Consider the following 54,041-nt stretch of genomic DNA (forward strand, 5'->3'; position numbering starts at 1 on the left):
TGTCGTCCGCGCCATCGCGGCCGAACACGACCTGCACGCGACGTTCATGCCCAAGCCCATCGCCCGCATCAACGGGTCCGGCATGCACACGCACATCTCGCTGTTCCAGGACGGCGAGAACGCGTTCCACGACGAGGACGACGAGTTCAACCTGAGCGAGACTGCCAAGCAGTTCACCGCAGGTATCCTCGACCACGCGCCCGCAGTGACGGCCGTCGCCGACCCGACGGTGAACTCCTACAAGCGCCTCGTTCCCGGATACGAAGCACCGGTCTACATCGCGTGGTCCGACCGCAACCGCTCGGCGCTCATCCGCAAACCGGCCGCCCGCACGCCGGCCGCATCGCGTATCGAGGCTCGCTTCCCCGACCCGTCTTGTAACCCGTACCTCGCCCTCGCGGCGCTCATCCACGCCGGCCTCGACGGCATTGAGCGCGGCCTCGAGTGCCCCGACCCGGTCCGTGAGAACATCTACGACTTCGACGAAGCGAAGCGCGAAGAGTACGGCATCGAGACGCTCCCGAAGGACCTCGGCGCTGCCGTCGACGCCCTCGAAGAGGACGAAGTCATCCAGGAAGCCCTCGGTGACCACGTCTTCGAGAAGTTCGTCGAAGCCAAGCGCTCCGAGTTCCAAGACTACCTCGTCTCGGTCTCCGAGTGGGAACTCGACCGCTACCTCGAGACGTTCTAAACGCGACGAACCCGCAACAGTCGCTTATTTTTCGACGCTCACAACCGAGAGCGGCGGGGCCGGGCTTATGTCCGACCGGAGAGAGGATGGGACGATGACCATCTTCGCGGACCTCGTCTTCGTCGTGTTCGGCGTGGTACTGTTCGTCTTCGCGGAGGACATGCTGTTCGCACGCCGGTTTGGTCCGATTACCGACGGCGCTCGGTCGTCCGAGACGGGAGGCTACGCCTTCCGCTTTCTCGGAGTCGTCTTCATCGCAGTCGGTGTCGCGAAGCTTCTCGGGTTCTGACGAGGCGTAGGGAGCGGCGAGCGACGAAGAGAGAGAAGAGCAAGCGTTCCCGAGTCAGTCCGCACGCTGTGCGACGGTGTCGCCGACGAACCGCATCTGCAACTGCGGTGCGACGAGGATGAACGCGACGACAGCACCGGTCGCGAGCACCACGACCGGAATCGGTGCGTCGAGGGCGTCGGCCGCGACCCAGAGGCCACCCGCCCCGAAGAACGAGACGAGTGCGACCGGCGGTGACAGCGTGGGGAGCGACTCGTGGTCGCTGAGACGCGACCATCCGACGAAGCCACCGAGTGCCCCGCCGAGGGCGGCAGCAGCGTTTTCACCGTGGTGCGGGACACCCGTCGCAAAGGTCACCACGAGCGCCAGTACGGCGAGGGCAGCGGCGAGCGCAAACAGGCGTCGCGGGTCGAGATGACCGAGGGCGTCGTCCGCGGCGGCGATAGTGAAGACTGCCTTCAGGACCACGAGGCCGAGGAAGACGCCGACGACGACGTCCACGCCGTAGTGGACGCCGATGACGACGCGGGAGAGCGAGACAGTGCCGACGATTGCTGCGGCAGCGAGGATACGCTTGCGTCGGTCCCACACGTCGAGGACGACGGCCGCAGCGCCGTAGACGACTGTCGTCCCGAGGGCGTGACCGCTCGGGAACCCGAACCCGTCGTCGGTAGTGAACGAGACGAACAGGTCGGCCAACGGGTCTGGCCACGCAGGGGCGGCGGCGAGTGCCGCCGTCGGTGGCCGGGGGAGCGCGAATCCGACTTTCAGCGCGGTGACGAGCGCCAGCGACCCGAGTGCGAGACCGACGAACGACGCCGCTGTCCGGCGTGGACGTTCGGAGATGTGCGGCCAGCACACCCAGTACAGCGAGGTGAACGCGACGAAGAAGAACCACTGGTCGCCGAGTTGGGTGACGAGGCCGAACAGGAAGACGACGACGTCCGGAAGGTCTGTCAGCACCGTCTCACCGACGCCGCGAGTCTGGAGGAGGAACATGATTAGCCCCGACGTTCACGGACCGCGTCCACGGCGCGTCCGGGGACGCCGAGTACGTTCAGGCCGATGCCGAACATGACGAACAGGACGTAGAGCCCCAGCGTCGACAGGAAGATGATGAGCATCGCGATGACCGCGATGAGGTCCGACTGGAGGTAGTAGAACGCGCCGAGGGTGAGGACGACGCCGTAGAGGAGGACGAGATACGGTCCCCAGCCACGGGCTTTCCCACGGCGCACCCGACGGCGAACGTACCGCTTCAACTCTTCTTCGAGTTTCGGCTTCTCGACAGTCCGTTCGGTTACGTCGGCCTCGAACGCATCGAGGTCCGCACGGAGTTCTTCGACCTGCGATTCCAACTCCTCGATATCGGGAGCGCCGCGCGGAGAGACGGACGCACCGGCAGACTCGTCGTCACCGGCGTCGTCGCCCGTCCGCGGACCATCTGTGTCACCTCGGTCGTCGCTCATATCCGTATGAGCATCATGTCGGCCTCCCGTATGTTGTACCTGCCGGTCCACTGCGCCCAGTCCCCCCGACCTGTCGCCCGGTTCCGAGGGACTGTCTTCACCGACGACGCCCGCGAGGACGGCGTTGATGACAGCACCGGAGAGGAGCGTGAGTCCGGAGAAGTAAAACCACGTCACGAGGAGTAAAATGGACCCCAGTGCCCCCGCGACAGACGCCCCGGCGATTTGCGCGTAGATACCGAATCCGATTCCGAGGAGTGTCCACGCGATGGCCGCAAAAATCGTCCCCGGAACGACCTGTCGTGGGGTGAGACCGGCGTCCGGAAAGACGTAGTAGAGGGGGAAGAACGCGGCACAGAGCGTGAGTAAGAGGAGAAGCGGCGAGAAGAACTCGATAAATGGGACGTTGAGAAGGCCGAGGGCGAGGGTCAAGACGGCGACGCCAATCGTCCCGACACCGATGCTCACGAGGGCGACGGTGCCATCGCGTACTTGGTCGAGGATACCGCCTGCTTCCGAGCCATAAATTCTCGAAAAGGCGATGTCGAGTCCGCGGAAGAGTTTCAGCGCACCCCACACGGTGAGGGCGAGACTCACCAACCCGACGCTCCCCTGCCCAGTCTGGTCGGTGAGGGCCTGTTCGACGAGGTTCTGCCCCGTCGGAACGAGATACTGCTCGATGAGTGCGGTGAGTTGCATCTCGAGTTCTTCGCCGCCGACAGCAGTGGCGACGAGGACACCGAGGACGAGAAGTGGAATGAGCGAGACGAGCGTGTAGTAGGAGATGCTCGCCGCGAGGAAGGAAATCTCCTTCTCACGAATCGTGTCGACGACTGACCGTGCGACGGGGACGAGGTTTCGAATCTGTGCGCTCACGTATCACGTCAACGACACGGAAGGAAAAGAAACTATCTCGAATCCGGATACGAAGGCTCTGCGCCCTTACGCTTCGGGGTCGAGATGTGCAGTCGCCTCGCGAATCTCTGCGACAGTCGCGTCCGTCTTGAACGCAGTACCGTGGTAGTGTGCCGGCGTCGCGTCGAATCCTGCGTCGCGGACGGCGTCGAGGAACACCTCCATCTTCGAGGCGGACCGACCCCAGAGTTTGCAGAGACGATGCTGGTCGAAGTGCGTCGGCGTGTCGAGTTCGACGGCGAGGGTATCGAGCATGCCACGGGCGCGTTTGGCGGTGCCGAAGTCGTCGGTTACTTCGGCGCGGACGGATTCGACGAAGTCGGTGTCGGAGATGGGACCGAGCCAAATCGGGCCTGCTTCGAGAACTCGTGTCGACCCGCAGTTGGAACACGCCTCCGGCGGGTGGGCGACGAGGGAATACTCGGCCTCGCGGTGGAGACAGTCCTCACAGTGGTAGACGAACCCGGTCGATTCGAGAAGTTCGTCGGCTTTCGTCGCCCGGTCGTCGAGTTCGAGGTACGTTCGCGCGTAGTGGCGCGTCGCGTGCGAAAGAATCGGGACGGCGGCCTTGTCGTAGCGGGCGGCGGTTCGGACCATCGCGCCGACGAGGACGCGGAGGCCCATCTCGGGGTGGTAGTCGGTGTTCTGCGGGACGCACCCGTACTTTCGAATCCCGCTCTTCTGGTGCGCACCGCAGAGTGGTGCGGTGTCGGTGGCAGTGACGCAGACGAGGTCACGCGTGTTGGCGAACGCCGGGTCGGCGAAGGGGATGGGCGTCCCGAACGGGTCGAGGTCCACCACGTCGAAGACGGAGTCGTACATGAGGGCGTTCGCGTTTCGGTGGACCGCTTCGCCGCCGGTGCCGGCGTTGTCGAGGTTCGACTGGGCGAGTTCGACGGCGTCGGCGTCGAGGTCGGCGCAAGTAACGTCGTACCCTTCGGCGGCGGCGCGGACGCCACGGATGCCAGAGGCGGCCATGGCGTCGAGGTACGATTCGGCGCGGGGTTCGCGTTCACGGAAGGCCCGGAGGACGGCCACCGTGACGTCTCGGTTCAACTCCTGTGTGGGGTTGTAGAAGACGTCGTCGCCGGTCCCTTCGGACGCCCCGTCGCGGGCATCGGGCACCTCGATGTCGACGCCTCCCTCGCTCACGTGCATACCTCGCGTTCGCCCGCGCGGGGGGAAACCGGTTGCGATGCGGTGCGGCGCGGTGCAATGCGATACGGAGACGACGAGTCGACACCGCACCGAATGCGTTTTGTCCGGCACCCGCGAACGCGACGACGTGGACACGGTCGACGACTGGCGAGAAGCACTCGCCGAGGCGGGTCGCCTCTCGCCGCCAATCGTGCAGGCCATCGTCGATGCCCACGGTGACCGGGGCATCAAGGCCATCGAGGCCGTCTCTGAGCGACGGGTGAAGCGCTACCGCGACTTCGACGTAGTCGTCGGGTACGACGACGAGTACGTGGTCGAAGACCGCGGGTGTACCTGTAAGGACTCGATGTACAACCTCGACCCCGACGAAGGCGAGCGCTGTTGGCACGTCATCGCCGTCGACGTGGCCGAGGGGCTAGACGAACTCGACTACCACGACATGTGGTACTCGGACGTTCGAGAGTTTTTGTGAGCGCGGGATGCGGACGGAACCGGAGACGCGTGTTCGATGCTCGGTAGTCGCGACTGTGCCGAGTAGCGTGCGCGCACTCGGCGCACGATTCTCACGGCGTACCGACCGTCGAGACGAAGCCATGAGACGAACTAAATGATAACTAGCCAACAAGACTAATACGACGTGCGTGGAAGTACCAACGCCGGGGTGCCTCTGACAGAAAACGCCGGCGCCATCGCCGGACCGAGATGCCCGCTCGGTCGTGGCGACTTGGTGGTGGGGGGAACTGCCCCATCCCTTTTGTGCAGAGTTCTCATCGAGAATCCCGAGTTCGAAGACCGGTTGTCGGGAAGCACAGCGTGTCTCAGAGACGACGCTGTCACCGACCCCTGAGAACGACCACAACGTTTTCCGAACCACATCTCGAACCCCGGAGCAACTGATGGCTGATTTCGACCTCTCCATCGACGAAAAACGGGTGTACGCGGACAAGTCCGGCAAGCAGACGGTGTACGTCGCGGCGGAGATGGGCGTCGTGAGCGTCGACGTCTCCGACGACTTGGTCGGCGGGTTCCGCATCGACCACCGCTGTGACCCACGGGACGTGGCCGGGTCACCGGGGGAAGTCGCCGTCGCAACCGCCGACGACGTGCTGTTGGTTCAAACGGACGAGTACCACGAACTCGACTTCGGCCCCGCGACGGCGGTCGGATTCCACCGAAACCGCGTGGTCGCCGCCGCCGAGTCGGGCCGCGTCGCGTACTTCGACGAAGACGGGTGGACGGACCTCGGAAACGTGGACGACGTCCGCGCCCTCGACGGGAGTCTCGTCGCCGCCGCGGACGGCGTCTACCGCATCGGTGACGACGGTCTGACGCACGTCGGCCTCGACGACGCACACGACGTGTCCGACCCGGCGGGTCGCCTCGGCGGTGCCGACGGAACACCGCTCGCCGCAACCGAGTCTGGCCTCTACACCCTCGGAAACGGGTGGATGGACGCATTCGAGGGGCGAACGACGGTGGTTGCGTCGATGCCGGACGGCCGTGCCCACGCCGTCGGCCCTGACGGCGTCGTCTCGTTCGAAGACGGTGAGTGGGTCGCTGACCCGATTCCGATGGACGAGACAGTCGTCGGCGTCGCTCACGACGCCCGAGCGACGTACGCCGTGACCGACGCGGGGACGTTCTGCGTGCAGATGACCGAGGGCGAGTGGCGAACGCAGGTACTCGGGTTGGACGCGGTGGGTGTGGCGGTGCGGTAAGGAGGGGTGTGCATACCCTGAGGCTCGAGTGAATTCGGCACTCACCTCTACACAAGACACTTGTCTGATGATTTGCCAGGTTCAGCCGGTAAATGAAACGACGGACCTGTCTCGCTGCAATCCCTACTGTTGTGGGGTTGAGCGCCGGATGCCTGAGTACGGTTACCGGAACGAGGAGCGTTCCACTAGAACTGTCTAACCAATCTGCTAGGCAGTCCACGTTATCGATTACTGTGTCGAACGACTCGTCCGGTGAGCAGGTGTTCTCGAACGACATCGAGCTGGAGCCCGGCGAAAGCTCTCAACAGACGATACCGAAACTCAGAACGGATATTCGGTATACTCTGACTGCGACCACAGCAGATGGGACGACGGAGAAGAGCCTTATCACCAATCCGACCCAGTCGGTAATGGTCACAATCGAGGGGCATGGAGATGTGAACGTACGACAGGTCGTGTCGTGATTCTCCAACTGCACCGAGAGACACTCACCATATTCGGAACCATATTTCTCTCTCGTTCTACGAATACGACAGTACCACGCCGCGACACGCTGACACGCATCGTAGCCGAACGCAACGAAAAGCGGTTTTACCCCCCACGAGAGACGGATGGGTATGCTCGTACCCGGCGCATCATCACAGGCACTCACGGCCGCACTCGCTTCGGAACTCGGCGAGTCAATCGCGGCCGTCGAGTACGACCGCTTCCCGGACGGGGAGACTCTCGCCGCGGTTCCCGGTTTCGACGCCGACACCGCCACTATCGTCGCCAGCACCGGCAGCAACGACGCGTACATCGAACTGCTCCAACTCCAAGACGCCGTCCGCGAGGCCGGCGCCGAAGCGGTCACGACGGTCATCCCGTACATGGGCTACGCCCGACAGGACAAGGCGTTCGAAGTCGGCCACCCCATCTCCGCCCGCGCCGTCGCCCGCGCCGTGAGTACGTCCACCGACCGCGTCGTCCTCGTCAACCCCCACGAGGACGCCGTCGCCGACTTCTTCGACGTGCCCGTGGACATCGTCGACGCCGCCGGCCAACTGGCCGAGCCACTCTCCGACCTCCACGAACCACTCTTCCTCTCGCCGGACTCGGGTGCTATCGACATCGCCGAAACCGTCCGTGACGCCTACGGCGAAGGCGAGACGGACTACTTCGAGAAGGTGCGCCTCTCCGGAACGGAAGTCGAGATTACGCCGAGCGAGACCGACTTCGAGGGCCGCGACGTGGTCATCACCGACGACATCATCGCCACCGGGTCGACGATGAGCGAGGCAGTCTCCGTCCTCGCCGACGGCGGTGCCAAGCGCGTCTTCTGTGCCACCGTCCACCCACTTCTCGCGCGGAACGCCCGAACGAAACTCTGCCGTGCCGGTATCGAGCGTGTCATCGGTACCGACACCATCGAGTGCGAGGTCAGCGACGTGTCTGTCGCCCCTGTCGTCGCCGACGCGCTCGAACGCTAGCAGACCACACACTCTCTCGCAACGATTTTCTCCTCTCCCCTATCTCGAAGTGCTATGGGACGTTACGGAAACCTCGATTACCCACGTCTGGCGAAAGGTGGGCTTGGACTCGGACTCGCACTCTTCCTGTTCGGCGCTATCGGTGCGAAAGTCGCACTGGCGATGCACGGCGGACAGCTTCCCGGGTGGGAACGAACGCTGTTCTTCGACGCCGAGTGGATTGGCATCGCGCTCGTCCTCTTTTCGCCCATCATCTTCGGCATCGTCCTCCCCCTGACGGAGTAACCGGTCGGTCCACGAATCTCCATGGCCGACCCACAGTTCCCCGACGCCGACGACAGACTCGTCACGGAGAGCGACTGCGCGCGGTGTCCGGCGTTGGTGGAGTGTCGCAACCGTATCTCGTGGGGCGTCGGACCCAGCGACGCCACGGTGTTGGTCGTCGGCGAAGCACCGGGCGCGGGCAACCCGGACGCAGAACGCTGGCAAGGCGGCAACTGGACTGGGATGTCCTACACGGCCCAGCACTCGGGGCGACGCATCCGCGAGACGATGGCCACCGTGGGCTACGAAGACGGCGTGTTCTACACGAACGCGGTCAAGTGCTTCCCCTCGGACGGTGAGGGGTCGAACCGGGCACCCAGCGCGGAGGAGAAGGCGAACTGTCTCGACCACCTCGTCACCGAACTCGAAACTATCGGTCCCGACGTGGTGATTCCGACCGGTCGCCACGCCACCGAGAGCGTCTTCTCGCTCGACGACATCACGCTCGATGGGTTCCTCGATACCGTCCTCGAACCCGTCGAGAGCGACCGGTTCGGCTACACTATCGTCCCACTGCTTCATCCTTCGTACCGGGACGTGTGGCTCTCACGTTTGGGGTACGAGTTAGACGAGTATTACGACGACTTGGCGCGAGTGTTGCCCGAACGGTAGAACCGCTATATCCACAGCGGTAGTAGGTACCGCGTACCGTTTCCAGCATTGCCCGTCGCATCCAGACGGCACAGAACGGGGAGGCGAGAAGTTCACATGGACAGGTTCAGGAAACGACTCGCGGAGACTCGACAGCAGTACCTTCTATTTGTGCTTCTGTCGCTCGCGATTCTGGGCTGTGCCGGCGTACTGGCCAGCGTGGACCCCTCCCTGTTTCGTCCGTACTTCGGTGGTCTCGACCCGATGGCCGCGATTCTCGGTGTCTCTCTCCTCGGGATGATACTCGTGACGCTCGTTCTCTCTCGTGGCTGGTTTGCGGTGTACACGCCCGGCCCCCTCCGAGAACGCCTCAGCCTCGCCGTCATTCTTCCGACCCTCCTCGCTGTGGGGATGATTCTTGTCGATATCGTCGCCGGCCTCCCTGCGGACATCAACGTCCCAATCCCGGACTCGGTGCTGTTCTACCCGACGATGGGGTTCGTCGTCGAGATTCTCTTTCATCTCCTTCCGTTCTCGCTTGTCTTTCTCGTCGTCCCCTCACTGGCCAGCGAACCCGACCGGTCGCTCCGGTTGTGGGTCGTTCTCGTCACAGTCGGACTGCTCGAACCTGCCTTCCAACTCTGGTTCGGGTTTTCGGAAGCCGTTCCGCTCTGGTCCACGGTGTACGTCGGCCTGAACGTGTTCGCCATCAACCTGACTCAACTGTATCTCTTCGAGCGGTACGACTTCCTCACGATGTACGCGTTCAGACTGGTCTACTACACCAACTGGCACGTCGTCTGGGGAATCGTTAGACTGGAGATACTGTTTTGACCGTCGAAGCCAGTCGGTGCCAACTCACAGGACTCGAACGGCGGGTCGAACTGCGCTGTTCGGGACAGAGTATCCTCTCAAAAAATACGTGTCAGAGTGAACCGAAAGGCTCGCACCTATCCGTTTCCGTTACAGCCCTCGCCCCCAATCGTCGCTGTACCGAAGTTCTTGACCGCGGAGTACGACTTCGCCTGTGGAAGTTTCGCTTTCAGTCCGGTAATCGAGGTTCCACAGTCGGATTCGGGGAGTTTGACCAACTTTCCAGTCTGGTTCGGGTAGCCGTCGTCTTTGCCTTTGTACCCGGAATGTCTCGGACCCACGGTGACGACTCTTCCGTCGAAACTCCCGCCGTTCGAGAGCAGTTTGATTTTCAGCGGACAGTCGAGTTTATTGTCGACCCGAATTGTCGGCTGAGGAGCGTCTCCGACGTTAGTGGCGTCGACGTCGGAATCGTGGTAATACGGCGGTTCGCACGCCGCCTTGTCCGGTGGACCGTTTCCGTTGTCTTTCGTCGCTGCTGCTGAACCGACGGCGAACCCACCGACGACTGCTGTCGTCCCCGCCGCTTTGAGGACGCGTCGCCGACTGAGTTCGGTTTTAGTGTCGTGATTTGCCATCGTTCGTGCTCCATACCCCGAGGAATTCCGCTCCTCTGGGCAAAGAAATGTATTTCGAACATCAGTATAAATCCTATTTGGATTCTGACAGAAATTCGGCGTAGATTGAGTATCGAGACAGACATTCGATAGTAAGACGAACTCACTAAGCAGTACCAATCATCGAGACGAGTCTGGTTCGTCCGGCCATCTCGGTGGACAGAACGATAATCACCAATCTGTCCGAACTTTCTTTTCCTCGGAAATCGACGTACAATCCATGTCCGACTGCATCTTCTGCGCCATCGCCGGCGGCGACATCCCCGGCCGAATCGTCCACGAGACGGAACACTCGCTGGCATTCCTCGACGTGAACCCCCTCGCGCCGGGACACACGCTAGTCGTGCCGAAGGACCACTACGCCCGCCTCGACGACTTGCCGGCCGAGGTTTCGGCGGACCTCTTCCGCACCGTCGACGAACTCGTCCCCCGCGTCGAGGAGGCAGTCGACGCTGACGCGGCGAACGTCGGTATCAACGACGGTCCCGCCGCCGGTCAGGAAGTCCAACACGTCCACGTCCACATCGTCCCCCGGTTCGAGGACGACGGCGGCAACCCCATCCACGCCGTCGCCGGCGACGTGCCGGACCTCTCTGACGACGAGATGGACGACATCGAAGCGGCCATCTCGGAATCGTAAGCGACTCGACTATTTTCGAGCGCGCCGGTCACTCTTGGTCTCAAAATCGATAGACTGACCGAAGGTATTAATCTGAGGACCGGACCACTCGGCGTATGTCAAATCCTACCACAGTAGCACTCGTCGGCGCCACCGGTGGCGCGGGCACGACCCGACTCGCAGTGGAACTCGCGGCGGCCCTCGCAACCGACGACAACGACGTGGCCGTCCTCGACGCCGCGTTCGCGACGCAGGGACTCTCGGGCTACGTTTCGGGGACCCTCACCCCAGACATAACTGCGCTCGTCACCGACGAGGCGGACGAACGACTCGCGGCGGGTCTGGTCGACATCGAGACGTCGGCGTCGGGTCGCGTGGCAGTGTGCCCTGCCGCCGCGCCGTTCGAACGTCTCGCGCGTGCGATGACGCCCGACGCCGCGAAGGCCTTCGAGGGACGACTGGCCGAGGCGGCGAGCGAGTTCGACTTCGTCCTCGTGGATGCACCGCTCCTCGCGTCGAATCAGGCTATCGCCGCCGCGACGAGGTGCGACCGGGTTGGACTCGTCGCACCGGCGACCGACCGCGGTGCCGACGCAATCGGCCGACTCACCGCGCGGGCGGCAGACGTTGGCGCAGACATCGACGCCGTCGTCTCGACGTTCGGAGCACATCCCGACGCCGACGTCGCCGTCCCTGAGAGCGAATCGTGTGCCGTCACGGACGCACCGACGTGCCTCGACGACGCCGAACTCGCGGCAGGTATCTCGTCGGTTGCTGCGGTCCTGTTGGACGTCGACCTCTCGTCGGTTGCCGAGTCAGGTGGCGTGTTCTCGAACATCGGTCGCTGAATTCGGAGACTCGGGACCGTCGCTGTCTCGTTCGACTGCCGATTCGAGCAGACGACACTGTCGCTGCGAGCAGTGACGAAACGGGAGGTGGGGAGGCGAGTTCCCGTGTTAGAACTGTAAGTCTGTGACCGAACTCATGGTTTCGGCCAGTGAATCGCGCTTTGCGACGGCCGCATCGGAACGGTCCGTCAGCGCGCCCTCGACTGCTTCGGCGAGGGGGTCGATGGGGTCGTGCGTCTCGACGTACGTCGCGAGTGCGAACTCCGACGGCGCTGCCTGCGTCAATTCGAGGGCGTCGGCGCGCGAGACGTGTCCGTCGATCCAATCGCGGACGATTCGTCGCGCTTCGGGGGCAAGGGGGTTGACGCCCGCTTCACCACAGCAATGCAAGACTTTCGCGGCCGTGACTGGAGCGACACCGGCGGCGCGCGCGCTGGCACCGATTGACGTCCCCGACCCGTGTGCTTCGACAACCCGCTCCGCTTCCGCAGGCGCACAGGGGAGCGCGTCTGCGTGCGTTTCGAACCGCTCGCGGAGGGAAACACCGGTATCGTCGACTGTCGGTACGCAACGCGGGCGCTGTTCGGTCGTCGTCGTCTCCACCTCGGCGGCGATATCCGACAGCCCCATCGCTCGGAGTTCTCGCCGTATCGTGTAAAAGCGTTGCTGTCGATTATCGATGTTGGTAATAGAACGTACCGGTTACCGGTATGCTTAGGCAGCCGCGAGACCCGATTCAGGGGTGTTTTGTCCCGTGTTTAAATACCCGTTCGCGACCGATTTTCAATTGTGATGAGCAAGGCACGTTCCTCCCAGGGTTGCCCAGAATGCGACGGACACCTCGGCGTCGACGCCGGCGAGACGGTTTGTTCGGACTGCGGATTGGTCGTCTCGGAGTACCGCATCGACCACGGACCCGAGTGGCGGTCGTTTGCGGACGACGACCGCAACCCCGCCCGAACTGGCGCACCGCTAACCCGTTCGCGTCACGACCGCGGCCTCTCGACCGAGATTGGCCGGTCGACGCGTATCAAAGGTCGCAAGCGTCGGCAGTTCGCACGCCTCCGTCGTCAACACAAGCGCGCGCAAATTTCGACCAAGCGCGAGCGGAATCAGGTGTACGCCTTCACCGAAATTCGCCGCGTGACGAGTGCCCTCTCGCTTCCGAATCACATCCGTGACCAAGCGTGCGCACTCTTCGAGTCTGCCCAGAACGAAGACCTCCTCCGCGGACGGTCGTTAGAAGGATTCGCCGCCGCCTGTGTCTACGCCGCGTGCCGCGTGGCCGGAATCTCGCGGAGCGTCGAGGAGGTCTGCGAGGTGTCGAAGTCGACCGAGTCCGAGCACCACGCCGCCTACCGCGCACTCAACCGTGACCTCGGCCTCCCCGTCGCGCCGGCCGACCCCACCGAGTACCTCCCGCGCTTCGCGACGAAACTTGACGTCGACCGCACCGTCGAGCGACGTGCCCGCGAGTACGTCGCCGAAGCACGGGAACGCGGCCTCGTCGCCGGGAAGAACCCCTGTGGGGTCGCCGCGGCGTGTCTCTACACCGCGGCCCGTGACCTCGGTGCGAACTGTACCCAGACCGCTGCTGCAGCGGTTGCCGACGTGACGCCCGTGACGCTCCGGAAGACGTACGTTGCCCTCCGCGACTGAGACTCTCGTTCACTCAGAATCGAATCACCAACACCCGACCGACGACGACTCACCCTACTTACTGACGACAGACGCGAACTGCGGACGCCAGTTCTCGAATCCGCGCACTGACGAGGCTATCGGGTGCCGACGAGACGACTGGCGTGAACTGCTCGACCGACGTACTGAGACGCGAGTCCGCGGGAATCGCCGTCGCAGGAGCACCCATGACGTTCGCGAAGGCGTCGAGTGGTGGGTCGTCGACGACGCGGTTGACCGCGATAGCGGCGAGTCCGCAGTCGAGTTCACGTGCGAGTTCACGGGTCCGAACCGCATCAGCGAGGGCGTAGCGCTTCGGTGATGCGACGACGAGGCAGGCGTCGGCGACGGCGAGGGGGACGCCCGCATCGGCCCGCATCCCGGCCGGGCAGTCGACGACGACGTCGCCGTAAGTGGCCTCGACGGCACGGAGCGTGTCGGCGAGTCGACGCACGTCCGCCGCCCGCGCACCGGCGAGCGTCCGCCCGCACGGGAGTAGCCTGACCGGTGCGCCCTCGCGGACCGCCTCTATCGGGTCGGCACGACCAGCGAGAACGTCGTGTAAGTCCGGTCCCGGTGCGTACGGGAGGTTCGCCATCCCGAGGTCGGCGTCCACGACGACAGCGTCCAACGCCGCACCGAGTTCGAACGAGAGCGTCGACTTTCCGACGCCACCCTTCCCGGAGACGACGGCGAGAATCACGCGATACTCCGAAGTGCGTCCACGTCTGGGTCGGCGTCGGCCGCCCGGTCGGCGAGTTTCGTCGCTCGCTCGGCGAGACGCCGAAGGCGCGCACGGTCGGCAGCGAGTGAGTCGAGTGTCGCGACACGTACCGACGAGTGTTCGAGCACGCTCGCGGCCTCACGAACTGATGCCCCGTCGAGTCGTTCGGCCAGCGAGATGCGGCGTTCTGCGGCGGCGAGGAACGACACGAAGTCGTCGTCGAGAGAGTGAGTCGGCGACGACCCACAGTCGTCGAGGGTGTCATCGATGGCGGCAGCGACGTCGTCGTCGGTCGATTCGTGTGGACTGTCGACCGAGTCGTGTTTTTCGTCTACTCCCTCGTTCTGCTCGAATCTCTCCTCACTCTCGGTGTCTCCTTCCTCGTCCTCGCTGCTGGCATCGACCTTACTGTTCGGCAGTGCAGTGTCGCGTGTCACCACCGGAACCGCATCTGCGGGTGGGCACGCCGCACCGAGTGTTCGGATTGCAGCGTCGGGTGTCGCAGTCACAGACGCGTCTGTCTCAGACGCCCTTCCGAGAGCCGTCACCGCGACGACGGCCGAGTGGTCTGAGTCGTCGTCGAGTGAGAAATCGCCATCTACCGGACAGGCGTACCCGAGGGCGACTGTTGAATCGGCGGGAACGACGCCGTCGAATCCGGTGTCGTCCCATCCGGGTTCCGGGACGCCCCCACGACGCGGCGGGAGCACCAGCCCGTCGAGTCGGTTTCGAAGGCGAACACGTTGGGCGACCGGCGCGGGGTTGTCGAGCCGAACGGTCACGAGGACGATACCGTCGGTGAGTGAGAGGTCGACAGTCGAGTGCATATCGGGGATGGCCTCGTGTTCGTATATAAACGAACGGCCGCGACGCCTCACACCCAGATGACCGGCGTCCCGAGACGGCGCGCCGCAGTCTTGACGTCGGGGAAGAACCGACACGTCGAGACGACTGGCGCGTCGAGGTCGGCCATGGTGATAGCCGCGAGTGACACGACGACCGGGTCTACGGGAGTTCTCCCTGAGCAGTCCGGTTCGAGGTCGCGGACCACCGCGTCGAATTCGTCTCCTAACACGTCCACGAAGTAAGCACGAGCATCCCGCCGCCGGTTCGCTATCGCGTCGCTGAGGCGGAGTCGCTCGTCTCGGCTATCGCGGGTCCGACGCGCACCGCGTTCGAGTGCGTCGAGTCGCTGTTCGGCGGCGATACGTTCGGTCTCGACTTCGGAGAGTTTCGTCGTCACGTCGACGAGTTCTGACCGAGTGGCAGCGATAGCCTCGTCGTCGCCAGCCTCACGGTGGGCGTTCAACCGGCCCCGAAGCGTCGCCGCACGCTCCCGGAGACGAGTCTCGTCGTCTCCCGCGTCGGCGACCCGGCGGCGTGCCGTGCGACGTTGCTGGACGGTCGACGCGTCGTCACTCGCCGTGTGCTCGGCGAGACGCGCTTCGAGTCGGCCGAGTTCGTCGTCGACGCCGGTCTCCATCCCCCGAGAGCGACCGACTGCGGCGAGCACGTGGCCACGTGTCGGGTTCGAAAGTGGGACACGGGCGAGTCTGTCGTGAGATGGTCCCGGTTCGGGACACTCGATTCGCAGGCCATCTTCCGTCGGGCCGGGTTCACGAATCGCAGAGAGGATAGAATCAGTGGTAACGTCGAACACCGAGAGGTCGATACCCCGACCGGTACGGACAGTTCCATCGGGAAGGGAGACCTTCATAGCTCTCTATCACGCATCGCGTCGGCAGACGGATGGTCGGTTCCCACGGCGAACTTGCTGTACGGCGTCGCTGGCGACTCGCGTGACTCGTAGGCCTCGGCAGCGTTCCGGACAGATTCGGGGACGGCAGCGAACTCGTTGAATGGTTCCGTCTGTTCGATTTGTACGTCGGCGTCGTGCTTCTCACGGAGGCGAAGCGCGAGGAAAGCGGCCAACTCCGTCTCTTCGAACAGGGCGGCACGCCCGAGTCGGCGGACGACGACGTCCTCGTGAGTCCGGCAGATGTTTCGAAGCGTCGTCCGCGCCGCCTGCGAGTAAGTCACGACCAACAGCACTGCGTGTCGGTCACAGAGTCGGAAGAAAAATCGTTCGACAGCGCCCGAACGGTCTCAGACGCGTTCGACGGAGAACGTCACGTCGTCCGCGGCATCCGTACTGTCGGCCAGCAAGTCTGCGACGCGTGTCCGCGCGTCGTCCTCGCTCGCTGCAAGCACGACGAGACCGTCTGCACGCTCGTCGCCGACGGCTTTCCACGCGTCGAGCGTCGCGTCGCCCGTGTCCGTCTCGAATTCGGTCGCGAACGTTCGGAGGACGGTCACGACGCGTCGTTCTGTGCTGGCGAGGTCAGATTCACCCGACTCGAAGTCGCGGATGGCGTCTTCGATGTTTCGGATGGCAGAGATTCGGTCCATTCAGTCGTCTACCCGTTGGGTTACGCTCCACTAAGTTCGTCGGTTCAGTGCATCTACGAGGGCGACGAACGCCTCACGTTCGCTCCTCGGGAAGTTCGTCGAAGAACGCCGGAACGATGGGAACCCGTTCCATCACGAGGTCACAACTCTCGAACGCGGTTCTCGCCTCGTCCTCTTTGTCGGTTTGGCGTTCGGGAATGTCGAGGTCACCGGCAGTCGCCGCTTCGCCGAGGACGTCGCTCCCCTGTGCGAGTGCATCGGACAGACAGACGAAGTCTGCGAGAGGGGTTTCGAGGGCGACGATGGGGTCGAGGTCAGAGAGGGCTTCGGAGACGTCTTCGAACGCGACGGCGGCGCGGAAGAACGTCTCAGTCGCGTCTTCGTAGCTACTTCCGAGGTACTCGTCGAACCCACGCTGGAGTCGGTTGATGGCATTCCGCATCGTGAGTAGCATCTCTCCAAACGTGTCGAACTGTGTGAGTTCGGCCTCGAGCGAATCGACTTTGCGCGTGTAGTCGTCCGGTGTGAGTTCGGTGATGGCGTCCAAACTGCTCGCGTCTGATTCGTCCAGCAGACTGTCGAACGACTCTGTAGCCTCGTCGAGCGCATCGCCGATTTGGGCGACTTGTGTGTCGATTCGGCCGTACTCGGCGTCGTAGAACCGTGACACCGCGTTGTTCGTCCGAAGAAGAACCTGATTGAGACGTTCGTGCGTCCGCCCGGTCCACCAGAGGAACCAGTGGGCCTGTCGGAGTTGGGTGCGGCGTCGCTGTTGTGCTTGGTCCAACTCGAACTGTTCGAGGGTCCCGAGGTGACCGCGGGCGTCGAAGAGCGAGTCGGAAACGTCGTCGAAGGGGAACGAAATCGCCGCGTTCAGGTCGTGGAACCCACCATCTGGTGCCGCAACACCGGCGAAGGCCCTGACCGCGGCATCGAGGTCCTCCTGGACGAGCGTGAGAATCCGGTCGACTCTGTCGGGTTCTTCGGTCGTCGTCTCTTCTGTCGTCGGTTCCGCCGTCGTCTCCGGCGTCTCGGTCTCGGTCGGTGGCGTGGGTGACTCGGTCATCGGCGACGGCGTCTCAGTCGTCGATTGCGTCGTCGTGGGGGGACTCGTGGTCGTCTCAGTCGTGTCCTGCGTAGAACACCCGGCGAGGAAGAGGAGGCCGGAGGCCGAGAGGAAGGCTCGACGGTTCATGTGTATTACATGACTTTCTGATTACATAGTATTGCTGGTTGAAATTAATTGTCGGTTCGTAGGAATATCAGTCGAAAGTGAACGTGAGATTCGGAAGAAGCGATGACTGACACTCGCGCGTTCGAACCGGGACACACGCATCGACTCGACTCCTATCGGGGGCAAACCGGTCCCTCTCGAGGACTCCCTTCACCCTACCAGAGTCGCCTCGTCCCCGTATGGGGGCGTCACGGCTCTGCTCGCATGCGAGGGGGGAGTGTCTCGACGAACTCGGCGAGTCCGAACCACCTGTCCCCTGCGTACGTCACCTCACCGCTGGTGGTGTCGTAGTCGACGAGGCCGACCTTGGCGAGGACGGGCAGGTGGACGTGGTGGAGTGTGATTTCCACGTCCGCTTTCGTCTCACTTCGACGCTCCGAGGTGCCGCCGGACTCCCGAACCGACGATTCGACCAGCCTCGAAGCCAGAGACGTCAGTGTCAGCGTCGGACCCGCGTTCGCCAGCAGTGAGAGCACTTCTCCTCGCCGTCTGTCTCGATGGACGGCCGCAACTGCGGCCCACACGTCTTGGTCAACCGACCGAAGGAGGTGCGTGGTCAGTGGACCACCATAGATGTCGGGGTGCAAGTTGGGTGTGAGAACGTCGTTGTCACGGGGTCCCGAAACGAGTCCGGCGGTTTGGAGCTTCGGAATGTGGGTGTGCCGGAGAACAGCACTCGTTGCGTGCAGACCGTGGGTATCGTCGTCAGGATACGACTTCTCGGATTGCTGGGTGAGTTCGGACGCGAGTTCGTCGAATTCGACTGCCCTCCGCTTCAACACCACTCCGAGTACCCGCCGGCGGACTGGAGATTCGAGTGCTCGAATCGTCGTCGGGGAACACGAACACACGTCGAGCGACAGGGGGTGGTAGTCGGACGGACGAGGGCCAGAACTCATGGGTACTCACTCGTTGTGTGGGAGCGACCAAAGCCCGACTTCCGAATATATTAGGTACGGGTCGTTCGGTCGAACCAGACAGTCGTCAGGTCCCCTTCCGGCCGACGTTTCGACTCTCGAACGAGACTGCAGAGAGGAATCCCACGTGTTCGAGTGAACACCGGGGTACACCACCCAACTTCGGAGGGACGAATCGCCGAATCAGTCCGACGTCGTGCGAATACGAGCGTGTGACAGTACTCGATAACAGACGTATCACGACGAGATGAGTTCCGTCAACGGAAGCGCTATACCCATATGGTAGGTAATCACACCCACGATGGGGAGGCAACGTACCGACTGGGAGGGAGAGATACGTGCGGTATTCGAGGAAACGAGAGAGACTGGCGAGCCGCTGACGACACAAGAGATCACAGAGAACGTGGACTGTGCGCGTCGCACGGCTTACAATCGGCTTCAGAAACTCGTCGACCGGGGTGTGCTCGAAACCAAGAAAGTCGGTGCGCGCGGCCGTGTCTGGTGGCCCGTGTCGCGGGCGCGGTCCACAGACGCCCTGGAGATGGCGAGTGACACGGAGGGAGTCACGACCATCACGCAAGCGGCGCAGTTCAAATCGCTCGTCGAGGAAGTGTCGGAGTACGCGATTTTCGTCCTCGACGCCGACGGGCGAGTCGTGACCTGGAACCGTGGGGCCGAGCGCATCAAGGGCTACGAAGCCGACGAAATCGTCGGGACGCACTTCTCTGTGTTCTACTCACCTGCCGAGCGGAGCGACGGCCTGCCTGAGCGCAACTTAGCAGACGCCGCCCGAGAAGGGACGCTCAAAGAAGAGGGCTGGCGAATCCGAAAAGACGGGTCGAGGTTCAGAGCCAAAGTCACACTGACCCCGGTCACCGAAGACGGCGACCTGCGAGGGTACGTGAAGGTCACGCAGGATATGACGAGACAGTACAGGTACCAGCGACAACTCGCAAAACAGCGAGACGAACTAGAGCAGGAACTCGATGATGTATTCGAGCGTATCGACGACGGGTTCCTCGCGGTTGACGACGAGTTCCGCTTCGTCTACGTCAACGAGCGTGCAGAGACATTTCTCCAGAGAGATGCGTCCGAGTTGCTCGGAGAGACTATCTGGGAAACGCTCGAGCCGCTGAGTACGGCCGATGTGCGAGAGTGCTTCGAGCACGTGCTCACGACCCAGGAACTAGCGACGTGTGAGAACTACTTCGACGCTCAGGGGCGGTGGATTGCAGCGACCATTTATCCCTCTGAGAACGGGTTGTCGGTCTATCTTCGAGACGTCACCGAACGACGGGAGCGTGAACGAGAACTCGAACGGTACGAAACAATCGTCGAAACGGTCACCGACGGCGTCTACGCACTGGACGAATCGTACCGGTTCGAAGTGGTCAACGAGGCGTACGCCGACATGGTCGGGTACAGCCAGCAGGAGCTCGTCGGCACTCACATCTCGGAAGTCGTCGGCGAACAGGCGACCGAAGTCGGTGAGCAGCGGCGGCAGAAACTCATCGCGGGCGAGGAGACACACGGGACGGTCGAACTGGACATCGAGACGGCGACCGGCGAGTCGCTCACCGTCGAGAGTCGGTACGCTCTCCTTCCGTCCGAAGGTGACGAGTTCCGTGGAACCGTCGGCGTCGTTCGAGATATCACAGCGCGAAAAGAGCGCGAACGCGAACTCGAAGTGAGGGTTCGACAACAGGAGGTGATTACCGAACTCGGGTGGCTCGCACTCGAGAGCGACGACATCGACCTCCTGATGTCTCGTGCGTCGTCGCTCGTTTCCGAAACCCTCGGAAACGAGTACACCAAGGTGCTCGAACTGCGTCCTGACCGCGACGAACTCCTCGTTCGGCAGGGCGTCGGATGGGACGATGGAATCGTCGGCACGACAACCGTGCCAGCAATCGACCGCGATTCGCAAGCCGCACACACGCTTCTCACAGAAGAACCGATTGTCGTCGAAAATCTCGACGAAGAACAGCGATTCGGTGGCCCCGAGTTGCTCACCGACCACGGGGTCGTCAGTGGGATTAGTACGGTTATCGGGTCGCTCGACGACCCGTGGGGAATCCTCGGAACGCACGATACTGAACACAGGTCGTTCAGCGACTACGACATCAATTTCGTCCAGTCGGTGGCCCACATCCTCGCGAGCGCCATCAACCGACACGAACACGAACGCACACTCGAACAGTACGAGACAATCGTCGAGACCATCGACGACGGGGTGTACGTCCTCGACGAAGGCTCGCGCTTCACGATGGTCAATCAGTCCTATCAGGAGATGATGGGCTACGACCGGTCGGAGTTGATTGGTGAACACGCCTCGCTCGTCGTCGGTGACGATATCGCACAGGAGGCCGTCGCCCGCAGGCGGTTGATGGAAGACGACGAACGCTACGCGACGCTGGAAGCGAAAATCGAACGCGCCGACGGGAGCCATTTCTATGCAGAGAGCAAGTTCACGCACTTACCCTCTCTCGACGGGGACGAACGTGGGACCGGTGCAGACGACTCGTCACGCGGGGCTGTCGGCGTCGTCCGCGAAACGACCGAACGACGGCGGTACGAGCGCGAACTCGAACGACAACGCGAGCAACTGGCTGCCCTCAACGACCTGAACAGCGTCATCAGGGACGTCACCGACACGGTCATCGCCCAATCGACGCGCGAAGAGGTCGAATCGGTGGTCTGTGACCGACTCGCCGACGCGGAAACGTACCAATTCGCGTGGATTGGGGAACTCGACCGGTCGCTCGACACCGTTCGAATCAAGGCAACGTCAGGGTGTGAGTCCCTCGAGGGCGTCGAACTCCCACTCGAAGCGAAGGCGAGCGGAAAATCCGGATACGGTCCGCTCGTCAGCGAAGCACTTCAGTCGCAAACGGTGCAGTACAGACGAGAAGACGACGAACCCCGTGAGGGTGAACAGACGGCGGCGCACGACGATACAGAACGGCCATTCGAAGCGTTGCTCACGAAGATGGACGTCCAGTCGTCCGTCGCCATTCCCATCGTACACGACGAGACGGTGTTCGGCGTGTTGCTGATTTCGACAGACCGTCCGGACGCGTTCGAAGGTGACGAACAGGCGGCTATCGACCACCTCGGCACAATCATCGGCCACGCCCTCGCCAGTATCGAGCGCAAGCGCGCACTCATGAGTGACGAAGTCATCGAACTCCAGTTCCGAACGCGAAAACTCTCCGAGAGTCTCGGTATCTCGGTGGACATGGAGGGGTCGATATCCATCGAAGAGACAGTCGAAATCGGCGACGGCACGTACACCGCCTACGGTACCGTCACCGACGATGCCGTCGCTGCACTCGACGCGATTTTCGAGGCGACACCGAACTGGGAACGAATGACCGTTCGGAACGCCGAAGAGGGGGTCAACTCGTTCGAAATCCATCTCTCGGAACCACCAGTCACCTCCGCCGTCGCGGCACAGGGAGGAGACATAATCGAAGCGAGAATCGTCGACTGGACGGTTCACCTCGGGTTCCACCTCCCACCCGGAGCGGACGTTCGCAAGATTATCGAACTGGTCGAATCCGAGTATCCAGAAACCGAGATGGTGAGCCGAAAACAGGTAAAGCGGTCGAGTCCACGACTGAAAGGCGTCCTCACAGAGGAGTTGACCGACCGCCAACGAACCACCATCGAAGCCAGTTACCACGCCGGATTCTTCGAGTGGCCACGGACCATCTCCGGAGAGGAAGTCGCCGCATCGCTCGGCATCAGTCCGCCGACGTTCCACCAGCACCTTCGGGCCGCCGAGCGGAAGGTTTTCGAAGCGCTGCTCTCCTGAGAGTCGGCGGACTGGTGGCGTCTACGTCGCCCGGTACACGTCGCCGCGCGGTTCGTAGATGTCGCCTTTCATCTTGAGTTTCTCGAGTTGGTCGATGACCGTCTTCTCGTCCATGTTCAACTCGCTGTTCGCACGTTCGAGGACTTCCTCGTGTGGAGCGCCCTCTTCGTACTCTTCCTGCATCGTCCGAATGAGTTCGAGCAGGTTCTTGATGCGGTCACGCTGCGTCTTCGACCGACCCGTCTCGACGATGTCGGCGTCGAACTCGCCCGTCTCGGGGTCCATGCCGATGTCGCGCAGACAAGATTCGACGATGTTGGTGACGCGTTCGGCGTCTTCGCGGGTCACCTTGTCTGAGAGGCGGACTCGCGCAGACGCCTCCGAGAGACGGACGAGCGCTTCCAATTTGCGTGCCGTCACGGGGACGGGAGCGTCTTCGTCGGCACCGCGGGCGCGGAAGTCGACGTAGAAGTCGCGGATGACGTTCTTCGCCTCTTCGGTCATCGTCGGGTAGCAGGTCCGCTTGGAGTAGGCGATGTACTTCCGGAGAAGTTCCGCGTCGATGTCGGGGGCGACTTCGTCCGTCACCGCGTTCACCTGGTCTTCGGTGAACTCGGAGTTGGCAACGTTCGTTCGCTGGGTGTTCAGTTCACCCGCATAGTTCGTCTTGAGGATGTGGTCGGCGAGTGCGGAGTCGGATTCGGGGTCCGGGTTGTCCGTGACGGTGAAGATGAGGTCGAAGCGGGAGATGAGCGCGGGTTCGAGGTCGATTTGTTCGCCGATGGGTTCGTACTGGTCGAATCGGCCGTACTTCGGGTTCGCCGCGCCGAGGAGCGAACACCGCGACTTGAGCGTCGCGTTGATGCCGGCCTTGGAGACCGAAATCTGCTGTTGTTCGAGGCCCTCGTGCATCGCAGAGCGGTCTTCCGGGCGCATCTTGTCGAGTTCGTCCACTGCCGCGATACCCTTGTCCGCGAGGACGAGCGCACCTGCTTCGAGCGTCCACTGTTGGCCGTCGCCGAAGTCGTCGCGGACGGCGGCAGCAGTCAGACCGGCCGAGGAGGAACCCTTCCCGGACGTGTAGACAGACCGGGGTGCGATATTTCGAATGTACGACAGCATCTGCGATTTCCCTGTACCGGGGTCACCGATGAGGAGCATGTGCAGGTCGCCGCGAATCCGAGAGCCATCAGGGAGGTGTTTGGTGACGCCCGAGAACAGTTGGAGAATCATCGCGAGTTTCTCCTGGTCGTACCCGTAGATGGCCGGGGCCACGGAGTCGACCATCCGCTCGTAGATGTTCGGCGAGTTCGAGAGTTCGATGATTTCGGCCACGTCCTCGTCGGTGATGTCCATGTCCTCGAACTCCTCGTCCTCGATGGTGAGCGAGATGCCCTCCATGTAGTAGTCGAAGATGGGCGTCTTCTCGTTGCCCGAGGACTGCTGTTCGATGTGGAGGATACCGACGGCGGTGACGTGGTCACCGGCGGTGACTTTCCCCGTCACGTCGTCCGAGAGGTTGATGTCGATACTCTGCGGCGTCTCGCCCCCCCGCAGGCCTTCGGGGGACTCTTGGACGCGCAGTTTCTGTGAGTCGACGAAGTTCGACTGGTCGAAGTCGATGTGGAACGGCCCCTGACGCTCACACCCTTGACACTCGTGGGGTTCCTGGAACCCACCGTCGCCCTGCGGGATGTAACTCATCGTCCCACAGCGCTGGCACTCGAACGCCGCCTCCGTAATCTTCGGGCGGACGTCCGTCGCCTTCCGGACGATTCCCTGCACGGAGATGAGCGTCCCGATGTGGTCGTCGTTGACCCGGATGTTGCGGATGTCGACCGAATCCGGGAGGTTCCGCATCCGGACGTGTGCTTGGCCGAGTTTGACGTCCGCTGGCAGGTCGAACAGGCGAAGGGCCTCTTCGGCGTACTCCTGATACTGACCGGGTTTCGTGATGTAGTCGTCGGCGAGTTCGGCGTCGAACGTGTACAGGTCGTCGTAGTCGATGTACAGCGACCGCTTCTCTTTCGGGTACTGCTGCGCCAGTTTCCCGATTGCCTCTCGATAGTAGTTGCGGTAGAACTGGATGAACCGCTCTGTGAGTTCTCGATTCTGCGGGGCCTGCGCCATCGCACAGGAGTATGTCCCCTACCGGTTAAGAACCTTCGTCGTTCGGACGGGTCAGCACACTGTGAGGTCAGTAATCGCCCGCCCACTCACAGCGACACGTCCGTCTCGATGTCTTCGGTCGCTTCGCGGAGGCCGTCGTTTCGGGCGTCTTCGGCCATCCGCTGTGAGAGGTCGTCGTCGGTGAGCAGTTCCGAGAAATCGTCGCGGAAACGGTGGTTGACGCGCGTCGAGCGAATGTCCGCCGCCGCGACAGGGCGGAACTCGCCGAGAATGTCGGCCGGAACGTCGAGTTTGTCGGCGATTTCGTCGTCGTCCGCGCCCTCGACGAGGAGTTTGTCGAGTCGGTCCATGTCGAAGGGGGCGTCGCGGTCGGCGTCACGGACGAGGTGGAGGTCAAGTCGCGCCGTCCGAACCATCTCGGGTGCAACGCCGAGTTCGACCGCGAGGACCTCGTCAGTGTCGCCGCCGAAGTACCCGACGACGAGAGTCACGAGTGTGTCGTCCGAGAGGTCAGTCTCGAACTCGTAGCGCTCACGCATCGTCGATACGAGGTCACTGACGCGTGCGCGAACTTCCTCTGGGTCGTCCACGTCGGCGAGCGACCCGCGCGACTCGGACTGCCGTTCGGTCACGGTCTCTGACCCGGTCGTCTCGATGAAGATGTCGCGGAGTTCGGCGGTCTTCTCGTCCATATCGGATACAGGCACTGCCAGCGACTTTAATGATGCTGACGGAAACGCCGTCTCCGGCCGCGAGACTCCCCGACTGGACTGGATGCGGTCACCCTCAGACCAGCTCGTAAACCGGTACCTTCAATGGAGTTTACGAGACAGCGACGTGCATGGCAACCGAACACGAGTCGGTCGAACTCGTCGGCGACGAACTCGTCGGAAACATCGCCCGTGCGGCCCTCTTTGCGGCCCTCATGGGCGCTGGCGCGTACGTATCGTTCCCCAACCCAATCTCGCCGATTCCCGTGACGTTGCAGGTGCTCGTCGTCTTCCTCGCAGGCATCTTCCTCGGCCCCATCTGGGGCGGCGTCTCGATATCACTGTACCTCGTCGCTGGTGGCCTCGGCGCGCCCGTCTTCGCCGGAGGGTCCGCCGGGTTCGGCGCACTCGTCGGCCCGACTGCTGGGTATCTCTGGTCGTACCCGCTGGCCGCCGCACTCGTCGGGTTTCTCGTCCACGGGACCGAACTCGGTGACTACCGCGTCGGCACCGTCCGCCTCGTCGGTGCGATGGTCGCCGGCACCGCCGTCATCTACGCCCTCGGCGTGATTGGATTCGCCTTCGTCCAGAACGTCGGTCTCGGTGCCGCCTTCTGGACCGCCGCCGCGGCGTTCATCCCCGCAGAGGCGTTCAAGATTGCCGCCGCCGTCGGCATCGTCCGCTCGGACGCTATCGCGGCGAACTGAGAGAAAATCACAGGTGCACACCAGATGATTCGCGTCGAAGGACTCGTCCACCGCTACGGCGATACCGTCGCAGTCGATGCCCTCGACCTGACTATCGACGACGGAGAGTGCGTCGTCCTCGCCGGAGCGAACGGGTCCGGCAAGACGACGCTTGTGCGGCACTTCAACGGCCTGCTCGAACCCGACGCAGGGTCGGTGTCGGTCAACGGCCGTGCTGTCGCCGAGAACCTCGTCGCCGCACGAACCGCCGTGGCGATGGTGTTCCAGCACCCGGAAGACCAACTCGTCGCGGCGACTGTCGGCGCAGACGTGGCGTTCGGCCCGGAGAACCTCGGTCTCTCCCGCGACGACATCGACCGCCGCGTCAGTGAATCGCTGGCCGCCGTCAACCTCGACGGCCGTGCAGACGAACGCGTCGATACACTCTCCGGCGGCGAAGTCGAACGCCTCGCAATCGCGGGCGCACTGGCGATGGAACCCGACCACCTCGTCTTGGACGAACCCTTCACCGGTCTCGACGAACCCGCCAGACAGTCCGTCCTCGCTCGGTTGCAAGAGCTTCGTACGTCAGGCACGAGTCTCGTCGTCGTCACCCACGACCTGCGAGACGTGACCGAACTCGCCGACCGCGTGGTCGTCCTCTCCGACGGACGTGTCGCCCTCGACACCACGCCCGAGAACGCCAGTGACCGCCTCGCCGACCTCGGCATCCGACCGCCACCATCGTGCTGACCTACGAACCCGGAGACTCGTTCGCTCATCGTCTCGACCCGCGGACGAAACTCGCAGTACAGATTTCGTTCGCGGCGGCCGGCCTCGCACACACGACCCCGGTCGGTCTGACCGTTCTCGGCGTCGTCGCCGCCGTCAGTCTCCGTGCCGCGGACACGTCCCCATTTTCGGCCCTCTATGCCATCCGCTACGCGGTTCCCTTCCTCGTCGTCGGGCCTGTCGTCGAGACGGCCCGACTCGGTGCACCGTGGTTCGACCCTGCGGCCGCTATCGACCCCGCACTCGCTAGCATCCGCGTCTTGCTCGTCTTCCTCGTCGCGGCGGCGTACGTCAAAACGACGCCTATCCGCGAGTCGCGGGCGGCGGTTCAGCGACTCGTTCCCGGCCGCTTCGGCGTCGCACTCGGTGTCGGCGTCGCACTCGTCTTCCGGTTCCTCCCACTGATTCGGCATGACCTGCTCCGCGTTCGAGAAGCACAGGCCGCCCGTCTCGGCCAGACGCGACGACTCGACGAACGCCTCTCACTCGTCGCCGCCGGTGGACTTCGACGCACGTTTGCTCGGGCCGATTCCCTCGCCCTCGCGCTTCGGTCCCGCTGTTTCGCGTGGAATCCAACCCTTCCCGAACTTCGGTTCTCCCGACGTGATGCACCGGTTCTCGGCCTCGCCGTGTCGTTGCTCGTCAGTGTGTTTTTGTGACTCGTTTGGGTGTTGTAAACTAGAGACACGAAACGGAGGAATCCGGGTGTCGCGGGGGTCCTCTCTGGGAAACTCGACAGGTCACAAACTAGAAGACAGTGGTAAGATTTAACATCGTGTTCTCCGGTGATTGATTATGGTATTTGCGGCGCAAGCGGAGGTCACCCGGGAGACCTTCTGGACTATCAGCCCGGTGGGTGAGGCCCTCTTCTACGGCCTCGCCGCTATCGCCTCCCTCGTGTTTCTCTACGGGGTGTACGACCGGTTCCTGCGCTACGCGCGCGGCGAGTCCGACCCGTTCGACCGACTCTCGGACCTTCCGGGCCGAATCGTCCGCGCGACGAAGGTAGTGTTCTCCAACGAGAACCAGTTCAAACGCGACCTGTACGCCGGCGTGATGCACTCGTTCATCATGTGGGGCTTCCTGACGCTCGTCATCGGGACGACCATCCTCGCTATCGACATCGACATCTGGCGACGGGTGACAGGGAGTTCCTTCTTCGTCGGCGACTTCTACCTCTCGTACTCCTTCGTCATGGACCTCATGGGACTGCTGTTCGTCGTCGGCGTCGGGATGGCAATCTGGCGGCGTTACGGCGTCCGACACCCGCGTCTGTGGGGTAAACACACGAGCTTCGAAGACGACGCGTTCGTCTGGACCCTCTTCTTGCTCGGCGTCGGCGGCTACGTCCTCGAAGGCATCCGCATCGTCGGCACCGAGTTCCCCGAGTTCGAGACGGTGAGTTTCGTCGGATACTTCGTCGCCCTCGTCTTCGACACCGCGGGCATGACGCAGGGTCTCGCCGAGTCGCTCTACTGGTTCGGCTGGTGGTCCCACGCCATCCTCGCACTGGCGTTCGTCGCCGCCGTCCCGTACGCGAAGCCGCTCCACATGATTACCTCGTTCGCCAACATCGTCACCGCAGACGAGAAGGCGGGCAAGCGCCTCCCGAAGGTGCCCGCCGATGCGTCCCCCGAGGAGATTGGCTACGTCTCCGAAGACGACTTCTCGTGGAAGGCGATGCTCGACTTCGACGCGTGTACGAAGTGTGGCCGCTGTTCCGACGCCTGCCCGGCGAAAGCATCCGGTCGCAACCTCGACCCGCGTGACGTCATCTTAGACCTGAAGACCTACCGCGACTCGATTGCCGACGGCGGCGAAACCATCGACATCGTCGCCGACGGCGGCACCTCCGTCATCGCCAGCGAGTCGATGGAGTCCTGTATGGCCTGCATGGCCTGCATGGACGCCTGTCCGGTCGATATCGAACACCTGACGCACTTCACCGAGATGAACCGCCGCCTCACCGAGACGGGCCAGCAGCAAGAACCCGTCCAGGAGGCCATGATGAACATCTTCTCGAACGGCAACGCCTTCGGCGACCCACAGCGAAAGCGCGCCGATTGGACCGACGAACTGGACTTCGAGATTCCCGACGCCCGCGAGGAGTCCGTCGAGTTCCTCTGGTACGTCGGCGACTACCCATCATACGACGAGCGTAACCGCCGTGTCGCCCGTGCGATGGCCCGCATCTTCGAAGAAGCGGGCGTCTCCTACGGCATCCTCTACGAAGACGAACAGCACGACGGCAACGACGTGCGCCGCGTCGGCGAAGAGGGTCTCTACGAGATGCTCGTCGAAGACAACGTGGCCGCGATGGACGACTGCGACTTCGAGAAAATCGTCTGTACGGACCCGCACTCGTACAACACGTTCCTGAACGAGTATCCGGAGATGGACGAGTCGTTCGACTACCCGGTGTTCCACTACACCCAGTTGGTAGAGACGCTCGTCGACGAGGGTCGTCTCGGCCTCTCGGGGTCCGAACTCTCCGCCCAGACCGTCACCTACCACGACCCGTGTCACCTCGGCCGATACAACGGCGAGTACGAGGCACCCCGTGAGGTCATCCGTTCGACGGGCGTCAATCTGGCCGAGATGCCCCGCAACCGCGACGAGTCCTTCTGTTGCGGTGGCGGCGGCGGCGGCCTCTGGTTAGACCAAGAAGAAGAGTCGAAGCCGTCCGAAGAACGCCTCCGCGAGGCGCTCGAAGACACCGAGGCCGGCACTTCCGTCGAACGCTTCGTCGTCGCCTGTCCGATGTGCGCGACCATGTACGAAGACGGTCGGAAGACCGGTGACTACGAAGAGGACATCGACATCGTCGATATCTCGGAACTCATCGTCGAAGCACTCGACACGAAAGCCGGTGCGGTCGGGTCGGAGACGACGCCCGCGTCGGCCGACTGAGTGGGCGAACGAACCGGGTCGCTTTCTCTAGACGTGCAGGCTGATTTTCTCGGCGGCGAGTGGCACGTATTCGACGGTTTCAGACGCCGACGTCAGTGTTCCCGTCCTCGATGCGTTCGTACAGGTAGTACGAGTACGCCACGGTGACAACGGCCGCGAACAGGGCGGGGACGACGAGGAAGAAGATGGCGTACTCGCCGAAGAAGAGTCCGACGACGGTGAGAACGGCGGTGAGTTTGAACAGTCGGCCGCCGAGTGTGTGGGTCCGCCGCCAGACGGCTTCGCTGCTGAGGGTCCACGGGGTTCGGATACCGACGAACCAGTTTCGTTCGGCGTGTGCGACCAGGACGCCGACGTAGTAGAACAGGCCGGCGGCGGCGACGAGCACGAGGGCCGTGAAGTCGAACTCGTAGCCGAGATTGAACGCGATAATCCCGGCGTGCAAGACGAGCATGTATCCCGCGAAGACGACGACGAACCAGTCGTAGTAGGGACGGAACGCGGCGATGTTTTCTCTGAGCGGGTCGATTCGGGGAATCACAGCGAACACGACGAGGAGGGCGGCGGTCAACGCGGGGAAGAGCCAGAGTGCGATACCTTTGGGCAGCGTTCCGTTCGGTTCGCCAGACGCGCCCCAGTTCGAGACGAGCAGGGCGGGCAGTTCGGGGGCGGCGAGGAGGCTCAGGATGCCTGCGAGGGCGACGAATCCGGCGGCGAGTCCGAAACGCTGACGAGTATTCATACCGATTGATACGTTGACGACACGCATAAACAGGCGCTCGGAACCGACCGTCGCAGTCGTCGGACAGTCGCGGCGCTACGCAGAAAGGGAGTCGCCATCAAAAAGCGAAACCGCGTGGCACGTTTCCGAACCGAGGCACGGCGAGGCGTCGGTCTCAGCAGGGGGTTATTCGCGCTCGTACTCTTTTTTGAAGCCGCGGAACTCGGTGCGGTGGGCCTCTTCGTCGCCGAGGATGGTCACCGCGAGGTCCTCGGTGACGGGGTCGTTCGCCTCTCGGGCGGCGCCGATGAGCGAGCGGTAGGTCTCGATTGCGTCCTCTTCGGCCGTGAGGACGCCGTTGATGACCGACAACACGTCCGTGCTATCTTCCGGCGGTTGCAGGTCGTGCTGGCGCGCTTCGAAGGTCCCAGAGCCCGGCGGTTTCTCGTCGAGTTGTTTCAGGCGGTTACCGATTTGCTCGGCGTGCGTGAGTTCTTCTTGGATGTCGGTCTTGAGTGACTCCTTGATTTCTTCGGCCCGAACGCCATCGAGGACGATGGAGTTCGTCATGTAGTTCATCACCGTCTCGAGTTCGTCTTGATAGGCGCGCTTCAACAGCGCAGTTACGTCCTCAGACATGGCACCCCAGTATTGACGCTCTGGCAACAAATAGCTGTTCGCCGGCGGGGGAACCGCCGGGAGCGAACCACCAAAGTAGTTCGAGGGATTGCCTGTGTGAGACCGCGAGAGTCCGACTCGAGCGTGTCGGGGCGGCGTTCTCAGTCGTCGAATTCGACCAGTTCGACGACGTATCCGTCGGGGTCTTTCACGAACGCGGCGGTGGCGTTCGCCGGGTCGATGTACTGCGGCGGTTTCACGACGTCTGGGTGTTCTGCGTCGAGGAGTTCCTCGAAGACGCGTTCGACGTCGTCGACTTCGATGGCGACGTGGTCGATTCCAGTGGGTTCGACTCGTTCAGTCGACGTGGGGTCGTACTTAAACTGGAGTTCCATGTCGGTGTCGTCGCTGCCGACGTAGACGTTCTGCACACCGCCGAGTTCGAACTCGTTGGTCTGTTCGAGTCCGAGTTCGGCGTAGAAGTCGAGTGTCGATTCGAGGTCCGAGACGACGAGTGCGGTGTGAATGAGACCCATACCAGTAGTCACGCACGCGGGCGGGATAAAATCAGACTTCGCGTCAGAAACAACAGTCGGCGTTCGCCTCGCCGGGAGAGGTTGGCGACGGTATCAGGCCTGCCGAGAGGCGTCCACGTCGATGGCGTCGACCGGGCAGATGTCGACACAGAGCATGCAGTCGATACACTGGTCTTCGTTCGTCGGTTCGACCTTCACCTCGCTCACAGGGTGGTCCGGCGTGTCGACCCACGTGAACACGTCGACGGGGCAATTTTCGAGACACGCGCCGTCCGCGAGGCAGATATCGTAATCGACGGCGACGTGGGTGCCGTGGATACCGAGTTTCTCTGGGGGTTCGACGGGTCCCCAGACGGCGACTCCGTTTTCGGTGCCAACCTTCTCACGGTTCGTGTCGAAGTTCGGGTCGATAGCCATTTGCAGAGGCGTTCGCCGTGTGGCGTACTAAAACGTCCGCATCGAGAACGGAAAATCGGCGGACGGAGTCGGGACTGTCGTGTGGCGTTGGTCGGTGACAGAAGACGGTGTCGTGGCTCACTGCTCGGAATCGGACGGAAAGCAACACCCATCCGTGGGTCTGCCTACACCCGTGCGGCCTCGATGTGGTCGAGGACGTGCGAGATGTAGTGCTGGTCTCGTGTCGGGGCGATTCCCCGATACGCGCGAAGGGAATCTACGAGATAGTCGAGTTCGGCGCTGTCGAAGTCTTCGTCACCTGCTTCGACCCGCGTGAGCAGGTCGGGGGCCGGATTCGGGTCTTCGTCTGCGTCGACTGCCCGCTCGATTGCTTCGAGCAGGGCGGCGTGAACGACCCACGACTCTTCACGAGAGAGGTCGAGCGCCGCTGGACGGTCCTGGGCCGATGTGGTCATTGTGGGGCCTCTATCCTATCCTATGGGTGCGCAAATATAAATGTATGTGTACTGTTGTCACAGCCCATGCACGACTCCGAAAGCACCGGAGTCGTTCACTCTCGGGCGTTACTCGAACGCTTCGATTCCCGTCAAGTCGGCCCCGATGACGAGCGTGTGGATGTCGTCGGTCCCCTCGTAGGTGTAGACAGTCTCGATGTTCTCCATGTGGCGCATCGGCGAGTAGTCGGTCGTGATACCGTTCCCGCCGAGCACCTCGCGCGCGGTCCGCGTCACGTCGCGCGCGACACGGACGTTGTGACGCTTCGCCATCGACACGTGCTGATGGCGCAAGTCACCGCGCTCTTTGAGTTCGGCGAGGCGGTGTGCTTGCAGTTGGGCGTTCGTAATCTGGGTCGCCATCTCGGCGAACTTGCCCTGCTGGAGTTGGAACCGTGCGATTGGCCCGCCAAACTGCTCGCGGTCTTTCGCGTACTGGAGTGCGTCCTCGAACGCGTCGCGGGCGGCACCGACGACACCCCACGAGATGCCGAATCGGGCCTGCGTGAGACACGACAGCGGTCCTTTCATCCCCTCGACACCCGGAAGCACGTCGTCCTCGGAGACCCACACGTCGTCGAGGCCGATTTCGCCCGTGACCGACGCCCGCATGGAGAGTTTGTCGTCGATTTTGTTCGTCGTCACGCCGTCGCGGTCCGTCCCGACGAGGAACCCGCGGACCGGCGACCCGTCGGCGGAGGTGTCGCGCGCCCAGACCACGGCCACGTCGGCGATAGGAGAGTTCGTAATCCACGTCTTCGACCCGTTGAGGACGTAACCATCAGCGTCTTTCTCGGCGCGAGTCTCCATGCCCGCGGGGTTCGACCCGTGTTGCGGTTCGGTCAGTCCGAAACAGCCGACAGCCTCGCCGTTACCGAGCGCCGGAAGCCATCGCTCTTTCTGCGCTTCGGAGCCGAACGCGTGAATAGGGTAGATGACGAGCGACCCCTGCACGCTCGCCATCGAGCGAAGCCCCGAGTCGCCCGCTTCGAGTTCCTGCATCAAGAGTCCGTACGCTCGCTCGCCGAGACCCGGAAGCCCGTAGCCGTCGAGATTGGGTGCGTAGAAACCGAGTTCACCCATCTCGGGGATGAGGTCCGTCGGGAACGTCCCCTGTTCGAAGTGGTCGCCGATATCCGGCTTCACCTGCTCTTCGACGAACCTGCGAGCCTCGTCGCGGACGAGTTTCTCTTCCCCGGTCAGGTCGTCTTCTAATTCAAGATAATCGAGCATGATAGACGGTCCGACTGGGGTCGTGAAAAGCGATTCGTTCCCGTGGGACGTGGTGACACTGTCGAGGGCAATCGCCCCCGGCGAAACCATTATATTAGCATCCCCTAATATTAGCAATGTCTAATATGAGTCGCCAACCAGCGCCCGCCGCTGAAGACGAGAGTACCCCCTCTGACGGAACGTGTTGTGCCGCCACGCACACGTTGACCGAGTCTGAACTCGCGTCTGACGTTCAGGTCCTCGCAGCACTCGGCAACGACACACGATACGAAACGCTCAGACTGATTGCCGAAGCAGCGGACGGCGTGTGTGTCTGTGAACTCGAACCCGCACTCGGAGTCAGCCAAAGTGCCGTCAGTCAGGCGCTCTCACGCCTGTACAGCGCCGGACTCGTCTCACGACGAAAAGAGGGCAGGTGGCGATACTACGCACCGACCCCGCGAGCGACGGCCCTGCTGAACACGCTCGACGAAACACGGGAGGCGTCCGATGAGTGAACCCACGTCTTCCGACTCGGCGACCGGTGGACTGGCTCCCGACGAACAGCGACGGGCAGTTCGCCGACGATACGCCCGTATCGCGAGTGAATCGTCGGGGTGCGCTGACGAGACAGACGCGTCGGGGTGCTGTGACGGAGATGGTACGTCAGAAGATGACCTGAACCGCCAACTGGGCTACTCAGAAGACGAGACCAGCGCTGTGGCAGACGGGGCGAATCTGGGACTCGGCTGTGGAAACCCGACCGCGATTGCGTCACTACGACCCGGCGAAACGGTCCTCGACCTCGGGTCAGGTGCGGGCTTCGACTGCTTCCTCGCCGCGCAGGAGGTCGGAGACGACGGCCACGTCATCGGCGTCGATATGACGCCCGAGATGGTGGAGAAGGCCCGTGAAAACGTCGAGAAGAACGAAGCGACGAACGTGGAGTTCCGCCTCGGTGAAATCGAACACCTCCCAGTCGCCGACGAGACGGTCGATACCATCATCTCGAACTGCGTGGTCAACCTCTCTCCGGCCAAACAGCAGGTGTTCCACGAATCCTATCGCGCGCTTCGTCCCGGTGGACGACTCGCCATTTCGGACGTCGTCTTGACAGCCGAATTGCCGGAGGAAGTCCACGACGACGCCGAATCCGTGGCGTCCTGTATAGCCGGTGCGTCACCGATACCCGAGTTAGAGCGGATGCTCTCGAACGCGGGGTTCGAACAGGTTCGAATCGAGTCGAAAGAAGAGAGTAAACAGTTCATCAGCGAGTGGGACGACGAACGCGACGTGAGTGAGTACGTCGTCTCGGCGACGATAGAGGCCGTCAAACCACCCCGATAGTTCGGCCATACCCACCTCGGATGGCAGTCAGAAGAACAGAGACATGGCCGACTCAGGCCGCAGACCCGACAGAGTCGGCCCGAACCGTGTTCGCGTAGGCGACGAAGTTGTCGAACAGGCGCTTTGCCTCGCAGGCGGCGTCGTAGTTTTCGGGAGTGATGCCGTCGAGGACGCCCTGAATCTGCTCGTCCGGGAGGAAGTCTTTCGAGCGTGCGATTTCCTCGGCCGTCGTCGTGTCGTACTCGGGGTGGAACTGCACGCCGAACGCGTGGGTGCGGCGGAAGGCGTGGACGCCGAACTCGTTCTCCGCGAGGAGTTCCGCGCCCGCCGGGAGGTCGACGACGGCGTCGCCGTGGGACGTGAAGACGGTGAATCGCTCGTCGATGCCGGCCAACAGGTCGTCGGCGTCGTCGCCGGTCGTTCGCTGGATTTCGCTGTACCCCAGTTCGAAGTCACCCATGTCTTCGACCGTTCCACCGAGCGCGTCGGCGACGACCTGATGTCCGAAACAGATTCCGAGAAGCGGGATATCTCGGGCGTCAGCCTCGGCGACGTACGTGAGAAGGTTCTGTATCCACTCGTCGTCCCAGTAGACCGACGAGGACGACCCGGTGACGACGACGCCGTCGTAGTCGAAGTGGTCGGGGAGGTGTCCCTCGGTTACGTCGAACTCCACGAGGTCGGCGTCCAGTTCGCGTCGGAAGTTCCGGCGCGTGTTCTCGTCGCCGTGAGACGCGTCCAAGAAGGCAAATCGCGGTCTGCTCATTGGAGTGAGACAGTCGGTGCGACCGGAAAGGAGTTGCGTCCGAGACGGCATCTGCCGGCGAGTGTGACGGGCGAGAGCGGGCTGAAAACTTATCGACCGGCCACCTGAGACTGTCTGTATGGCAATCAACGGTGTCCACCACGTCGTACTCCGAGTCCCAGACGTCCCGGACGGCGAGGCGTGCTACCGGGAACTGTTCGACATGGAAGTGCGATTTCGGGAGGGGTTGTTGGACGGTGACGTCGGAACCGTTCCGGAGATGTTCACGTGGGACGATGCGCGCTCGAAGGGAGTCACACCCACGATGTCGTTTCTGGGGCGAGACGAGTTCTTTCTCGCGGTTGCACAGAGAGACGAGACGGACGGGAAACGACGGGTCGACCACATCGCGTTAGCCGTCGACGAGTCGACGTTCGAGTCGGTGACAGAGCGGGCAGAAGCGGCGGGGTGTACCGTCGAGCGAAACGCCGCTCACCATCGGACGTTCGAAGACCCACTGGGATTCGAGTGGGAACTGAATGCGAGTTCGCCGCCGCCGAGTCGGGCGTTCGACACACTCGAATTATAGGAGACGCTCGCACCGTCATCGACGTGGTTGTCGGCCCACTTCAGACCGGAGTGTGCTATCGGGACACACACTGTGTTGTGACGCGCTCAGTCGTCCAGCGATTCGAGGAATCCAACCACCGCGTCGTTGACGAGTCGTGACCGCTCGACGGTGACGAGGTGTCTGGCCCCGTCGAAGGATTCGAACGTCCCCTTCGGAAGTCCATCGGCCAACTGGCGGCCGCCCTCGACCGGCCAGACCGGGTCGTCGCGCCCGTGGAGGACGAGCGTCGGGACCGTCACCTCGTAGAGCGGTCCAGCGTCGAAGTCGGCGATAGCGGCGATTTGTGCCGCCCACGCGTCGGGGGTGGCGTCTTCCATCCCACGCCACTCGACGAGTTGGTCTACGACCTCGGGTTGCTCGGCGCGGAAATCGTCGGAGAGCGCCGGTGTGAGGGACTCGCGGAGTGCCGTCGGGTCGTGGGGTGCGCCGTACAGCGAGTCTGCGTCGATGTCGGCACCCGAGGCGGCGGTTCCGACGAGGGTGAGACTCCGAACGCGAGCGGTGGTCCGAGCGGCCTCCAGACCGACCATGCCGCCGAGTCCGAGTCCGACGACGTGGGCCTTTCGAACTCCCGCGTCGGCGAGTACTGCTTCGAGGTCGGAGACGAGCGTCTCGACCGAGTACGGGCCTGTCGGTGCGTCGGAACGGCCGGTTCCGCGAAGGTCCATCACGAGACTCTCGTACGGCCCTGCGACCGCAGCGTGTTGCCACCCCCACTGCCACGCGCCGTATCCCGCGTCGCCGACGAAGACGACTGTCTCACCGTCACCGTCAGCGTCGTAGTAGAGTTCGACACCGTTCGTCGTCGCGGTAGGCATACCCGCAGGTCGGCCGGCGACGAACTTAGGCGTGCCCGTCTCGGTGTCGCCTGCGGGGGTAACACGGTCTCGTCACCGTGCTGTTTGAGCGGTCGAAGCGCGTGACGACGCCTACCGGACGCGAACGTCCCACTCGCCGTTGTCAGTCCGCTCGGCGATAGCGTCGAACAGCGACGCGAGGGTGTGGACGGTCTTGCCGCTCTGCGTCATGGGGTCAAGAAAGAACACGCCGTGGGCGTTCGAGTTGGCGAGTCTGGTAGTCAACGCGTGCAAGAATCGGAATATCGCCTGCAAGTCGGCGTACTGGAAGAGAATCGTCAGCGAGTCGAGGACCACGAGCGGTGTCGGCCCGTCCGCACTGTCGTCCCACCGGCCGAGATGTTTCGTCGCGAGCATCCCGAGACCGGTGAGGTCCGACGGTGCCGTGACCTGTTCGACGGTGTCTGCACCGACGGCGTCTGGGTCCCGCGTCTCCGACGTGACGACGACGAGTTCCGTCGGCCGAACACCGAGACGACGCTCCCAGTGGTCCGGGTCGCCCGTGCTACGGGGTGAGAAATCCAGCGCGAGGATGGGGAGTTCTCGGACGTCCGAGAGCCCCAACGACGGTGTCTCGACGTCACTGTCGAGGACCAGCACCGACCGCGCCGACTCCGCGCCAGGCCGCATCACCCCTGATTCCATCACTGTACGTAGCACGCGTACAACACTTAGAACTACCCACTCGTTATCAAAACCGATTTTGTGAAGAGAGGAATGAGATGGGTTTCTAAGGCGTCTACCCACTAATTTCGGAACGGGATACTCAGAAGTTGGAGTAGCGGCACCGAGAGCGAGTAGTGCGGCCGTGAAGTGGCGACTGACCGACCAGTAGCGATGGGGCGGAACCGCTGTCGAGATGGAGTCCGGTTCGAACGACAGTGCCGATTCGCACAGAAAGACAGGACCGAGTGCCGGTGTCTGACGTGCCGAGCTAGGCGTTGAGAACGGTCTTGAGAACGTCTTCAGCCTCGTCGAGGGCGTCGTCGAGGGCGTCCACGTCCGGCCCACCGCCCTGTGCGAAGTCGGCCGGACCGCCACCACCGCCGCCGACCTTCTGGGCGAGTTGGCCGACGACCTGTCCGGCGTTGATGCCGACGTCGTCCGGCACGCCGACGACGAACTGGGCGGACCCGCCAGCGGCGGACCCGAGGACGGCGACTTTCCCCTCTTCGACGAGGGCATTGGCCGTTGCGCGGAGTTCGTCCGCGTCACTGTCGAGACGCTGAATCACGGCGGGCGTACCGTCGATGTCGATTTCGTCGGCACCCGCGGCGGCGCGCGCCTCGGCGAGTTCGGTCTTCAGACGGTCGATGGTCTTGCCACGCGCCTTCCACTCGGTGAAGAAGCGCTCGGCCGTCTCGGGCACGTCTTCGGGGTTCACGTCCAGAACCTCGGCGGCGTCGTAGAGCGAATCTTCGGTGCGCTGGGTGGCCTCGATGGCCGCGTCGCCGGCAGCGAAGACGACGCGTTCGACACCGTCTTGGACCGGTTCGGTGTTCAGCACCTTGATAGCGCCAATGTCACCGGTTCGCTTGACGTGCGTTCCACCACACGCCTGCACGTCGCTGCCGACGTGGATGAGGCGAATCTTCTCTCCCGGCGGGATGCCACCCTGATAGAGGTCGAATCCGTACTTGTTCTCGGCGTCGTTCCGGTCGGGCCATTCCTGTTTGACCGGGATGTTGCGCATCACGAGTTCGTTGGCGACACGCTCGATTTGCTTGACCTCCTCGCGGGAGATTCGCTCGTAGTGCGTCACGTCGAGGCGCGAACGGTCGGTCCCTTTCGAGGCACCGGCCTGTCGGATGTGGTCGCCGAGGACTGTCCGGATGGCGTGGCCGATGACGTGGGTCGCCGTGTGGTGTCGCATGAGGCGGCGACGACGCTCGACGTCGAGTTGGCCGCGGACGAACTCGCCCTTGCCGGGGTCGTCGTCGGTGCGGTGGAGCACCACGTCGCCTTCTATCTGCACGTCGGTCACTTCGACCGTCTTGTCGTCCGTCGCGAGCGACCCGTGGTCGGCGGGTTGGCCACCACCTTCGGGGTAGAACATCGTCTGGTCGAGGACCACGTCGTACCCCTCTTCGCGCTCGAACACGTCAAGGACGACGGCTTCGAACTCGGTTCGTTCCTGGTCGTCGTAGTAGAGTTTGTCCGTCGCGGGCAGGTCGCCGAGGCGTTCGTCCTGTTCGGACGTGACCGTCTCGCCGTCGACCTGTTCGTGGCGGTCCGCGACGAGCGAGTAGAAGTCGTCGGGGATGTCGACCGTCGCACCGCGCTCTTCGGCAATCTCCTGTACCATGTCGGGTTGGATGCCGTGGGAGTCGTACAGTTCGATGAGTTCGTCGACCGGGATGGGTTCGCCCTTGTCGGCGTACTCGTCGGCGAGTTGCTGGACCCGGCGCGACCCGCGTTCGAGCGTCTTTCTGTACTTGCGCTCTTCGCTGCGGACGATGTCGCGGATAGTGTCGCGGTTCTGGTAGTCGAGGCGTTCGGCCTGCATGTCCACGAGTTCGTCGAGGGGGGCGTCCACGCCGAGGTTGTCGACGAGGCGCTTGGTGCGGCGAAGGACCATGCGGGCGAGGTAGCCCGTCCCGACGTTCGAGGGAACGATGCCGTCACCGAACATGTACGCGAGCGTCCGGCAGTGGTCGGCGATGGCGTAGATATCTTCGAGGGGACGGAGCAGTTCGGTCAACTCGTCGGCGTCCACGTCGAGTTCGCCGGCGACTTCGGCGCGCGCGGTGGCGAGGTCGTCGATTTCGTCGATGTCGAGGTGCCCGGAGAGTTTCGCCGCGCGGTGGATGAGTTCCTCTTCTTCCTCGGAGTGTTCGATACCGACGTTCTCCTTGAGGAAGTCAATCATGTCGGGGTAGACGGCCTCGTAGACCGTCGGCGTCCCTTGGGAGACCCACGTCCACCGTTCGAGGCCGTAGCCCGTGTCGACGATGTACGTGTCCATCGGCGAGTAGTTGTTCCCGTCCTTGAGGTGGTACTCGCCTTCGGGGTCCTGCTTCATCGACATGAAGACGAGCGTCGCGAGTTCTGCGCCGCGGTAGAGAACTTCGAAGGCAGGTCCGGCGTTGCCGCCGCCGACCCACGGGTCTTCGATGTAGGTGATTTCGGAGATGTCGGCGCCGAGCGACTCGAAGAACTCGTCGCAGAGACGGACGGTGTCGTCCTTCCAGTAGACTTCGCCCTCGTAGGCGTACTTGTCGCCCGCTTCTTCGCGTGCGTTGAACGCGTGGTGCGCCATCATCTCGAACGCCATCGTGTGGCGTCCGGTCTTGCCCACGTTGTCGATGTCCTGCATACGGATACAGGGCTGAGAGATGGTCAGTGGGTTCGCCGGCGGCGGCGTCTCGCCGGACGTGACGAGCGGTTGGAAGTCGTAGATAGACGCCTGCGTCAAGAGCACGTCGTCACGCCAGCGGTTCGCGGCGACCGGATAGGGGTCGATACGCTCGTGGTCCTGTTCTTCGAAGAACGAGAGGAACTTCTCTCGCATCTCTTCGAGGGTGTACTCCTCGTCGAATCCGGGGTTGTCGATGAACGTGTAGTCGTCCGCCGGGGGTTCGCCACACGTCTCTCGGTCTGGGTCTCGTGTCCAGAAGTACACGCCCGTCACGGGGCACTGCTTCCGGTAGAAGCCCTCCTCCTCGAAATAATCGAGGCGGTACTCCTCTTCGAGTTCACTCATTGCCAAAGTCTGGTCTACCGTCGGGTAAAACAGTTCCGGGAAATAGCCGCAGACGCCCGATTCTGGGCAATACTGTCTGCACGGGCCGTGTCGTTCATTTCCCTCCGTAACGAATGGAGAGTATGGAACTCGCCTCGGTCCGCAGACGACCTGCCGTCGAACTCCTCGCGTGGGTCGTCCTCGCGCAACTCGCGGGGGCCGTCGGAAGTGTGTTCACCGTCACCTCGCTCGACTCGTGGTACGCGACGCTCGTCCGCCCGTGGTTCGCACCGCCGAACTGGCTCTTCGGTCCCGTCTGGATAACCCTCTTTACGCTAATGGGCGTCGCGGCGTTCCTCGTCTCGCGGAGTGGTCACCCCCGAAGTCGCCGCGCCCTCGCCATCTTCGGCGGACACCTCGTCGTCAACGTCGCGTGGTCGGCCGCCTTCTTCGGCCTCCAGTCGCCAGCGGCGGGCCTCGTCGTCATCGTCGTCCTCCTCGGCGCAATCCTCGCGACGATTCGTGAGTTCGCCATCGTGGACTGGCGGGCCGCCGCACTCCTCGTCCCGTATCTCGCGTGGGTATCGTTCGCGACAGCACTCAACTACGGATTCTGGTCGCTCAACTGAGCGACCGAGAACGAGTCATTACTGTCAATTCTTGTGAGTAGGGAACATGCCGCAACGATTATATTTCTCGTACTCGTCAAAACGGTAGAAACCCGTGTACGCGACGGAACTTACGGTCGTCGTGGATGTCGATTTCGACTGCGACATTGACCTCGGTACCGAGGTTACAGTCGCATCGGCGAGCGACGACTCGACGCCGAGTGACCCCGCCTGCCTCGTCGTCTCCGACTCGACGACGGCCATCCCCAGTCGCGTACCAACCATCCTGTACACCGACGAAGACCCGGAAGACGTCGTCTCCCCGGAGCGGTTCGACGCGTACGTGCCACGCGGTGACCCAGAGGCAGTCGAAGCACAGATTCGGTGGGTGCTTTCGACTCGCGGCACCGACACACCTCCCGAACGGGACCGACTCAAGCGCCTCTACGAAGGGACGACAAATCTCATCACGGCAGAGACTGTCGACGAATTGTACGACCGAGCCATCGGCCTCGCAAAACACATCCTCGAATTCGACAATTCGTCGTTCATCGTCCACGAGGGCGACGGGTTCTACATCAGGGGGAACGAGCGCGACTTGGAGGGGACAGGACCGATTCCGACCGACACGGGAATTCTCGGCCAGACCTACCAGACGCAACAATCCTCCCTCGTCGACGACATTCGCGACCATCCGCAGGCCGAACCCGACGACCCGGCGTATCGGTCAGTGGTGAGCGTCCCGATGGGGAACAAAGGTGTCTTTCAGGCACTCTCGAACGAAGTCGGTGCCTACGACGAGACCGACCTCAGATTGGCCGAACTCCTCGTCTCGTACGTCTCGGAGACCCGAGCACGCATCGAAACCGAGGCCGCGATGCGGCACAGTCGCGAACAAATCGAGCGACTCCACCACGGTGCCACCGAGTTGGCCGCGACGACGAGTCTCACCGAGTTGTTCGAACGAACCGTCGAGATTACCGACGACATCCTCGACTTCCACCTGAGTTACGTCGGCGTCGTCGAAGACGACGAAATCGTCCCGACGGCCATCTCGACGGGCACACCGGACGATGGGGCCGAACGCGTCTCTATCGAGGATGGCGGAACCGCCGCGAAGACGTACCGAACTGGCGAGACGCAACTCGTCTCTGACATCGCCAGCGACGCGGACGCAAAACCGGTCAAACAGACGTATCGGTCGGGACTGAGCGTTCCAATCGACGACATCGCCGTGTTTCAGGCCGCATCGTACGTCCCGGACGCGTTCGACCAGACAGACGTGGAGTTGACCGAACTGCTCATGGCACACGTCGCCGTCACCGCCGACCGAATCTGCGCGGAGACGAATCTCCGCGAGGAACGTGACCGGTCCAGCGCCCTCTTTGCACACGTCTCGGACGCTGCCGTCGCCTACGACGTCGAAGACGGTGCTGTCACAGTCCTCGGCGTGAACAGAGCGTTCGAGGATATCTTCGGCTACGACTCGGGTGCCGTGGTCGGAACCGACCTTCTCGGCCGCGTCGTCCCACCAGAGAGCGACGACGACGGCGACGACGACACCGCCGGTGCCGCAGGCATCCCAGAACTACTCGTCGCGACAGGTGAGAGTTACCGCGGAGAGGTACGCCGTCGAACGGACGACGGTGTCCGTGAGTTCATCTTGAACGTGGTCCCGCTTTCGCCCGGCGAAGAACGCGGGTCGGGGTACGCAATCTACACGGATATCACCGAGCGGAAGGCGCGTGAAGACGAGTTAGAGCGGCAGAACGAACGTCTCGAAGAGTTCACCAACATCGTGAGCCACGACCTTCGAAATCCACTGAGCGTCGCCCGTGGACACCTTCAACTCGCGCGTGAGACCGGTGCAGACGAACGGTTCGACACGGCGGAAGACGCACTCGACCAGATGGAGACGCTCATCGACGACCTGCTCTCGCTCGCTCGACGTGGGCAACTCGTCGACGAGACGACGCCCGTCGACCTCGGAACCGTCGCCAACCGGGCGTGGATGACGACCGAAACCGCCGATGCGACGCTGGAGACGCCAGAAAACGTCGTGCTAGACGCAGACGAAGACAGACTCGGCGAGTTACTCGCCAACCTGTTTCGGAACGCAGTCGAACACGGTTGTGAGTCGGTTCACGTCGAGGTCGGTGGTGTTGACGGCGGCTTTTTCGTCCAAGACGACGGGTCGGGCATCGAACCGGACCGCCGCGACGACGTGTTCGAGCCCGGTGAAACGACCGGTGGCGACGGTATCGGCTACGGCCTCGCAATCGTAGAGTCGATTGCCGACGCACACGGGTGGTCGGTTATCGTCACGTCGTCGCCGTCGGGTGGAGCGCGCTTCGAATTCCGAGGCTGACTAGACCAGAGTCGGTAAAACGTGCGTGTCGATTAGTTCTGCGAGAGTGCGAGCGACGCGAGGAGCGCTTCGAGTTGGACCTGTTCGTTCGCCCCCTCGGAGATGCGGTAGTCGGCCTCGCCGATGCGTTCCATGAGGCGGACGGCGGCGCGTTCGTCTAGGTCGAAGTCCCAGACCGACCGGTGGAGTTGGTCGATGATGTCGCCACCGGCCATACCGGTGTCGACGATGAGCGTCTCCAGTTTCTTGCGGGCGGTGGTGAACTCGCCGTCGATGGCCGCGCGGACCATCTCTTCGATGTCTTCGGGGCGGGCCGTCGAGGTAATCATGTAGACGGCTTCCTCGTCGACGACTTCGCCGGTCGTCGCCGCGGCCTGCAAGGAGTTGATGGCGCGACGCATGTCGCCGCCGGCGGCGTAGACGAGGGCGTCGAGACCCTCGTCGGTGAGTTCGATACCTTCGGCGGCGGCGATGTCACGAGTCTGGTCGGCGATGGCGTCGTCACCGAGTGGTGAGAAGCGGAAGACGGCACACCGCGACTGGATGGGGTCGATAATCTTCGAGGAGTAGTTACACGAGAGGATAAAGCGCGTGTTGTCGGAGAACTGCTCCATCGTCCGGCGGAGCGCCGACTGCGCGTCGTTGGTCAGCGAGTCGGCCTCGTCGAGGAAGATGATACGGTAGTCGTGGCCACCGAACGACGACCGAGCGAAGTTCTTGATTCGGTCGCGAACCACGTCGATGCCGCGCTGGTCCGAGGCGTTGAGTTCGAGGAAGTTGCCGCGCCAATCGTCGCCGTAGATTGCACGGGCGATGGCCGTCGCGGAGGTCGTCTTCCCGACGCCCGCCGGGCCCGCAAAGAGCAGGTGCGGCAGGTCGTCACGCTCGATGTAACTGCGCAGTCGCTCGACGATTTCTTCTTGTCCGTAGACGTCGTCGAGGGTCTGCGGTCGGTACTTCTCGATCCAGATTTCGCGACCCGCCGGGGTGTCGCCCGACTCCGCGGCCTCGCTCATATCCACTTCACAGGCGGCCGCGCACATAAAGCGTCCGAGACAACTCGCTCACCTCGAACCGGCGAAGAAAAACCGGCAGTTCGTGGCCGGCGAGACACCGCTCACGGCAGGTTCGCGATGAGGTCGCGGTACTCGGCTTCCGGCCACGCCTTCAGCGTCTCGCCTTCGACGGCCCCCGTCTGACCGATTCGGAGCATCGCCTTCGCCGCGGCGTCGTCGTCCGGGAATTCGATGACACTGACGATGTCGTATTCCCCCATCGTGAGGTAGAATCCTTTCATCTCGCCACCTAACGACTCCACGAGGTCGATTGCGGAATCGAGGCGGTTCGGACTGTCGTCTATGTGTTCGATACCTCGCTGTGTGTAGTTCCAGAGGGTGATGTAGGTCGGCATTGGTGCAGTCCCTCTCTGGCGTCTTTCGACACCAGCCAGTTATTCGTCACAAATTGGTATAACTATTGACATATTTCGACATTCGAGAAGCTAGCCTTCGCTTGACGTACAAGCCGACGGACTGAAACCGACTCCCGCCCCACGCCAGAGCATGGACGTAACCGTCGAAGTCGTCGGCGAGGAGACCCAAGCGGTCACCGTGGGCGACGATGGTACCTACGCGGACCTCGTCAAGGCGGTGGGCCTCAGTCCCCACGAGGTGTCCGTCCTCGTCGACGGCCGCCCCGTTCCCGAGGACCAACCAGTCGAAGTCGAACAGGTGCAGGTACTCCGCCTCATCAAAGGCGGACGCGCCTGACTGGCAGGTCACCGCACCCGACAGTCCGGTCTTCACGGCGGCTTTCGGTGTTTGGTAGCGAAATCGCACTCCCGCAGGGCGGTTATACTCGGCGTCCTCGATTTCCAGAGCGTGTCTGCCAACACGAACTCCCTCGACTTCGAACTGCCTAACGTCGCCGCCGGTCCCGACACGCTCTCGCCGGCCACCCTCGACGCCGACTTCCTGCTCTTGTTGCTCCAGCGAGACTACTACTGCAAAGTCTGTCGCCGGCAAGTCCAATCGGTGAAGCGGCGCTACGACGAGTTCGAAGCACGCGATGCCGAAGTCGTCTCTGTCCTCCCCGACCCACCGGAACGCGCCGAGAAGTGGCAGCGAAGCTACGACCTGCCGTTTCCACTCCTCGCCGACCCCGGTGCCGAAGTCGGCGACGAGTTCGACCAGCCGACGCGATTCGGCGCGCTCGGTAAACTCCACGACATGGTGGGACGGATGCCCGAAGCCGTCCTCGTGGACCTCCGTGACGACAACCCGGAAGTCGTCTACACCCACCGTGGGTCGAACCCGGCCGACCGTCCCGAACTCGACGACCTGTTGACCCGTATCGACCGTATGGCCGCGTAAACCCGCTGTCGTTCGCGCTCTCACTCCGTCGGACCTTTCTCTCTCGGCATCCCATCACCGGTGATGAGCGATACCGTCGTCCGCGAGGGCGGCCCGGACGAGTTGGTCGCCGTCATGCGCGTCCTCGACGCGGGACTACTCGAAGTGGCCGCCAGCGAGGTGCGCGAGCGACTCGAAACGGGCGATTGTCTCGTCGCCGACGCGTCGGGTCGTGTCGTCGGTGCACTCGTCCTCGACGACGACTACATCGACGCAGTTGCCGTCTCACCGAGTCGACGTGGGAACGGGGTCGGGACCGCACTCGTCGAGGCCGCAGTGGCCCGGCAGGGACGTCTCGTCGCCGACTTCGACGCTCGTGTCCGTCCCTTCTACGAGTCGCTCGGCTTCTCCATCGAACCGACGTCCGAAGCGCAAGCCGACGACCGATTCCGCGGTGTTCGTGCCGATTACCGTGGGTGTCGTTAACAACCGACATAGGTATATCGCCACGCCTGTTATGATTACAGAGCCGAGGCCATGGCAAACCGAGAACGCGGCGACAGAATACTCACCGACTGGAATCGGGTGTTCGACGCGCTCGCGGACCCGTCGCGCCGGTACGTCCTCGAGTATCTGCACGACAGGACCCAACCGGTACCGGTGTGGGAACTCGCTATCGCGCTCGCAGTTCGGACGACCGACCGTCCTGCGGATCAGGTCGACATCCAAATCGTCGAACAGGCAGAGACGGGTATCGTCCACGTCCACCTGCCGAAACTCGAGGCGGCGAACCTCGTGGAGTCGAACGGCGAGACGATTACGTTGACGGACCACGCCGAGACACTCCCGCTGTTCACGCCGGCGTACCGAGGTATCGTTCGACCGGCCGCGAGCGAAGAGAACGAAGGGGACTGGGAGTCTTAGACGAGTGGTTCGACGAGTTCGCGGCCCGCATCGAGGAGCGCAGAGACTGCATCTTCGCTCCCTGCTTCTGCGTAGACGCGCATCTTCGGTTCCGTGCCGGACGGGCGGACGAGAAGCCACGAGCCATCGTCCAAGAGCAGTTTGAACCCGTCGAGCGTGACCACTTTCGCGATGTCGCGGCCAGCGACCGTCTCGGGGAGTTCGTCGTCGAGTTCGTCGATGACACGGTCCTTTTCAGCGTCCGGACAGTCGATGCTAATCTTGTCGGCGACGATTTCGCCGTACTCGTCTTCGATACGGTCGAGACGAGCGTCGAAGTCCTCTTCGGCGGCGGCGGAGGCCGCGAGGAGTCCCATCAACACACCGTCTTTCTCGCGGACGTGGCCGCGGATGGAAAAGCCACCAGATTCTTCGCCACCCATGAGCGCGTCGTGTTCGCGCATCGCGTCGGCGACCCACTTGAACCCGACTGCCGTCTCGAAGACCTCCTCGCCGTGTGCCTCGGCGATGCGGTCGATGAGGAACGTGGTCGAGACGGTGCGGATGGCCGGGCCGGAGTCCGATTCGAGCAGGTAGTCGTAGATGGCGGCGAAGAAGAGATTCTCGTCGAGGACGCCGCGTTTGGGTGTAGCGATGGCGAGACGGTCGGCGTCACCGTCGTTGGCGACCCCGAGGTCGGCACCGATATCTATCATGGCGTCGGCGAGTTCTTCGAGGTTCTCCGGCGACGGTTCCGGTGAGGACCCACCGAATTCGGGGTCCCGCTCACACCGGAGGCGAACCACGTCCGCACCGGCCGATTCGAGCAGGGCGTCGGTGACGCCGCGGCCGCTACCGTGCATGGCGTCATAGACGACGGTTAGCCCGGAGAGGTCGTCGCCGACGAGGTCCAGTGCGTGGTCGGCGTGCGGTGAGACGATATCGACGCGCTCGATGGTGCCGCGTTCGGACTCCGGCAAGAGGTCGGGTTCGGCGAGGTACGCGGCGACGGCGTCTGTCACTTCGGGGAGGGCAGGCGCGCCGTCGGAGGGGATGAACTTCACGCCGTTGTACTCCGGCGGGTTGTGCGAGGCAGTGACCATGAGCGCACCCGAGAGTCCGCGGTCCGCGATGGCGTACGCGACGAGCGGCGTCGGGCAGTCACGCTCTGGAAGAAGTACGTCGAACCCGTTGCCTGCGACGACTTCCGCGAGCGACTCGGCGAACCCGGGCGACGTTTCGCGGGCGTCGTACCCGACGAAGACGGGGTCGGTGTACCCCTCTTCTCTGAGATAGTCTGCAACCGCTTGGCCGACGATGCGGACGCGTTCGTCGGTGAACGTGTCCAGCGTGGCGCGCCACCCATCGGTCCCGAAAGAGATTTCGTCCATACGCGCACGTCTGCGCCCCGAGCCAAAAAACTACGTTACAGGTCGACAGGGTCTCAGTCTGCGACCGAAGAGTCTCGCAATCACGGCTCGACGAGCGATAGTTTCTGCTGTCGGCTGAGTTGTTTAATCTCGTACTCGCGTGACATCGCCGCCGACTTCGAGTCGAACTCCTCGACGTGGACGAGTTCGACGGGCGTCCGACCACGCGTGTACTTCGCGCCGTCGCCCGCGTTGTGTTCGGCGACGCGGCGTTCAACGTCAGTCGTGTAGCCCGTGTACAGCGACTCGTCGTCGCACTGGAGGACGTAGACGAAGTGCACGAGAGAATGGTTCAGGGGCGAGGGTATGAACCCTGCGCCCGGCCTCGTGCACCGAATGTTGGCTTCGCGTGGTGGTCTTTGTTCGCTTCAGTGGTCATGCAGTGCGGGCACGTTGCCGAGCGACTTCCGCGATACCGGCGTTCGCCGAGCAGTTCGGGCAAGCGAGAACTTGGCCGTCCTTGTCGGCGAACACACGGGCGAAGCGCTCAGAGACGTGTGACCCGCAGTGGTCACATACTGGCATTGTCTGAATCCGGCAGCCACCAAGCCGGTGCCGTGTCACTCGGTTCCGGACCCTTATGAGGCCTTCGCGCGTGTGCGTGCGCACGCGAAATTGGTCGGTTATGCCGTGGGAAAATAGACGTGTGTCAAGAATTGGCATAGGGCCATCAGTATCGTTAGAGAATCTGTGTTCGGGTGCTCGTGTTTCGACCCCCGTCAGCGACCACCGTATCGTTCCCGAAAGAGCCCGAACAGCAGGTACCCGTACAGGCAGGCACCGACGAACGCGAGGAGTCGACCGAACGTTACGACGAGGGCAACCCCGGCGAGCGAGCCAGACGCCTCGACAGCGACGCCGACTGCGAGACACCAGATGGACGCGAGTGCGGTCCGGTCGTCAGCGCCGGGAAACGAACCGATTGCTGGCGGATAGAACTGGTAGGCGATGCCGACGATTGTGACTCCGAGAAAGCCCGTCAGGTTCAATCGGTAGTGAGCGGTCACGCCGCCTGTCGGGACGCCGACGAACGCGAAGTGAAGGCCCAAGCTAACCCCGACCACACCCAGAACGACCCCGAGTAACGGTCCGTAGAGGCCGACCCGTCGGCGATCGGAGCGAACGAAGAGAACGACGTACGCGACGGCGAATCCGACGATGGCGAGTGTTTCGGCGACGGCACCGAGTCGGAACCACGTTCCACCCCAGAGGTTCCCGGCCACGAGTGTGGGGCCGAGAGCGCCCGCCGGGAGGACGACGGCGACGAGCGCGGACGGTGGATAGCTGACGAGAAATCGCGGGAGAAGGCGAAAGCCGACTGTGAACACCAAGAGAACACCCACGCCGGCCGCGAGCAGGTGAATCGCACCCGCTAGACCCCGGCCGGTGAGCGACGGTCCGCCCCCCGTGACCGCGAGCGTCTCGTACGCACCAGCGAGAAGGTAGCCGAAGACGACCGGAACGAACGCGTTGGCGAACCGGTCGACTCGTCGTCTGTCGGCGTTCGGTTCGCCGGTCCCCGTTTGTCGACCGGTAACGTTGTCTCGGACGGTCCACCCGAGCGCGCCGACGAGGACGAGTGCCCCGAGTGCCCAGCAGACGGCACCGGCGACGCCAACGACCGCTGGAACGCCCGGGAAGGGCACCGCGGCGAGACCGACGGTCCCGAGAGACAACAGCGAGAGACTCGCGGGCGGGGCACGGGGAACCACCAACTGTCGCGCGAAGTACGAGGGAACGAGCGAGTAGCCTTTTCCGGCGACCGTGTGGAGGACGAATCCGTAGAGACCGAAGGCGACACCCGTCCTGTGGGGTGCACCGAAGAGGACAGCGGCCTGCCACGCGACCAGAAAGAGTGCACCCGCAGCGACGTGTCGTCGGGACCACCGCGAGACAGCCTCGGGGTTCATGCGTCTGACAGATTGGGTGCGGGTCGACTAAGCGTTTCGCCGGTCACGGGGCAACTGTCACTCGGTTACAGAATGACCGCGCTACTGGTCTGTCTGCCGGGCACCCGCAACGGCGCGGGCAATCAACCCGGCCTGTGCCCCCGCGATGTAGCCGGCGTCGATATTCACGACGGAGAGGACGGTACACGACTGGACCATCCCGAGCAGTGCCGCCTCCCCGTCGCCGCCGTGTCCGTACCCGGTCGAAACGGGAAGTCCAATAACGGGGGTATCGACCAGTCCGGCGGCGACAGTGGGCAACGCACCTTCACGCCCGGCAGCGACGATGAGAACGTCGACCTCACGGAGCAAGTCGAGGTGGTCGAGGACACGGCCGAGGTGGGCGACGCCAACGTCTTCGACTCGTTCGACGGAGACACCCATCTCACGGAGGACGACGGACGCCTCGCCTGCGGCCTCCGCGTCCGACGTTCCGCCAGTGACGATACCGACGGTCGCGTCGAGGTCAGGGCGTTCGAACGACGAATCGCACGCGACGACGGTCTTTGCTCGTGCGTCGCGGTCGATAGTGCAGTCGGGGAGCGCATCTGCGACGGCCTCTGCGTGGTCGGCGCTGGCCCGTGTGACGAGTGCTCGACCACTCGTCTCGACGGCCGCGACGGCTATCGTCGCGGTTTCGTCCGGTGTCTTTCCCTCGGCGAGGATAGCCTCTGGGACCCCTCGACGCGTCTCCCGTGCGGCGTCGAACCGTCCGGCACCGGTCGTCGCGTACCCCGCGAGTCGTGCTTCGGCCTCCGCGGGCGAGAGTGACCCGTCCGCGACGGCCTCCAGAATGTCGCGCATGGCCGCACGTTCGCCCGAGACGTACTCATACCCGTCGTTCTCGACTCAGAGGGAGAAAGCATATATAAGTGGACATTGTTCCTCCGAAATCCGTCGTTATAGAAGCGCCATAACCCCCAAATCCGGCGGTATTAACGACCAATATAGGAAATTTTATTAATGGTGGTTCGGTACAACATTCTGTATGGCAGACCTCATTGTTAAGGCAGCCGTCAAGGAAGCGCTTCAGGACAAGAACGTGGCCTCGGACTTCTACGACGCCCTCGACGAGGAAGTCAAGGAGCTTCTCGAAGACGCTGCACGCCGTGCTGAGCAGAACGACCGTAAGACGGTCCAGCCCCGCGACCTGTAAATCGGTCTAAACTACTACTACTACTTTCTTTTATCGCAACCCCGCGAGCGACAGCGCAGTCGGGGGGTGTGAGACGTATGTCAGAGCCAGTATCTCACAGTTCAGTGACGTCTACGCCGTCGTCGGTTCCGACGTAGACTACGTCGGCCAGACCGGCGAAGATTCCGTGTTCGACCGCACCGGGGAGTGCAGACAACGACGCCGCGAGGGCTTCAGGGTCGGCCATCTCGCCGAAGTCACAGTCGAGGACGAGGTTCCCGTTGTCGGTGACGACGGGACCGTCTTTTCGTTCGGCCCGCCGAAGCGTCGGGTCGCCACCGAGGTCAGAAACGGCCGCAGCGACGGTCGTCCGCGCGCTTGGAAGGACTTCGACCGGCACGGGGTGCGAGAGCACGTCTGCCGTCTTCGACGGGTCGGCGACCACGAGGAACTGGTCGGCAAAGGCGTCGACGACTTTCTCACGAGCGTGGGCCGCCCCACCTCCTTTGACGAGTGCGTCGCCTGCGACCTGGTCGGCACCGTCGATTGCGACGTCGATGCCGTCGACGTCGTCGAGGTCGACGAGTGGGATGTCACACTCGCGGGCGAGTTCACGGGACGCGAACGAGGTCGGAACGCCACGAACGTCTACGCCGTCGGCGACGAGGTCACCGATTGCACGGATGGCGAACGCCGTCGTGCTTCCGGTCCCGAGGCCGACGACCATGCCGTCTTCGACTGCTTCGACCGCCGCCTCGGCGGCGCGGCGCTTCTGGTCGTCGGTTCCGCCAGTCGTCTTCATGACTCAGGCGACTCGGGCGGCGAGTAAAAATGGACCTGAAACGGGACGGAAGGAGTGTGTCCAGACTCCCGCTTAGAGGCGGTCTAAAACCGCGTCGGCGTCGTAGGCGAGCGAGATGGACCGGGTCCGTCCGCGACCTTCGATTTCGGTGTACCGCGCTTCGATGACGCCGAGTTGGTCGAGTTTGTTCACGAGTTCGGAGTAGCGCGTGTACCCCAGTCCGGTCTCCTCGTTGAACGCCTCGAACACCGCACCGGCGCGTTCGCCGTCGAACTCGGCGACGACGCGAACGAGTTCGCGTTCGGGGTCCGACAGGCCACGGAGACACCGCGAGAGGTGGACGTACTTCGACTTGTCGTAGGTCGCCTCGACGTCTTCCATGTCGACGGTCCGCGACGCCCGCATCTCGGCGTGGAGGCCAGCGCGACGGAGTAAGTCGATGCCGACCCGCAGGTCGCCACTCTCGGCGGTCAGTTCGGCCACGCGGTCGAGTTCAGGGTCGCCGATGACGTCCTCGTGGAACCCGCGTTTGCTCCGCCCGCGAAGGATATCGACGATTTCGTTCACGTCGTAGCGGGGGAAGAACACCTCTTCGGGCCGGAAGACACTCTGGACGCGGCCGTCGAGTTCGTCGATGACGTCGAGCGAGAGGTCCGACGAGATGATGATGACGCCGATACGCGCTCCAGAGTGTGCCTCGTGGGCGCGAAGCAGCGAATAGAGCGTGTCGGACGCCTCGTTCTCGTAGAACAGGTAGTTCACGTCGTCGAGGGCGACGACGAGTACCTCGTCGTCTTCGACCAACCGGTCGGTAATCTGCCCGAACAACTTCTTGAACGAGATGCCCGACGACGGTGGTTCGTACTCGAAGATGTGTTCGAAGACGCGCGAGAACACCGCGTAGCGGGTCGAGTCGACCTGGCAGTTCACGCGGACGGTTCGGACGCCCGATTGCGTCCCCAACTCGCCGAAGAGTTTCTGTACGGCGGTGGTCTTGCCCGTGCCCGGTGGACCACGAACCATCGTGTTCAGGGGGCGAGAACCACGAACCGCGGGGCGAAGCGCGTACTTCAGGCTCCGGAGTTGGCTCTCACGGTGGTTGAACGTCTCCGGGACGTGGTCTATCTCGAAGACGTGTTCGTCGCGGAAGACCGTCTCGTCCCACGACAGCATCCCCTCTTCGGGGTCCTCCCTCATCGAGTAGAGTACCACGCGCCGGGGACTTAATCGTTTACCGGCGTTCGTCCGACGGGAGGCTTGCGAACGAAGCGAGTGGAACGTCGTCGGGAGAGTGAGCGAAGCGAGAACGGACCCGACGGGAGTCCGACGAGTGCCGGTGCTTCCGAACCCGCGAGACGAATCGGCCCTCTGCCTTCAGACGTGCCGTGTCAGGCCGCCATCGACGCGGAGGTTCTGGCCGGTGACGTAACTCGACTCGTCGGAGACCAGAAACGCGACGGCGTCGGCGATTTCTTCGACGGCGGCAGGTCGGCCCATCGGGATTCGCTCGCGAGTCTCGTCGTCGATTTCGTAGCTATCGGCGAATCCCGGAAGCACGCTGTTCATCCGCACGCCGTCGGCCGCGAACCGGTCGGCGTAGAGTTTCGTGTACGCGCCGAGTCCGGCGCGCAGAACCGACGAGACGGGA

General features: G+C 63.1%; 60 protein-coding genes (2 of these 60 running past the window's edge). 26 read left to right on the forward strand and 34 right to left on the reverse strand.

What is annotated here, in order from left to right; all coding sequences use genetic code 11:
- Together glnA and GJR96_RS04055 are read left to right on the forward strand one after the other, a co-directional pair.
- Positions 1-691 carry the 3' portion of a type I glutamate--ammonia ligase gene (glnA, locus tag GJR96_RS04050; protein WP_151163898.1) on the forward strand. The gene continues 680 nt to the left of window position 1, outside the view, so the window shows 691 of its 1,371 coding nt (coding positions 681-1,371); its start codon lies beyond the left edge, outside the window; its stop codon occupies positions 689-691.
- A gap of 67 nt (positions 692-758) precedes the next feature.
- Entirely contained in the window at positions 759-980 is a 222-nt protein-coding gene (locus GJR96_RS04055; RefSeq protein ID WP_151161756.1) for a hypothetical protein, read from the forward strand.
- 54 nt (positions 981-1,034) lie between these two features.
- On the opposite strand, the gene GJR96_RS04060 is transcribed toward GJR96_RS04055, so the two are convergent.
- The 3 genes from GJR96_RS04060 to GJR96_RS04070 form a co-directional block, all read right to left on the reverse strand.
- Positions 1,035-1,979: a phosphatase PAP2 family protein gene (locus GJR96_RS04060; protein ID WP_151161757.1), complete on the reverse strand. Its 945-nt coding sequence runs from the start codon at positions 1,977-1,979 to the stop codon at positions 1,035-1,037.
- A 2-nt stretch (positions 1,980-1,981) separates the two neighbouring features.
- The gene (locus tag GJR96_RS04065; RefSeq protein WP_151161758.1) at positions 1,982-3,325 is read right to left on the reverse strand and encodes a YihY/virulence factor BrkB family protein; all 1,344 of its coding nucleotides are present in this window, start codon (positions 3,323-3,325) and stop codon (positions 1,982-1,984) included.
- Positions 3,326-3,391: 66 nt separating this feature from the next.
- Positions 3,392-4,522 carry a tRNA (guanine(26)-N(2))-dimethyltransferase gene (locus GJR96_RS04070; RefSeq protein WP_151161759.1) on the reverse strand — a complete coding sequence of 377 codons (1,131 nt, stop codon included), beginning with the start codon at positions 4,520-4,522 and terminating at the stop codon, positions 3,392-3,394.
- 127 nt (positions 4,523-4,649) lie between these two features.
- Here GJR96_RS04070 and GJR96_RS04075 point away from each other — a divergent pair, with 127 nt between their 5' ends.
- The 6 genes from GJR96_RS04075 to GJR96_RS04100 all read left to right on the forward strand — a co-directional run bounded on the left by GJR96_RS04075 (position 4,650) and on the right by GJR96_RS04100 (position 9,458).
- Entirely contained in the window at positions 4,650-4,994 is a 345-nt protein-coding gene (locus GJR96_RS04075) for a metal-binding protein (RefSeq protein ID WP_151161760.1), read from the forward strand.
- A gap of 424 nt (positions 4,995-5,418) precedes the next feature.
- A complete protein-coding gene (locus GJR96_RS04080) occupies positions 5,419-6,240 on the forward strand; it encodes an HVO_0234 family beta-propeller protein (protein ID WP_151161761.1) in 822 nt (273 codons plus the stop codon).
- A 617-nt stretch (positions 6,241-6,857) separates the two neighbouring features.
- Positions 6,858-7,709, forward strand: a complete 852-nt coding sequence (locus tag GJR96_RS04085; protein ID WP_151161762.1) for a ribose-phosphate diphosphokinase — start codon at positions 6,858-6,860, stop codon at positions 7,707-7,709.
- 54 nt (positions 7,710-7,763) lie between these two features.
- Positions 7,764-7,994 (forward strand): DUF7860 family protein, encoded by a 231-nt coding sequence (locus GJR96_RS04090; RefSeq protein WP_151161763.1) that lies wholly within the window; start codon positions 7,764-7,766, stop codon positions 7,992-7,994.
- Between the two features lie 21 nt (positions 7,995-8,015).
- Positions 8,016-8,645 (forward strand): uracil-DNA glycosylase, encoded by a 630-nt coding sequence (locus GJR96_RS04095; protein WP_151161764.1) that lies wholly within the window; start codon positions 8,016-8,018, stop codon positions 8,643-8,645.
- A 96-nt stretch (positions 8,646-8,741) separates the two neighbouring features.
- Positions 8,742-9,458: a hypothetical protein gene (locus GJR96_RS04100; RefSeq protein WP_151161765.1), complete on the forward strand. Its 717-nt coding sequence runs from the start codon at positions 8,742-8,744 to the stop codon at positions 9,456-9,458.
- A gap of 116 nt (positions 9,459-9,574) precedes the next feature.
- On the opposite strand, the gene GJR96_RS04105 is transcribed toward GJR96_RS04100, so the two are convergent.
- A complete protein-coding gene (locus GJR96_RS04105; RefSeq protein ID WP_151161766.1) occupies positions 9,575-10,075 on the reverse strand; it encodes a hypothetical protein in 501 nt (166 codons plus the stop codon).
- Positions 10,076-10,334: 259 nt separating this feature from the next.
- On the opposite strand from GJR96_RS04105, the gene GJR96_RS04110 reads away from it, so the two are divergent.
- Positions 10,335-10,754 carry an HIT family protein gene (locus tag GJR96_RS04110; protein WP_151161767.1) on the forward strand — a complete coding sequence of 140 codons (420 nt, stop codon included), beginning with the start codon at positions 10,335-10,337 and terminating at the stop codon, positions 10,752-10,754.
- A gap of 95 nt (positions 10,755-10,849) precedes the next feature.
- Positions 10,850-11,581 (forward strand): CpsD/CapB family tyrosine-protein kinase, encoded by a 732-nt coding sequence (locus GJR96_RS04115; RefSeq protein ID WP_151161768.1) that lies wholly within the window; start codon positions 10,850-10,852, stop codon positions 11,579-11,581.
- A 108-nt stretch (positions 11,582-11,689) separates the two neighbouring features.
- On the opposite strand, the gene GJR96_RS04120 is transcribed toward GJR96_RS04115, so the two are convergent.
- Positions 11,690-12,211, reverse strand: a complete 522-nt coding sequence (locus tag GJR96_RS04120; RefSeq protein WP_151161769.1) for a DUF7858 family protein — start codon at positions 12,209-12,211, stop codon at positions 11,690-11,692.
- Positions 12,212-12,373: 162 nt separating this feature from the next.
- On the opposite strand from GJR96_RS04120, the gene GJR96_RS04125 reads away from it, so the two are divergent.
- Positions 12,374-13,240, forward strand: coding sequence for a transcription initiation factor IIB (locus GJR96_RS04125; RefSeq protein ID WP_151161770.1), 867 nt, complete (start codon positions 12,374-12,376; stop codon positions 13,238-13,240).
- Positions 13,241-13,298: 58 nt separating this feature from the next.
- Here the strand turns inward: GJR96_RS04125 and GJR96_RS04130 are convergent, their stop codons facing one another.
- From GJR96_RS04130 to GJR96_RS04160, 7 genes are all read right to left on the reverse strand, one after another.
- Positions 13,299-13,961, reverse strand: coding sequence for a nucleotide-binding protein (locus GJR96_RS04130; RefSeq protein ID WP_151161771.1), 663 nt, complete (start codon positions 13,959-13,961; stop codon positions 13,299-13,301).
- Positions 13,958-14,809: a DUF7857 domain-containing protein gene (locus tag GJR96_RS04135; RefSeq protein ID WP_151161772.1), complete on the reverse strand. Its 852-nt coding sequence runs from the start codon at positions 14,807-14,809 to the stop codon at positions 13,958-13,960. The genes GJR96_RS04130 and GJR96_RS04135 overlap by 4 nt, the downstream gene beginning before the upstream one ends.
- 47 nt (positions 14,810-14,856) lie before the next feature.
- The gene (locus GJR96_RS04140; protein ID WP_151161773.1) at positions 14,857-15,699 is read right to left on the reverse strand and encodes a DUF7856 family protein; all 843 of its coding nucleotides are present in this window, start codon (positions 15,697-15,699) and stop codon (positions 14,857-14,859) included.
- Positions 15,696-16,034 carry a DUF7855 family protein gene (locus tag GJR96_RS04145; protein WP_151161774.1) on the reverse strand — a complete coding sequence of 113 codons (339 nt, stop codon included), beginning with the start codon at positions 16,032-16,034 and terminating at the stop codon, positions 15,696-15,698. The genes GJR96_RS04140 and GJR96_RS04145 overlap by 4 nt, the downstream gene beginning before the upstream one ends.
- 54 nt (positions 16,035-16,088) lie before the next feature.
- Complete coding sequence (locus GJR96_RS04150; RefSeq protein ID WP_151161775.1) at positions 16,089-16,391, reverse strand: DUF7854 family protein; 303 nt, start codon at positions 16,389-16,391, stop codon at positions 16,089-16,091.
- Positions 16,392-16,464: 73 nt separating this feature from the next.
- Entirely contained in the window at positions 16,465-17,586 is a 1,122-nt protein-coding gene (locus tag GJR96_RS04155; RefSeq protein ID WP_151161776.1) for a hypothetical protein, read from the reverse strand.
- A 227-nt stretch (positions 17,587-17,813) separates the two neighbouring features.
- Positions 17,814-18,524, reverse strand: coding sequence for a DUF7344 domain-containing protein (locus GJR96_RS04160; protein WP_151161777.1), 711 nt, complete (start codon positions 18,522-18,524; stop codon positions 17,814-17,816).
- 319 nt (positions 18,525-18,843) lie between these two features.
- On the opposite strand from GJR96_RS04160, the gene GJR96_RS04165 reads away from it, so the two are divergent.
- Entirely contained in the window at positions 18,844-22,359 is a 3,516-nt protein-coding gene (locus tag GJR96_RS04165; RefSeq protein WP_151161778.1) for a PAS domain S-box protein, read from the forward strand.
- Positions 22,360-22,380: 21 nt separating this feature from the next.
- On the opposite strand, the gene GJR96_RS04170 is transcribed toward GJR96_RS04165, so the two are convergent.
- Positions 22,381-24,489 (reverse strand): minichromosome maintenance protein MCM, encoded by a 2,109-nt coding sequence (locus tag GJR96_RS04170; protein ID WP_151161779.1) that lies wholly within the window; start codon positions 24,487-24,489, stop codon positions 22,381-22,383.
- Between the two features lie 86 nt (positions 24,490-24,575).
- The gene (locus tag GJR96_RS04175) at positions 24,576-25,181 is read right to left on the reverse strand and encodes a conditioned medium-induced protein 4 (protein WP_151161780.1); all 606 of its coding nucleotides are present in this window, start codon (positions 25,179-25,181) and stop codon (positions 24,576-24,578) included.
- A gap of 149 nt (positions 25,182-25,330) precedes the next feature.
- Here GJR96_RS04175 and GJR96_RS04180 point away from each other — a divergent pair, with 149 nt between their 5' ends.
- From GJR96_RS04180 to GJR96_RS04195, 4 genes are all read left to right on the forward strand, one after another.
- Entirely contained in the window at positions 25,331-25,906 is a 576-nt protein-coding gene (locus tag GJR96_RS04180; RefSeq protein ID WP_151161781.1) for a biotin transporter BioY, read from the forward strand.
- Between the two features lie 24 nt (positions 25,907-25,930).
- A complete protein-coding gene (locus GJR96_RS04185; protein ID WP_151161782.1) occupies positions 25,931-26,638 on the forward strand; it encodes an energy-coupling factor ABC transporter ATP-binding protein in 708 nt (235 codons plus the stop codon).
- On the forward strand, positions 26,632-27,336 hold the full coding sequence (locus GJR96_RS04190; RefSeq protein ID WP_151161783.1) for an energy-coupling factor transporter transmembrane component T family protein: 705 nt from the start codon (positions 26,632-26,634) through the stop codon (positions 27,334-27,336). The genes GJR96_RS04185 and GJR96_RS04190 overlap by 7 nt, the downstream gene beginning before the upstream one ends.
- Before the next feature lie 136 nt (positions 27,337-27,472).
- Complete coding sequence (locus GJR96_RS04195) at positions 27,473-29,587, forward strand: heterodisulfide reductase-related iron-sulfur binding cluster (RefSeq protein WP_151161784.1); 2,115 nt, start codon at positions 27,473-27,475, stop codon at positions 29,585-29,587.
- 79 nt (positions 29,588-29,666) lie between these two features.
- On the opposite strand, the gene GJR96_RS04200 is transcribed toward GJR96_RS04195, so the two are convergent.
- The 6 genes from GJR96_RS04200 to GJR96_RS04225 all read right to left on the reverse strand — a co-directional run bounded on the left by GJR96_RS04200 (position 29,667) and on the right by GJR96_RS04225 (position 33,606).
- Entirely contained in the window at positions 29,667-30,329 is a 663-nt protein-coding gene (locus tag GJR96_RS04200) for an SdpI family protein (RefSeq protein WP_151161785.1), read from the reverse strand.
- Positions 30,330-30,494: 165 nt separating this feature from the next.
- Complete coding sequence (locus GJR96_RS04205; protein WP_151161786.1) at positions 30,495-30,947, reverse strand: ferritin-like domain-containing protein; 453 nt, start codon at positions 30,945-30,947, stop codon at positions 30,495-30,497.
- A 140-nt stretch (positions 30,948-31,087) separates the two neighbouring features.
- Positions 31,088-31,462: a VOC family protein gene (locus GJR96_RS04210; protein ID WP_151161787.1), complete on the reverse strand. Its 375-nt coding sequence runs from the start codon at positions 31,460-31,462 to the stop codon at positions 31,088-31,090.
- A gap of 93 nt (positions 31,463-31,555) precedes the next feature.
- Entirely contained in the window at positions 31,556-31,879 is a 324-nt protein-coding gene (locus GJR96_RS04215; RefSeq protein ID WP_151161788.1) for a 4Fe-4S dicluster domain-containing protein, read from the reverse strand.
- Between the two features lie 164 nt (positions 31,880-32,043).
- Positions 32,044-32,334 carry a DUF7853 family protein gene (locus GJR96_RS04220; protein ID WP_151161789.1) on the reverse strand — a complete coding sequence of 97 codons (291 nt, stop codon included), beginning with the start codon at positions 32,332-32,334 and terminating at the stop codon, positions 32,044-32,046.
- Between the two features lie 108 nt (positions 32,335-32,442).
- Positions 32,443-33,606, reverse strand: coding sequence for an acyl-CoA dehydrogenase family protein (locus GJR96_RS04225; protein ID WP_151161790.1), 1,164 nt, complete (start codon positions 33,604-33,606; stop codon positions 32,443-32,445).
- A 125-nt stretch (positions 33,607-33,731) separates the two neighbouring features.
- Between GJR96_RS04225 and GJR96_RS04230 the strand changes: the two genes are divergently transcribed.
- Positions 33,732-34,103 carry an ArsR/SmtB family transcription factor gene (locus GJR96_RS04230; protein WP_151161791.1) on the forward strand — a complete coding sequence of 124 codons (372 nt, stop codon included), beginning with the start codon at positions 33,732-33,734 and terminating at the stop codon, positions 34,101-34,103.
- Positions 34,096-34,932, forward strand: coding sequence for an arsenite methyltransferase (locus GJR96_RS04235; RefSeq protein ID WP_151161792.1), 837 nt, complete (start codon positions 34,096-34,098; stop codon positions 34,930-34,932). Before GJR96_RS04230 ends, GJR96_RS04235 begins: the two co-directional genes overlap by 8 nt.
- 52 nt (positions 34,933-34,984) lie before the next feature.
- On the opposite strand, the gene GJR96_RS04240 is transcribed toward GJR96_RS04235, so the two are convergent.
- Positions 34,985-35,698, reverse strand: coding sequence for a type 1 glutamine amidotransferase (locus GJR96_RS04240; protein ID WP_151161793.1), 714 nt, complete (start codon positions 35,696-35,698; stop codon positions 34,985-34,987).
- Positions 35,699-35,816: 118 nt separating this feature from the next.
- Here GJR96_RS04240 and GJR96_RS04245 point away from each other — a divergent pair, with 118 nt between their 5' ends.
- Positions 35,817-36,266, forward strand: coding sequence for a VOC family protein (locus GJR96_RS04245; protein ID WP_151161794.1), 450 nt, complete (start codon positions 35,817-35,819; stop codon positions 36,264-36,266).
- 86 nt (positions 36,267-36,352) lie between these two features.
- On the opposite strand, the gene GJR96_RS04250 is transcribed toward GJR96_RS04245, so the two are convergent.
- From GJR96_RS04250 to alaS, 3 genes are all read right to left on the reverse strand, one after another.
- Positions 36,353-37,126: an alpha/beta fold hydrolase gene (locus tag GJR96_RS04250; RefSeq protein WP_151161795.1), complete on the reverse strand. Its 774-nt coding sequence runs from the start codon at positions 37,124-37,126 to the stop codon at positions 36,353-36,355.
- A 111-nt stretch (positions 37,127-37,237) separates the two neighbouring features.
- Positions 37,238-37,810 carry a DUF7504 family protein gene (locus tag GJR96_RS04255; RefSeq protein ID WP_154326170.1) on the reverse strand — a complete coding sequence of 191 codons (573 nt, stop codon included), beginning with the start codon at positions 37,808-37,810 and terminating at the stop codon, positions 37,238-37,240.
- 289 nt (positions 37,811-38,099) lie between these two features.
- The gene (gene alaS, locus GJR96_RS04260) at positions 38,100-40,868 is read right to left on the reverse strand and encodes an alanine--tRNA ligase (RefSeq protein ID WP_151161796.1); all 2,769 of its coding nucleotides are present in this window, start codon (positions 40,866-40,868) and stop codon (positions 38,100-38,102) included.
- A gap of 122 nt (positions 40,869-40,990) precedes the next feature.
- On the opposite strand from alaS, the gene GJR96_RS04265 reads away from it, so the two are divergent.
- Together GJR96_RS04265 and GJR96_RS04270 are read left to right on the forward strand one after the other, a co-directional pair.
- Positions 40,991-41,476: a TspO/MBR family protein gene (locus GJR96_RS04265; RefSeq protein ID WP_151161797.1), complete on the forward strand. Its 486-nt coding sequence runs from the start codon at positions 40,991-40,993 to the stop codon at positions 41,474-41,476.
- A 94-nt stretch (positions 41,477-41,570) separates the two neighbouring features.
- Entirely contained in the window at positions 41,571-43,823 is a 2,253-nt protein-coding gene (locus tag GJR96_RS04270) for a GAF domain-containing protein (RefSeq protein ID WP_151161798.1), read from the forward strand.
- 32 nt (positions 43,824-43,855) lie between these two features.
- Here the strand turns inward: GJR96_RS04270 and GJR96_RS04275 are convergent, their stop codons facing one another.
- Both GJR96_RS04275 and GJR96_RS04280 read right to left on the reverse strand, forming a co-directional pair.
- Positions 43,856-44,839 (reverse strand): replication factor C small subunit, encoded by a 984-nt coding sequence (locus GJR96_RS04275; RefSeq protein WP_151161799.1) that lies wholly within the window; start codon positions 44,837-44,839, stop codon positions 43,856-43,858.
- Between the two features lie 101 nt (positions 44,840-44,940).
- Entirely contained in the window at positions 44,941-45,234 is a 294-nt protein-coding gene (locus tag GJR96_RS04280; protein ID WP_151161800.1) for a GYD domain-containing protein, read from the reverse strand.
- A gap of 151 nt (positions 45,235-45,385) precedes the next feature.
- Here GJR96_RS04280 and samp2 point away from each other — a divergent pair, with 151 nt between their 5' ends.
- The 4 genes from samp2 to GJR96_RS04300 all read left to right on the forward strand — a co-directional run bounded on the left by samp2 (position 45,386) and on the right by GJR96_RS04300 (position 47,098).
- On the forward strand, positions 45,386-45,592 hold the full coding sequence (gene samp2, locus GJR96_RS04285) for a ubiquitin-like small modifier protein SAMP2 (protein WP_151161801.1): 207 nt from the start codon (positions 45,386-45,388) through the stop codon (positions 45,590-45,592).
- Positions 45,593-45,703: 111 nt separating this feature from the next.
- A complete protein-coding gene (locus GJR96_RS04290) occupies positions 45,704-46,195 on the forward strand; it encodes a peroxiredoxin family protein (protein WP_151161802.1) in 492 nt (163 codons plus the stop codon).
- A gap of 63 nt (positions 46,196-46,258) precedes the next feature.
- Positions 46,259-46,660, forward strand: coding sequence for a GNAT family N-acetyltransferase (locus tag GJR96_RS04295; RefSeq protein WP_151161803.1), 402 nt, complete (start codon positions 46,259-46,261; stop codon positions 46,658-46,660).
- 51 nt (positions 46,661-46,711) lie between these two features.
- On the forward strand, positions 46,712-47,098 hold the full coding sequence (locus GJR96_RS04300) for a DUF7344 domain-containing protein (RefSeq protein WP_151161804.1): 387 nt from the start codon (positions 46,712-46,714) through the stop codon (positions 47,096-47,098).
- Here the strand turns inward: GJR96_RS04300 and GJR96_RS04305 are convergent.
- The 5 genes from GJR96_RS04305 to larB all read right to left on the reverse strand — a co-directional run bounded on the left by GJR96_RS04305 (position 47,095) and on the right by larB (position 51,260).
- Complete coding sequence (locus GJR96_RS04305; protein ID WP_151161805.1) at positions 47,095-48,468, reverse strand: phosphoglucomutase/phosphomannomutase family protein; 1,374 nt, start codon at positions 48,466-48,468, stop codon at positions 47,095-47,097. The two genes, GJR96_RS04300 and GJR96_RS04305, sit on opposite strands and share 4 nt — an antisense overlap.
- A gap of 80 nt (positions 48,469-48,548) precedes the next feature.
- Complete coding sequence (locus GJR96_RS04310; protein WP_151161806.1) at positions 48,549-48,788, reverse strand: GIY-YIG nuclease family protein; 240 nt, start codon at positions 48,786-48,788, stop codon at positions 48,549-48,551.
- Positions 48,789-48,882: 94 nt separating this feature from the next.
- Positions 48,883-49,032, reverse strand: coding sequence for a DUF7563 family protein (locus tag GJR96_RS18255; RefSeq protein ID WP_187367346.1), 150 nt, complete (start codon positions 49,030-49,032; stop codon positions 48,883-48,885).
- A gap of 194 nt (positions 49,033-49,226) precedes the next feature.
- Positions 49,227-50,417 carry a hypothetical protein gene (locus GJR96_RS04315; RefSeq protein ID WP_151161807.1) on the reverse strand — a complete coding sequence of 397 codons (1,191 nt, stop codon included), beginning with the start codon at positions 50,415-50,417 and terminating at the stop codon, positions 49,227-49,229.
- An 81-nt stretch (positions 50,418-50,498) separates the two neighbouring features.
- Complete coding sequence (gene larB / locus GJR96_RS04320; protein WP_151161808.1) at positions 50,499-51,260, reverse strand: nickel pincer cofactor biosynthesis protein LarB; 762 nt, start codon at positions 51,258-51,260, stop codon at positions 50,499-50,501.
- A gap of 184 nt (positions 51,261-51,444) precedes the next feature.
- Between larB and GJR96_RS04325 the strand changes: the two genes are divergently transcribed.
- Positions 51,445-51,612: a DUF1931 family protein gene (locus tag GJR96_RS04325; RefSeq protein ID WP_058571455.1), complete on the forward strand. Its 168-nt coding sequence runs from the start codon at positions 51,445-51,447 to the stop codon at positions 51,610-51,612.
- A 94-nt stretch (positions 51,613-51,706) separates the two neighbouring features.
- Here GJR96_RS04325 and rpiA read toward each other — a convergent pair whose 3' ends face one another.
- From rpiA to GJR96_RS04340, 3 genes are all read right to left on the reverse strand, one after another.
- Positions 51,707-52,393 carry a ribose-5-phosphate isomerase RpiA gene (gene rpiA / locus GJR96_RS04330; RefSeq protein WP_151161809.1) on the reverse strand — a complete coding sequence of 229 codons (687 nt, stop codon included), beginning with the start codon at positions 52,391-52,393 and terminating at the stop codon, positions 51,707-51,709.
- Between the two features lie 72 nt (positions 52,394-52,465).
- Complete coding sequence (locus GJR96_RS04335) at positions 52,466-53,590, reverse strand: ORC1-type DNA replication protein (protein ID WP_151161810.1); 1,125 nt, start codon at positions 53,588-53,590, stop codon at positions 52,466-52,468.
- 177 nt (positions 53,591-53,767) lie between these two features.
- Positions 53,768-54,041, reverse strand: the final stretch of a protein-coding gene (locus tag GJR96_RS04340; RefSeq protein WP_151161811.1) for an SDR family oxidoreductase. 431 nt of this gene lie beyond the right edge of the window; only the last 274 of its 705 coding nucleotides appear in the window; its start codon lies off the right edge, out of view — the gene reads right to left on this strand; the stop codon is at positions 53,768-53,770.

The sequence above is a fragment of the Haloferax litoreum genome (assembly GCF_009674605.1).
GTDB classification, from domain to species: Archaea; Halobacteriota; Halobacteria; order Halobacteriales; family Haloferacaceae; genus Haloferax; species Haloferax litoreum.

What these genes read in the sequence shown, in the direction of transcription:
- GJR96_RS04275 (WP_151161799.1), bottom strand. Translation starts at nt 44,839, where the DNA reads ATGAGCGAGGCCGCGGAGTCGGGCGACACCCCGGCGGGTCGCGAAATC.
- larB (WP_151161808.1), bottom strand. Translation starts at nt 51,260, where the DNA reads ATGCGCGACATTCTGGAGGCCGTCGCGGACGGGTCACTCTCGCCCGCG.
- GJR96_RS04335 (WP_151161810.1), bottom strand. Translation starts at nt 53,590, where the DNA reads ATGAGGGAGGACCCCGAAGAGGGGATGCTGTCGTGGGACGAGACGGTC.
- GJR96_RS04210 (WP_151161787.1), bottom strand. Translation starts at nt 31,462, where the DNA reads ATGGGTCTCATTCACACCGCACTCGTCGTCTCGGACCTCGAATCGACA.
- GJR96_RS04185 (WP_151161782.1), top strand. Translation starts at nt 25,931, where the DNA reads ATGATTCGCGTCGAAGGACTCGTCCACCGCTACGGCGATACCGTCGCA.
- GJR96_RS18255 (WP_187367346.1), bottom strand. Translation starts at nt 49,032, where the DNA reads ATGCCAGTATGTGACCACTGCGGGTCACACGTCTCTGAGCGCTTCGCC.
- GJR96_RS04180 (WP_151161781.1), top strand. Translation starts at nt 25,331, where the DNA reads ATGGCAACCGAACACGAGTCGGTCGAACTCGTCGGCGACGAACTCGTC.
- GJR96_RS04300 (WP_151161804.1), top strand. Translation starts at nt 46,712, where the DNA reads ATGGCAAACCGAGAACGCGGCGACAGAATACTCACCGACTGGAATCGG.
- GJR96_RS04265 (WP_151161797.1), top strand. Translation starts at nt 40,991, where the DNA reads ATGGAACTCGCCTCGGTCCGCAGACGACCTGCCGTCGAACTCCTCGCG.
- GJR96_RS04105 (WP_151161766.1), bottom strand. Translation starts at nt 10,075, where the DNA reads ATGGCAAATCACGACACTAAAACCGAACTCAGTCGGCGACGCGTCCTC.
- GJR96_RS04150 (WP_151161775.1), bottom strand. Translation starts at nt 16,391, where the DNA reads ATGGACCGAATCTCTGCCATCCGAAACATCGAAGACGCCATCCGCGAC.
- GJR96_RS04205 (WP_151161786.1), bottom strand. Translation starts at nt 30,947, where the DNA reads ATGTCTGAGGACGTAACTGCGCTGTTGAAGCGCGCCTATCAAGACGAA.
- GJR96_RS04140 (WP_151161773.1), bottom strand. Translation starts at nt 15,699, where the DNA reads ATGAAGGTCTCCCTTCCCGATGGAACTGTCCGTACCGGTCGGGGTATC.
- GJR96_RS04305 (WP_151161805.1), bottom strand. Translation starts at nt 48,468, where the DNA reads ATGGACGAAATCTCTTTCGGGACCGATGGGTGGCGCGCCACGCTGGAC.
- GJR96_RS04220 (WP_151161789.1), bottom strand. Translation starts at nt 32,334, where the DNA reads ATGACCACATCGGCCCAGGACCGTCCAGCGGCGCTCGACCTCTCTCGT.
- GJR96_RS04080 (WP_151161761.1), top strand. Translation starts at nt 5,419, where the DNA reads ATGGCTGATTTCGACCTCTCCATCGACGAAAAACGGGTGTACGCGGAC.
- alaS (WP_151161796.1), bottom strand. Translation starts at nt 40,868, where the DNA reads ATGAGTGAACTCGAAGAGGAGTACCGCCTCGATTATTTCGAGGAGGAG.
- GJR96_RS04170 (WP_151161779.1), bottom strand. Translation starts at nt 24,489, where the DNA reads ATGGCGCAGGCCCCGCAGAATCGAGAACTCACAGAGCGGTTCATCCAG.
- GJR96_RS04110 (WP_151161767.1), top strand. Translation starts at nt 10,335, where the DNA reads ATGTCCGACTGCATCTTCTGCGCCATCGCCGGCGGCGACATCCCCGGC.
- GJR96_RS04070 (WP_151161759.1), bottom strand. Translation starts at nt 4,522, where the DNA reads ATGCACGTGAGCGAGGGAGGCGTCGACATCGAGGTGCCCGATGCCCGC.
- GJR96_RS04160 (WP_151161777.1), bottom strand. Translation starts at nt 18,524, where the DNA reads ATGAGTTCTGGCCCTCGTCCGTCCGACTACCACCCCCTGTCGCTCGAC.
- GJR96_RS04085 (WP_151161762.1), top strand. Translation starts at nt 6,858, where the DNA reads ATGCTCGTACCCGGCGCATCATCACAGGCACTCACGGCCGCACTCGCT.
- GJR96_RS04325 (WP_058571455.1), top strand. Translation starts at nt 51,445, where the DNA reads ATGGCAGACCTCATTGTTAAGGCAGCCGTCAAGGAAGCGCTTCAGGAC.
- GJR96_RS04240 (WP_151161793.1), bottom strand. Translation starts at nt 35,698, where the DNA reads ATGAGCAGACCGCGATTTGCCTTCTTGGACGCGTCTCACGGCGACGAG.
- GJR96_RS04100 (WP_151161765.1), top strand. Translation starts at nt 8,742, where the DNA reads ATGGACAGGTTCAGGAAACGACTCGCGGAGACTCGACAGCAGTACCTT.
- GJR96_RS04060 (WP_151161757.1), bottom strand. Translation starts at nt 1,979, where the DNA reads ATGTTCCTCCTCCAGACTCGCGGCGTCGGTGAGACGGTGCTGACAGAC.
- GJR96_RS04255 (WP_154326170.1), bottom strand. Translation starts at nt 37,810, where the DNA reads ATGGAATCAGGGGTGATGCGGCCTGGCGCGGAGTCGGCGCGGTCGGTG.
- GJR96_RS04295 (WP_151161803.1), top strand. Translation starts at nt 46,259, where the DNA reads ATGAGCGATACCGTCGTCCGCGAGGGCGGCCCGGACGAGTTGGTCGCC.
- GJR96_RS04175 (WP_151161780.1), bottom strand. Translation starts at nt 25,181, where the DNA reads ATGGACGAGAAGACCGCCGAACTCCGCGACATCTTCATCGAGACGACC.
- GJR96_RS04215 (WP_151161788.1), bottom strand. Translation starts at nt 31,879, where the DNA reads ATGGCTATCGACCCGAACTTCGACACGAACCGTGAGAAGGTTGGCACC.
- GJR96_RS04230 (WP_151161791.1), top strand. Translation starts at nt 33,732, where the DNA reads ATGAGTCGCCAACCAGCGCCCGCCGCTGAAGACGAGAGTACCCCCTCT.
- GJR96_RS04250 (WP_151161795.1), bottom strand. Translation starts at nt 37,126, where the DNA reads ATGCCTACCGCGACGACGAACGGTGTCGAACTCTACTACGACGCTGAC.
- GJR96_RS04280 (WP_151161800.1), bottom strand. Translation starts at nt 45,234, where the DNA reads ATGCCGACCTACATCACCCTCTGGAACTACACACAGCGAGGTATCGAA.
- GJR96_RS04165 (WP_151161778.1), top strand. Translation starts at nt 18,844, where the DNA reads ATGGGGAGGCAACGTACCGACTGGGAGGGAGAGATACGTGCGGTATTC.
- GJR96_RS04095 (WP_151161764.1), top strand. Translation starts at nt 8,016, where the DNA reads ATGGCCGACCCACAGTTCCCCGACGCCGACGACAGACTCGTCACGGAG.
- samp2 (WP_151161801.1), top strand. Translation starts at nt 45,386, where the DNA reads ATGGACGTAACCGTCGAAGTCGTCGGCGAGGAGACCCAAGCGGTCACC.
- GJR96_RS04225 (WP_151161790.1), bottom strand. Translation starts at nt 33,606, where the DNA reads ATGCTCGATTATCTTGAATTAGAAGACGACCTGACCGGGGAAGAGAAA.
- GJR96_RS04135 (WP_151161772.1), bottom strand. Translation starts at nt 14,809, where the DNA reads ATGCACTCGACTGTCGACCTCTCACTCACCGACGGTATCGTCCTCGTG.
- GJR96_RS04115 (WP_151161768.1), top strand. Translation starts at nt 10,850, where the DNA reads ATGTCAAATCCTACCACAGTAGCACTCGTCGGCGCCACCGGTGGCGCG.
- GJR96_RS04245 (WP_151161794.1), top strand. Translation starts at nt 35,817, where the DNA reads ATGGCAATCAACGGTGTCCACCACGTCGTACTCCGAGTCCCAGACGTC.
- GJR96_RS04120 (WP_151161769.1), bottom strand. Translation starts at nt 12,211, where the DNA reads ATGGGGCTGTCGGATATCGCCGCCGAGGTGGAGACGACGACGACCGAA.
- GJR96_RS04195 (WP_151161784.1), top strand. Translation starts at nt 27,473, where the DNA reads ATGGTATTTGCGGCGCAAGCGGAGGTCACCCGGGAGACCTTCTGGACT.
- GJR96_RS04090 (WP_151161763.1), top strand. Translation starts at nt 7,764, where the DNA reads ATGGGACGTTACGGAAACCTCGATTACCCACGTCTGGCGAAAGGTGGG.
- rpiA (WP_151161809.1), bottom strand. Translation starts at nt 52,393, where the DNA reads ATGAAGACGACTGGCGGAACCGACGACCAGAAGCGCCGCGCCGCCGAG.
- GJR96_RS04315 (WP_151161807.1), bottom strand. Translation starts at nt 50,417, where the DNA reads ATGAACCCCGAGGCTGTCTCGCGGTGGTCCCGACGACACGTCGCTGCG.
- GJR96_RS04125 (WP_151161770.1), top strand. Translation starts at nt 12,374, where the DNA reads ATGAGCAAGGCACGTTCCTCCCAGGGTTGCCCAGAATGCGACGGACAC.
- GJR96_RS04055 (WP_151161756.1), top strand. Translation starts at nt 759, where the DNA reads ATGTCCGACCGGAGAGAGGATGGGACGATGACCATCTTCGCGGACCTC.
- GJR96_RS04200 (WP_151161785.1), bottom strand. Translation starts at nt 30,329, where the DNA reads ATGAATACTCGTCAGCGTTTCGGACTCGCCGCCGGATTCGTCGCCCTC.
- GJR96_RS04155 (WP_151161776.1), bottom strand. Translation starts at nt 17,586, where the DNA reads ATGAACCGTCGAGCCTTCCTCTCGGCCTCCGGCCTCCTCTTCCTCGCC.
- GJR96_RS04235 (WP_151161792.1), top strand. Translation starts at nt 34,096, where the DNA reads ATGAGTGAACCCACGTCTTCCGACTCGGCGACCGGTGGACTGGCTCCC.